Annotated in this window: 42 protein-coding genes and 2 riboswitches (1 of these 44 running past the window's edge); of the genes, 31 read left to right on the top strand and 11 right to left on the bottom strand. The window is 63.8% G+C overall.

The window, feature by feature from the left end:
* Positions 1-792 carry the 5' portion of a LysR family transcriptional regulator gene (locus F3J20_RS20990; RefSeq protein WP_167284410.1) on the bottom strand. It extends 108 nt beyond the left edge of the window, so only the first 792 of its 900 coding nucleotides appear in the window; its start codon is at positions 790-792; its stop codon lies off the left edge, out of view.
* A 173-nt stretch (positions 793-965) separates the two neighbouring features.
* On the opposite strand from F3J20_RS20990, the gene F3J20_RS20985 reads away from it, so the two are divergent.
* The 26 genes from F3J20_RS20985 (at position 966) to F3J20_RS20860 (ending at position 31,483) form a co-directional block, all read left to right on the top strand.
* Complete coding sequence (locus F3J20_RS20985; protein ID WP_167284409.1) at positions 966-2,516, top strand: CoA-acylating methylmalonate-semialdehyde dehydrogenase; 1,551 nt, start codon at positions 966-968, stop codon at positions 2,514-2,516.
* A gap of 49 nt (positions 2,517-2,565) precedes the next feature.
* Positions 2,566-4,281, top strand: coding sequence for a GMC family oxidoreductase N-terminal domain-containing protein (locus F3J20_RS20980; RefSeq protein WP_167284423.1), 1,716 nt, complete (start codon positions 2,566-2,568; stop codon positions 4,279-4,281).
* Positions 4,282-4,523: 242 nt separating this feature from the next.
* Positions 4,524-5,303 carry an ABC transporter ATP-binding protein gene (locus F3J20_RS20975; protein WP_167284408.1) on the top strand — a complete coding sequence of 260 codons (780 nt, stop codon included), beginning with the start codon at positions 4,524-4,526 and terminating at the stop codon, positions 5,301-5,303.
* The gene (locus F3J20_RS20970; protein WP_167284407.1) at positions 5,300-6,058 is read left to right on the top strand and encodes an ABC transporter ATP-binding protein; all 759 of its coding nucleotides are present in this window, start codon (positions 5,300-5,302) and stop codon (positions 6,056-6,058) included. Before F3J20_RS20975 ends, F3J20_RS20970 begins: the two co-directional genes overlap by 4 nt.
* An 85-nt stretch (positions 6,059-6,143) precedes the next feature.
* The gene (locus tag F3J20_RS20965) at positions 6,144-7,358 is read left to right on the top strand and encodes an ABC transporter substrate-binding protein (protein WP_167049077.1); all 1,215 of its coding nucleotides are present in this window, start codon (positions 6,144-6,146) and stop codon (positions 7,356-7,358) included.
* A 261-nt stretch (positions 7,359-7,619) separates the two neighbouring features.
* Positions 7,620-8,504, top strand: coding sequence for a branched-chain amino acid ABC transporter permease (locus F3J20_RS20960; RefSeq protein ID WP_167049075.1), 885 nt, complete (start codon positions 7,620-7,622; stop codon positions 8,502-8,504).
* Positions 8,504-9,475, top strand: a complete 972-nt coding sequence (locus F3J20_RS20955) for a branched-chain amino acid ABC transporter permease (protein ID WP_167284422.1) — start codon at positions 8,504-8,506, stop codon at positions 9,473-9,475. Before F3J20_RS20960 ends, F3J20_RS20955 begins: the two co-directional genes overlap by 1 nt.
* 540 nt (positions 9,476-10,015) lie before the next feature.
* Positions 10,016-11,182, top strand: a complete 1,167-nt coding sequence (locus F3J20_RS20950; RefSeq protein WP_167049073.1) for an ABC transporter substrate-binding protein — start codon at positions 10,016-10,018, stop codon at positions 11,180-11,182.
* Between the two features lie 407 nt (positions 11,183-11,589).
* Positions 11,590-12,750: an ABC transporter substrate-binding protein gene (locus tag F3J20_RS20945; protein ID WP_167284406.1), complete on the top strand. Its 1,161-nt coding sequence runs from the start codon at positions 11,590-11,592 to the stop codon at positions 12,748-12,750.
* A 224-nt stretch (positions 12,751-12,974) separates the two neighbouring features.
* The gene (locus tag F3J20_RS20940) at positions 12,975-14,030 is read left to right on the top strand and encodes a branched-chain amino acid ABC transporter permease (protein ID WP_167284405.1); all 1,056 of its coding nucleotides are present in this window, start codon (positions 12,975-12,977) and stop codon (positions 14,028-14,030) included.
* Positions 14,031-14,034: 4 nt separating this feature from the next.
* Entirely contained in the window at positions 14,035-15,819 is a 1,785-nt protein-coding gene (locus tag F3J20_RS20935; protein ID WP_167284404.1) for a branched-chain amino acid ABC transporter ATP-binding protein/permease, read from the top strand.
* Positions 15,819-16,595 (top strand): ABC transporter ATP-binding protein, encoded by a 777-nt coding sequence (locus tag F3J20_RS20930; RefSeq protein WP_167284403.1) that lies wholly within the window; start codon positions 15,819-15,821, stop codon positions 16,593-16,595. The genes F3J20_RS20935 and F3J20_RS20930 overlap by 1 nt, the downstream gene beginning before the upstream one ends.
* 175 nt (positions 16,596-16,770) lie before the next feature.
* On the top strand, positions 16,771-18,729 hold the full coding sequence (gene mnmG, locus F3J20_RS20925; protein WP_167284402.1) for a tRNA uridine-5-carboxymethylaminomethyl(34) synthesis enzyme MnmG: 1,959 nt from the start codon (positions 16,771-16,773) through the stop codon (positions 18,727-18,729).
* A complete protein-coding gene (gene rsmG, locus F3J20_RS20920; RefSeq protein ID WP_167284401.1) occupies positions 18,726-19,409 on the top strand; it encodes a 16S rRNA (guanine(527)-N(7))-methyltransferase RsmG in 684 nt (227 codons plus the stop codon). Before mnmG ends, rsmG begins: the two co-directional genes overlap by 4 nt.
* A 72-nt stretch (positions 19,410-19,481) precedes the next feature.
* Positions 19,482-20,273 (top strand): ParA family protein, encoded by a 792-nt coding sequence (locus F3J20_RS20915; protein ID WP_167049059.1) that lies wholly within the window; start codon positions 19,482-19,484, stop codon positions 20,271-20,273.
* A gap of 18 nt (positions 20,274-20,291) precedes the next feature.
* Positions 20,292-21,179 (top strand): ParB/RepB/Spo0J family partition protein, encoded by an 888-nt coding sequence (locus F3J20_RS20910; protein WP_167049057.1) that lies wholly within the window; start codon positions 20,292-20,294, stop codon positions 21,177-21,179.
* A 586-nt stretch (positions 21,180-21,765) separates the two neighbouring features.
* On the top strand, positions 21,766-22,311 hold the full coding sequence (locus F3J20_RS20905) for an ATP synthase subunit I (protein WP_167049055.1): 546 nt from the start codon (positions 21,766-21,768) through the stop codon (positions 22,309-22,311).
* A gap of 165 nt (positions 22,312-22,476) precedes the next feature.
* The gene (atpB, locus tag F3J20_RS20900; protein ID WP_167049053.1) at positions 22,477-23,328 is read left to right on the top strand and encodes a F0F1 ATP synthase subunit A; all 852 of its coding nucleotides are present in this window, start codon (positions 22,477-22,479) and stop codon (positions 23,326-23,328) included.
* An 82-nt stretch (positions 23,329-23,410) separates the two neighbouring features.
* Entirely contained in the window at positions 23,411-23,680 is a 270-nt protein-coding gene (gene atpE / locus F3J20_RS20895) for a F0F1 ATP synthase subunit C (RefSeq protein ID WP_007180033.1), read from the top strand.
* Positions 23,681-23,818: 138 nt separating this feature from the next.
* The gene (locus F3J20_RS20890; protein WP_167049051.1) at positions 23,819-24,289 is read left to right on the top strand and encodes a F0F1 ATP synthase subunit B; all 471 of its coding nucleotides are present in this window, start codon (positions 23,819-23,821) and stop codon (positions 24,287-24,289) included.
* Between the two features lie 2 nt (positions 24,290-24,291).
* Positions 24,292-24,831: a F0F1 ATP synthase subunit delta gene (locus tag F3J20_RS20885; protein ID WP_167049049.1), complete on the top strand. Its 540-nt coding sequence runs from the start codon at positions 24,292-24,294 to the stop codon at positions 24,829-24,831.
* A 56-nt stretch (positions 24,832-24,887) separates the two neighbouring features.
* Positions 24,888-26,429: a F0F1 ATP synthase subunit alpha gene (atpA, locus tag F3J20_RS20880; RefSeq protein WP_167049047.1), complete on the top strand. Its 1,542-nt coding sequence runs from the start codon at positions 24,888-24,890 to the stop codon at positions 26,427-26,429.
* Between the two features lie 140 nt (positions 26,430-26,569).
* Positions 26,570-27,454: a F0F1 ATP synthase subunit gamma gene (gene atpG, locus F3J20_RS20875; RefSeq protein WP_167284400.1), complete on the top strand. Its 885-nt coding sequence runs from the start codon at positions 26,570-26,572 to the stop codon at positions 27,452-27,454.
* Between the two features lie 99 nt (positions 27,455-27,553).
* Positions 27,554-28,948 carry a F0F1 ATP synthase subunit beta gene (gene atpD, locus F3J20_RS20870; protein ID WP_167049043.1) on the top strand — a complete coding sequence of 465 codons (1,395 nt, stop codon included), beginning with the start codon at positions 27,554-27,556 and terminating at the stop codon, positions 28,946-28,948.
* Positions 28,949-29,101: 153 nt separating this feature from the next.
* A complete protein-coding gene (locus tag F3J20_RS20865; protein ID WP_007180027.1) occupies positions 29,102-29,527 on the top strand; it encodes a F0F1 ATP synthase subunit epsilon in 426 nt (141 codons plus the stop codon).
* 225 nt (positions 29,528-29,752) lie between these two features.
* Positions 29,753-31,483 (top strand): AMP-binding protein, encoded by a 1,731-nt coding sequence (locus F3J20_RS20860; RefSeq protein WP_167284399.1) that lies wholly within the window; start codon positions 29,753-29,755, stop codon positions 31,481-31,483.
* 840 nt (positions 31,484-32,323) lie between these two features.
* On the opposite strand, the gene F3J20_RS20855 is transcribed toward F3J20_RS20860, so the two are convergent.
* On the bottom strand, positions 32,324-33,112 hold the full coding sequence (locus F3J20_RS20855) for a transporter substrate-binding domain-containing protein (protein ID WP_167049040.1): 789 nt from the start codon (positions 33,110-33,112) through the stop codon (positions 32,324-32,326).
* A gap of 276 nt (positions 33,113-33,388) precedes the next feature.
* Here F3J20_RS20855 and hemE point away from each other — a divergent pair, with 276 nt between their 5' ends.
* The 4 genes from hemE (at position 33,389) to F3J20_RS20835 (ending at position 43,165) form a co-directional block, all read left to right on the top strand.
* On the top strand, positions 33,389-34,489 hold the full coding sequence (gene hemE / locus F3J20_RS20850; protein ID WP_167284398.1) for a uroporphyrinogen decarboxylase: 1,101 nt from the start codon (positions 33,389-33,391) through the stop codon (positions 34,487-34,489).
* Between the two features lie 473 nt (positions 34,490-34,962).
* Positions 34,963-37,200 carry a primosomal protein N' gene (locus F3J20_RS20845; protein ID WP_167284421.1) on the top strand — a complete coding sequence of 746 codons (2,238 nt, stop codon included), beginning with the start codon at positions 34,963-34,965 and terminating at the stop codon, positions 37,198-37,200.
* 800 nt (positions 37,201-38,000) lie between these two features.
* Positions 38,001-41,930: a trifunctional transcriptional regulator/proline dehydrogenase/L-glutamate gamma-semialdehyde dehydrogenase gene (putA, locus tag F3J20_RS20840; protein WP_167049036.1), complete on the top strand. Its 3,930-nt coding sequence runs from the start codon at positions 38,001-38,003 to the stop codon at positions 41,928-41,930.
* Positions 41,931-42,016: 86 nt separating this feature from the next.
* Positions 42,017-43,165: a branched-chain amino acid ABC transporter substrate-binding protein gene (locus F3J20_RS20835; protein ID WP_167049034.1), complete on the top strand. Its 1,149-nt coding sequence runs from the start codon at positions 42,017-42,019 to the stop codon at positions 43,163-43,165.
* A 96-nt stretch (positions 43,166-43,261) separates the two neighbouring features.
* On the opposite strand, the gene F3J20_RS20830 is transcribed toward F3J20_RS20835, so the two are convergent.
* From F3J20_RS20830 to F3J20_RS20795, 8 genes are all read right to left on the bottom strand, one after another.
* The gene (locus F3J20_RS20830) at positions 43,262-44,992 is read right to left on the bottom strand and encodes a thiamine pyrophosphate-binding protein (protein ID WP_167284397.1); all 1,731 of its coding nucleotides are present in this window, start codon (positions 44,990-44,992) and stop codon (positions 43,262-43,264) included.
* A gap of 151 nt (positions 44,993-45,143) precedes the next feature.
* On the bottom strand, positions 45,144-46,532 hold the full coding sequence (locus tag F3J20_RS20825) for an L-serine ammonia-lyase (protein ID WP_167284396.1): 1,389 nt from the start codon (positions 46,530-46,532) through the stop codon (positions 45,144-45,146).
* Positions 46,533-46,561: 29 nt separating this feature from the next.
* Positions 46,562-47,686, bottom strand: coding sequence for an alginate lyase family protein (locus F3J20_RS20820; RefSeq protein ID WP_167049028.1), 1,125 nt, complete (start codon positions 47,684-47,686; stop codon positions 46,562-46,564).
* A 184-nt stretch (positions 47,687-47,870) separates the two neighbouring features.
* Positions 47,871-50,807, bottom strand: coding sequence for an aminomethyl-transferring glycine dehydrogenase (gene gcvP, locus F3J20_RS20815; RefSeq protein WP_167284395.1), 2,937 nt, complete (start codon positions 50,805-50,807; stop codon positions 47,871-47,873).
* 94 nt (positions 50,808-50,901) lie between these two features.
* Positions 50,902-51,282, bottom strand: a complete 381-nt coding sequence (gene gcvH, locus F3J20_RS20810; RefSeq protein ID WP_167049024.1) for a glycine cleavage system protein GcvH — start codon at positions 51,280-51,282, stop codon at positions 50,902-50,904.
* Between the two features lie 57 nt (positions 51,283-51,339).
* Entirely contained in the window at positions 51,340-52,458 is a 1,119-nt protein-coding gene (gcvT, locus tag F3J20_RS20805; RefSeq protein WP_167284394.1) for a glycine cleavage system aminomethyltransferase GcvT, read from the bottom strand.
* A gap of 80 nt (positions 52,459-52,538) precedes the next feature.
* Positions 52,539-52,699, bottom strand: a riboswitch (glycine riboswitch).
* Positions 52,700-52,720: 21 nt separating this feature from the next.
* Positions 52,721-52,823: riboswitch (glycine riboswitch) on the bottom strand.
* A 238-nt stretch (positions 52,824-53,061) separates the two neighbouring features.
* On the bottom strand, positions 53,062-53,412 hold the full coding sequence (locus F3J20_RS20800) for a hypothetical protein (RefSeq protein ID WP_167049020.1): 351 nt from the start codon (positions 53,410-53,412) through the stop codon (positions 53,062-53,064).
* A 206-nt stretch (positions 53,413-53,618) separates the two neighbouring features.
* Complete coding sequence (locus F3J20_RS20795) at positions 53,619-54,668, bottom strand: oxidoreductase (protein WP_167284393.1); 1,050 nt, start codon at positions 54,666-54,668, stop codon at positions 53,619-53,621.
* A 351-nt stretch (positions 54,669-55,019) separates the two neighbouring features.
* On the opposite strand from F3J20_RS20795, the gene F3J20_RS20790 reads away from it, so the two are divergent.
* Positions 55,020-57,110, top strand: coding sequence for a UvrD-helicase domain-containing protein (locus F3J20_RS20790; protein ID WP_167284392.1), 2,091 nt, complete (start codon positions 55,020-55,022; stop codon positions 57,108-57,110).
* A gap of 243 nt (positions 57,111-57,353) precedes the next feature.
* On the opposite strand, the gene F3J20_RS20785 is transcribed toward F3J20_RS20790, so the two are convergent.
* A partial coding sequence (locus tag F3J20_RS20785) for a c-type cytochrome (RefSeq protein WP_167284391.1) occupies positions 57,354-57,671 on the bottom strand: 318 nt, incomplete at its 5' end.

Here is a 57,671-nt window from a genome sequence, read left to right as displayed (position 1 = left end):
CTCGACGATCGTCAGCGCGTGCGCATGGGCTTCGGCAATCGCGGTCGCGTCGCGCGCCAGCGTGAGGCCGACGCCCGACTTGACGAGATCGAGCATCGACGGCTCCTGGTCCACCTCGGCCACCTTGACCGGCTTCACGCCGGCCTCGCCGAAGCAGCGCGACAACAGGCGGTTGTGCGCCGACGCGGGCGGCGTCCAGATCCACGGCAGCGCGGCGAGCGAGCGCCAGTCGCGCGCGCCCTTCACGCGGTCTTTCCAGCCGGCCGGCGCGAGCACGCGGTACTGGAAATACGTGAGCGTCACCGCGTGACACGCGGGGCCGTCGCGCGGCTCGTCGTCGGACGGCAGGCCGATGTAATAGCCGACGTCCAGCTCGCCCGCGCGAATCTGTTCGAGCACCCAGCCCGACATGCCGTGGCGCAGCGCGGTTTCGATCCGCGGCCAGGTTTCGACGAGCTGCTTCAGAAAGCCGCCGAGGCGCAGGAATTCGGGGTCGAGAATCGTGCCGATGCGCAGACGTCCGCGCACTTCCTGGCGCAGCGACTGCGCGGCGCGTTGCACGTCGGCGGCGGCTCCAAGTGCGCGTTCGGCATGCGGCAGCAGCGCCTGGCCGTCGCGCGTGAGCGTTAGTCCGTGCGAGGTCCGCGTGAACAGCGTCACGCCGAGCGCCTCCTGCAAGTGCTTGATTTGCAGGCTGACGGCGGGTTGGGTCAGATGCAGTTGCACCGCGGCGCGCGTGAGATTGCCCTCGCGTGCGACGGTGACGAAGGCCCGGAGCAGAGTCAGATCCATAGCCTGATATTAGCGCGGCTTATAGCTCATTTGAGCAATATTCATTGGATTTGTCTCGCCAAAGCGCCGTACGCTTGGCGTTCAGCACGCTCGCAGAGGCGCTGCATGCGCCACGCGCGTTATCCACGCCGGGCTAAACGACATCACCGGAACACCACAGGAAGAGGAAAGAGATGAGCGAGACATATATACAAACCGCGCAGGACGAGACCGGGCGCGGCGCGGCCGGCGCCCGCGTGCTGGGCCATTTCATCAACGGCCGGGCGGTGGACGGCACGAGCGGCCGTTTCGGCGATGTCTTCAATCCGGCGCTCGGCAGCGTGAGTGCCCGCGTGCCGCTCGCGAGCGTCGCCGAGGTGGATGCGGCGGTCGCCGCCGCCAAAGCCGCTTTCCCCGCGTGGAGCGAAACCGCGCCGATCAAACGGGCGCGTGTGCTGTTCAGGTTCAAGGAATTGCTCGACCGTCACCACGATGAACTCGCCGAGTTGATTACGCGCGAACACGGCAAGGTGTTTTCCGATGCGAAGGGCGAGGTGATGCGCGGCATCGAGATCGTCGAATTCGCGTGCGGCATTCCGAATCTGCTGAAGACCGACTTCACCGACCAGATCGGCGGTGGTATCGACAACTGGAATCTGCGTCAGCCGCTCGGCGTGGTCGCCGGCATCACGCCGTTCAATTTCCCGATGATGGTGCCGAGCTGGATGTTCCCGGTCGCGATCGCGTGCGGCAACACCTTCGTGCTGAAGCCGTCCGAACGCGATCCGTCGGCCTCGATCCGGCTTGCCGAACTGCTGAAGGAAGCGGGTCTGCCGGACGGCGTGTTCAACGTCGTGCATGGCGACAAGGTCGCGGTCGATGCGTTGCTCGTGCATCCCGAAGTGAGCGCGCTGTCGTTCGTCGGCTCGACGCCGATCGCCGAATACATCTACACGGAAGGCACGAAGTACGGCAAGCGCGTGCAGGCGTTGGGCGGTGCGAAGAACCACCTCGTCGTGATGCCCGACGCCGATCTCGATCAAGCCGTCGATGCGTTGATCGGCGCTGCGTACGGTTCGGCGGGCGAGCGCTGCATGGCGATTTCGGTGGCGGTCGCGGTGGGCCATATCGCCGATGAACTGATCGAGCGTCTGACGCCGCGCGTGAAGAGCCTGAAGATCCTCAACGGCATGGAAGCGGCTGCTGAGATGGGGCCGCTCGTGACCGGCGCGCATCGCGACAAGGTGGCCGGCTATATCGACGCCGGCGTGGCAGCGGGCGCGAAGCTCGTCGTCGACGGGCGCGGTCATCAGGTGGCGGGCCACGAGAACGGCTTCTTCCTTGGCGGTACGCTATTCGACGACGTGACGACCGGGATGAAGATCTATCGCGAGGAAATTTTCGGGCCGGTGCTGTGCGTGGTGCGCGTGCCGGACTTCGCCTCCGCGGTCGCGCTGATCAACGCCAACCAGTTCGCGAACGGCGTGTCGCTGTTTACGTCCGATGGCGGCATTGCGCGCGCGTTCTCGCGGCAGATCGAGATCGGCATGGTGGGCATCAACGTGCCGATTCCGGTGCCGATGGCCTGGCATTCGTTCGGCGGCTGGAAGAAGTCGCTGTTCGGCGATCATCACGCGTATGGCGAAGAGGGCGTGCGCTTCTATACGCGCTATAAGAGCATCATGCAGCGCTGGCCCGACAGCATCGCGAAGGGCGCTGAATTCACGATGCCGGTCGCGAAGTAGTCTGTCGTAAGCATAAAAATGAACATAAAAATGCTTAGGAGACTGAATGATGAGTCATAGCGAAAGTACGTCCACGGCCTCGCGGCGGCTCGAAGGCGAATTCGACTACATCATTGTCGGCGCCGGCACTGCGGGCTGCGTGCTGGCGAACCGGCTCACCGGAGATCCTGACGTCAGCGTGCTGCTGCTCGAAGCGGGCGGCAAGGACGATTACCACTGGATTCACGTGCCGGTCGGCTACCTGTATTGCATCGGCAATCCGCGCACGGACTGGCTCTACAAGACGCAGGCGGAAGCGGGACTCAATGGCCGCGCGCTGTCGTATCCGCGCGGGCGCGTGTTGGGCGGCAGTTCGTCGATCAACGGCATGATCTATATGCGCGGCCAGCGCGAGGACTACGACGAGTGGGCGCGCGTGACCAACGACCGTTCGTGGTCGTGGGATGCGGTGCTGCCGGTCTTCAAACGCAGCGAAGATCACCACGGCGGCGCCAACGAATCGCACGGCGCGGGTGGCCCGTGGCGCGTCGAAAAGCAGCGCCTGAAGTGGCAGATTCTCGAAGAGTTCGCGCAAGCCGCGCAGCAAACCGGCATTCCCGCAACGGACGACTTCAATCGCGGCGACAACACCGGTGTCGGCTATTTCGACGTCAACCAGAAGCGCGGCATTCGCTGGAATGCGTCGAAGGCGTTTCTGCGGCCCGCCGTGAAGCGGCCGAATCTCACGGTCATGACCGGCGCGCATACGCAGCGGGTCGTGTTCGAGGGACGCCGCTGCACGGGTGTCGAATATCGTGGCGGCGAGGTCGACTATCTCGCCCGGGCGCGTTGCGAAGTCATTCTTGCCGCGGGCGCGGTCAACTCGCCGCAACTGCTCGAACTGTCCGGCGTCGGCGATGGCGCGCGTCTTCAGAAGCTCGGCATCGAGGTCGTTCACGATCTGCGCGGCGTTGGCGAAAATCTGCAGGATCATTTGCAGCTGCGCATGGCTTATAAAGTCGAAGGCGTGCGCACGCTCAACACGATGACCGCGCACTGGTGGGGCAAGCTCATGATCGGCATGCAGTACGCGTTGTTCCAAAGCGGGCCGATGTCGATGTCGCCGTCGCAACTCGGTGCGTTCGCCAGGTCCGATCCCGACGATCGTTCGCTCACACGCCCCGATCTCGAGTACCACGTGCAGCCGCTTTCGCTCGATCGCTTCGGTGAGCCGCTGCATCGCTTCAATGCATTCACGGCGTCGGTGTGCCAATTGCGTCCCACGTCGCGAGGCAGTATCCATATTGGATCGGCCGACGCATCGGCGCCGCCGTTGATCGCGCCGAACTATCTCTCCACCGATTACGACCGCCACGTCGCCGCGAACGCATTGCGTCTCACGCGCCGCATCGCCGCGGCGCCCGCGCTTGCGCGCTATCGGCCGCAGGAGATTCTGCCGGGCATCCAGTATCAAAGCGAAGCCGAGTTGCAGCAGGCCGCGGGCGCGGTCGGCACGACGATCTTCCATCCGGTCGGCACCTGCCGTATGGGCACGAGCGACGATCCCGCCGCGGTCGTCGACAACCGCCTGCGGGTTATCGGCGTCGAGGGCTTGCGTGTCGTCGATGCGTCGGTGATGCCGAACATCACGTCGGGCAACACGAATTCGCCGACGCTGATGATCGCCGAGCGCGCGAGTGCGATGATTCGCGAAGATCGCCGCGCACGCGTAAGTGGCAGCATGTCCGCGCAAAACAGCATGTCTGCGCCTCTGTCGGCGCTGTGATGGACGTGTCGCTTGCGCACGGCGACCGCTCGGTCCACTTTCACTAAGTGCAAATCCCAATGAATGCGCTGCATCATTGGCGCGACAATGATAGTCATGCTGCGTGCTGCGCCATGGATTACCGTCCGGATTGGTGCAGTACGCCAACGATCGGCAAGGGGGTGCCGTCGTTCATAAAACGTCGCGCGGAGCTTCGCGCGAAAAGATCGTAGTGCTTCGCCTAACTCCGTATGGAAGGGAACATGATTCTCGGCGATACGATTCTCGAAACGCGCGGCCTCACCCGTGAGTTCAAAGGCTTTGTTGCCGTGAACGGCGTGAACCTGCGCGTGCGCCGTGGTTCGATCCATGCGCTGATCGGCCCCAACGGAGCAGGCAAGACCACCTGCTTCAATCTGCTCACCAAATTTCTCGAACCCACTGCGGGTCAGATCGTTTTCAACGGTGTCGATATCACCAGCGAACGTCCCGCGCAGATCGCGCGGCGCGGCATCATCCGTTCGTTCCAGATTTCCGCGGTATTTCCGCATCTGACGGCATTGCAGAACGTGCGCGTTGGTTTGCAGCGCTCGCTCGGCACCGCATTTCACTTCTGGAAGAGCGAGCGCACGCTGCGGCGTCTGAACGATCGCGCGATGGACCTGCTGACCCAGGTCGGTCTGACCGATTTCGCCGACGTGCTGACGGTCGAACTTGCCTACGGCCGCAAGCGCGCGCTCGAAATCGCCACCACGCTCGCGATGGAACCGGAATTGATGCTGCTCGACGAGCCGACCCAAGGCATGGGCCACGAAGACGTGGACCGCGTGACCGCGCTCATCAAGAAAGTATCGGCCGGCCGCACGATCCTGATGGTCGAGCACAACATGAACGTGATCGCCGGCATCTCCGATACGATCACCGTGCTGCAACGGGGCGAGGTGCTGGCCGAAGGCAGCTACGCGGAAGTGTCGAAGAATCCGCTCGTGATGCAAGCCTACATGGGCAGCGCCGACGCGGTGCTCGCCGGAGCCCACGCATGAATACGACGGTCGAGCGCGAAGGGCTCGAAGCGGGCACAACGAAAAACGGCGCAGCCGCGCTGGAAATCGCGGGACTGCAAACCTGGTACGGGGAATCCCACATTCTGCACGGCGTCGATCTGACGGTCGGCCGCGGCGAGGTCGTCACGCTGCTCGGGCGCAACGGCGCGGGCCGCACCACGACGCTGCGCGCGATCATGGGCCTCACGGGGCGCCGCACGGGTTCGATCCGGATCGGCGGACGCGAAACGATCGATCTGCCCACGCATCGCATCGCGCACTGCGGCATCGGTTACTGCCCCGAAGAGCGCGGCATTTTTTCGAGCCTGTCGTGCGAGGAAAATCTGCTGTTGCCGCCGCCCGTCGGCGACAAGGCGCACATGATGTCGCTCGAGGAAATCTACGCGATGTTCCCGAATCTGTACGAGCGGCGCATGAGCCAGGGCACGCGGCTCTCGGGCGGCGAACAGCAGATGCTCGCGGTCGCGCGGATTCTGCGCACGGGTGCGAATCTGCTGCTGCTCGACGAAATCTCGGAAGGGCTCGCACCCGTGATCGTGCAGGCGCTCGCGCGCATGATCGTCACGCTGAAGGCGCGTGGCTACACGGTCGTGATGGTCGAACAGAACTTCCGTTTTGCCGCGCCGCTCGCCGATCGTTTCTATGTGATGGAGCACGGTACGATCGTCGAGCATTTCGCGGCCCGCGAACTCGAAGGCAAGATGCCGGTGCTGCACGATTTACTCGGTGTATAGACCCCCATGCGGGCGTACTCGCGGAAATCTTCCGCATGCGTCCGCTTGCCTCTGATAACCACAAGCGAACAACCTGGAGACACGCATGAAAAAGAACCCACTCGCACGGCTTGCCTCATTCTGTTTCGCGGTTGCCGCCGGCACTGCGCTAACGTTCGGGGGCGCGCAAGCGGCCGACGATGCCGTGAAGATCGGCTTCATCACCGACATGTCGGGCCTGTACGCCGATATCGACGGGCAGGGCGGTCTTGAGGCGATCCGCATGGCGGTGGCCGACTTCGGCGGCAAGGTCAACGGCAAGCCGATCACGGTGCTGTACGCGGATCACCAGAACAAGGCGGACATCGCCGCGTCGCGTGCGCGCGAATGGTTCGACCGCGATGGCGTCGACATGCTGATCGGCGGCACGAACTCGGCGACCGGGTTGTCGATGAACACCGTCGCGGGCGAGAAGCACAAGGTCTACATCAACATCGGCGCCGGCGCCGATACGCTGACCAACGAGCAATGCACGCCGTACACGGTTCACTACGCCTACGACACGACGGCGCTCGCCAACGGCACGGGCTCGGCCGTGACGAAGCAGGGCGGCAAGACGTGGTACTTCCTGACGGCCGACTACGCGTTCGGCAAGGCGCTCGAAAAGGCCACCTCGGACGTCGTGAAGGCGAACGGCGGCCAGGTGCTCGGTTCGGTGCGGCATCCGCTCTCGGCGTCGGACTTCTCGTCGTTCCTGTTGCAGGCGCAGGCCTCGAAGGCGCAGATTCTCGGCCTCGCGAATGCCGGCGGCGATACGGTCAACGCGATCAAGGCCGCGAAGGAATTCGGCATTCCGAAGACAATGAAGATCGCCGCGCTGCTGATGTTCATCGACGACGTGCACAGCCTCGGTCTCGAAACCACGCAAGGTCTCGTGCTGACCGACAGCTGGTACTGGAACAAGGATGCCGAGACACGCAAGTGGTCGCAGCGCTACTTCGACAAGATGAAGAAGATGCCGTCGAGCCTGCAGGCCGCCGACTATTCGGCGACGATGAACTACCTGAAGGCGGTGCAGGCGGTCGGCTCGACCGACCCGGACAAGGTGATGGCGCAGCTGCGCAAGACGAAGATCGACGACTTCTACGCGAAGGGCTACATCCGCCAGGACGGCAGCATGATCCACGACATGTACCTGATGCAGGTGAAGACGCCGGCCGAATCGAAAGAACCGTGGGACTACTACAAGATCATGGCGACGATCCCGGGCGAGCAGGCGTTCACGACCAAGGCGCAAACGCGCTGTGCGTTGTGGAAGTAAGCGCGGGCCAGAAGAAAGAAGTCGCGGATAGCGGCACCTGAGACGCTCGCGGGGGCCTTCCGTTGTTCGTGAACGAAACGCCGTGCGTGTTGCTGCTGCGTTGAATGGCAGCGCGGCGCGTACGTGCGGCGTTTTCGTGAGCATGAGCAACGGCGGCTCAAACGGCCCGGACGTTTTGCGTGCCGCGCAGCGGGCGCTATTTGCCGCATCGTGCGCGCGACCGGTCTCACTTGACGATGGCTTGAAGGGCGAAGGGCTTCAATGGATATCTTTGGCGTTCCGCTTCCGGCGATGCTGAGCCAGCTTCTGCTCGGGCTCGTGAACGGCTCGTTCTACGCGATTCTGAGCCTTGGGCTGGCGGTGATTTTCGGCCTGCTCAACGTGATCAACTTCGCGCATGGCGCGCTGTTCATGCTCGGCGCGATGCTCGCGTGGATGGGGCTGTCGTATTTCAATCTGCCGTACTGGGTGATGCTCGTACTCGCGCCGCTGATCGTCGGGCTGTTCGGCATCGCGATCGAGCGCACGATGCTGCGCTGGCTCTATAAGCTCGATCATCTATACGGCCTGCTGCTGACGTTCGGGCTCACGCTTGCGATCGAAGGCATCTTCCATTCGATCTACGGGTCGTCGGGCCAGCCGTACGACGTGCCTTCGGCGCTTACCGGCGCGACCAATCTCGGCTTCATGTTCCTGCCGAACTATCGCGCGTGGGTTGTCGTCGCGTCGCTCGTCGTGTGCTTCGCGACGTGGTTCGTGATCGAGAAGACGCGGCTTGGCGCGTATCTGCGCGCGGGCACCGAAAACCCGAAGCTCGTCGAGGCGTTCGGCGTCAACGTGCCGCTGATGATTACGCTGACCTACGGCTTCGGCGTCGCGCTCGCGGCGTTTGCCGGCGTGCTCGCCGCGCCGGTCATCCAGGTCTCGCCGCTGATGGGCCAGCCGATGATCATCACCGTGTTTGCGGTGGTCGTGATCGGCGGGATGGGGTCGATCATGGGCTCGATTCTGACCGGCCTCATGCTCGGTGTGATCGAAGGGCTCACGCGCGTGTATTACCCCGAGGCGTCGGCGACCGTCGTCTTCGTGATCATGGCGCTCGTGTTGCTCGTGCGCCCGGCGGGCCTCTTCGGCAGGGAAAAATGATGCAGAGAAAAGTCCTCTACGGTCTGCTGCTGATCGTGCTGCTCGCGGTGCCGGTGCTTGGCATCTATCCGCTCTTCGTGATGAAGGTGCTGTGCTTCGCGCTGTTCGCGGCCGCCTTCAATCTGTTGATCGGCTATACGGGGCTGCTGTCGTTCGGACATGCGATGTTTCTCGCCTCGGCCGGCTACGCGACCGGCTATGCGATGCAGACGCTCGGGTTCTCGCCGGAGCTCGGGGTGCTGACCGGCACCGCGACGGCGACGCTGCTCGGGCTCGTCGTCGGCTTCTTCGCGATTCGCCGCCAGGGCATCTACTTCGCGATGGTGACGCTCGCGCTCGCGCAGATGGTGTACTTCGTGTTCCTGCAGGCGCCGTTCACGCATGGCGAAGACGGTCTGCAAGGCGTGCCGCGCGGCAAGCTGTTCGGCGTGCTCGGTCTTTCGTCGGACGTCGCGCTCTATTTCGTCGTGCTCGCGGTGGTCGTGGCGGCATTCCTGTTGATCGTGCGGATCGTCCATTCGCCGTTCGGGCAGGTGCTCGTCGCGATCAAGGAGAACGAGCCGCGCGCGGTGTCGCTCGGCTACGATACCGATCGCTTCAAGCTGCTGGCGTTCATTCTGTCGGCCGGCCTCGCGGGTCTTGCCGGCTCGCTGAAAGTGCTCGTGCAGGGCTTCGAAACCTTGAGCGACGCGTATTGGACCATGTCCGGTCTCGTCATCCTGATGACGCTCGTGGGTGGTATGGGTACGCTGTTCGGGCCGCTGCTCGGCGCCGCGCTGATCGTGTCGCTCGAAGACCGGCTCGGCGATATCGGTGCCGCGCTTGCCTCGGTGACGGGCGTCGACTGGTTCCGCTCGCTCGGCGAATCGGTGACGATCGTCACGGGGCTGATTTTCATTGCGTGCGTGCTGGCGTTCCGGCGTGGTATCGTCGGCGAAATCGTCGCGCGCGTGCGGCCGTTGCGTGCATAATCGAGCCTGGCTTGATGCAGTGCGATATGAGATTGCTTCGACATCCGATCTAATTCGGGCAGGCTAAAAATCCAATGAAACAACGGCTTTCATAAGCAGGTCGCATAATGTGCAGACGAAACGCGCCGACGTGCGTCAATTCGGTGCCGCAGTGCACCACTAGGGTAATTGCTAGTTGTTACCGGTAGAGGCGTCGTTTAATCTTTACGCAGTTCTGATGCACCACGAATTTGCAGGTGGAGAACGAGGAGACAATTGAGGCACTCAGTGCCCAGACGAAAGCGCTGTTGGATTGATATCCAACAGCGCTTTTTATTTGTGCTTTTCGAACGCGCTTTCGACAAGCCGCGCCGGGATAATCGTTGAATCGGGCCGTTATTTTTGTTCGACGAGAACACCGCATTTAAGCGCTACAACCCTGCAAAACGCTTGCGGCACGGCGCGCGCGTCCGCTAAACTCGCTTTTCACCGACCACTGGGTTGGCATTTAAATCCGCGGATTTAAATTCAGTTGAATAACGGGGTTAATAGAGGAGCAGGATGAAGTCGGCATTACGTTGGATCAGCGCGGCATTGGTCGCCACCGGAGTATCGGCTGCCTGGAGCGGCCATGCATTCGCAGACGTGAAAATCGGCGTCACCGTGTCGGCTACGGGGCCGGCCGCTTCGCTCGGCATTCCGGAGAAGAACACGATCGCGCTGCTGCCCAAGGAGGTCGCGGGCCAGAAAATCGATTACATCGTGCTCGACGACGCGACCGATTCCACCCAGGCGGTCAAGAACGCCCGCAAGCTCACCAGCGAAGATCACGTCGACGCGCTGATCGGCTCGACCGTCGTGCCGAACTCGCTCGCCATGATCGACGTCGCCGCCGAAACGTCCACGCCGATGATCTCGATGGCCGCCGCCGCGGGCATCGTCGAGCCGATGGACGCGAAGCGCGCCTGGGTCTTCAAGACGCCGCAGAACGACATCCTGATGGCGACCGCGATCGCGCAGCACATGGCGAATCACGGCGTGAAGACGGTCGCGTTCATCGGTTTTGCCGACGCATACGGCGAGAGCTGGTTCAAGGAGTTCAGCAAGGCCGCCGATCTCCAGAAGATCAAGGTCGTCGCGAACGAGCGTTTTGCGCGCAACGACGCGTCGGTCACGGGCCAGGTGCTGAAGATGATGTCGCAGAACCCGGACGCGGTGCTGATCGCCGGCGCCGGCACGCCGGCCGCGCTGCCGCAGAAAACGCTCAGGGAGCGCGGCTACAAGGGCAAGTACTATCAGACGCACGGTGTCGCGAACAACGACTTCCTGCGCGTGTGCAGCAAGGATTGCGAGGGCACGTGGCTGCCGGCCGGTCCGCTGCTCGTCGCGGATCAACTGCCCGATTCAAACCCGGTGAAGAAGACCTCGCTCGCGTACAAACACGCGTATGAAGCCGCTTATGGCGTGGGCTCCGTGTCGACGTTCGGCGGCCATGCGTGGGACGCGGGCCTGCTGTTGCAACAGGCGATTCCGCTCGCGCTGAAGAAAGGGCAGCCGGGCACGCCGGCGTTCCGCGAAGCGCTGCGCGCGGCGCTCGAAGGCACCAAAGACATGCCCGCATCGCACGGCATCTTCAACATGAGCGCGAACGATCACGCCGGTCTCGATCAGCGAGCGCGTGTGATGGTGCAGATCGTCGACGGCAAGTGGAAGCTGGCCGGCGACTGAGCGAAGGCAAAACGCCACGAAGCCTCATCGAAAAGACGCGTGCAGTTGACGCGTCTTTTTTTATTACCCGTGCGGTGGCGCGCATCGCGAGAGAAGTGTGGTTCCGTTGCTTCAGGACAAACCCGCATTCGGCCCATGCGCTATTGACCGTCGATCATGCAGAACGCAATCTACTAGCATATTAGTGGTTAAAAAAGAGGAAATCGCGCCGCAGAAAGCGCGAGAGTCCGAGGCAGCAGGATCGTGCAGGTGAGAGGAGCGGCATCGAACAGAACGGGCAAGGTATTCGCATTGAGCAGGGAAAACCATGCTTGGCACGCGCGCACCCAGGCCCGATAACTTGATCACGCACCGGGCCCGTCGAGCCGGCTCATAGATACGCGCTTCAAGGCGTTTGGAGACTCGTAATGAAGAAGACAAGGCAATGGGTACGCACGGGCATCGCAATGGCGCTGATGTGCGGCGCGGGTGCGGCGTTCGCGCAGGTGAAGATCGGCGTGACGCTGTCCACCACGGGGCCGGCCGCATCTCTCGGGATTCCCGAGAAGAACACGATTGCATTGCTGCCGAAGGAGATCGGCGGCAAGAGCGTGCAGTACATCGTTCTCGACGACGGCTCGGACACCAGCAAAGCCGTGCAGAACACGCACAAGCTGATCGACGAAGACCATGTCGACGCGATCATCGGCTCGACCGTCACGCCGAACGCGCTTGCGATGCTCGATCCCGCCGCCGAAGGCAAGACGCCGGTGATCTCGCTCGCGGCATCGGCGGCGATCATCGCGCCGATGGACGCGAAGCGCGCGTGGGCCTTCAAGCCGCCGCAGAACGACAGCCTGATGGCCGACGCCATCGCCGATTACATGCAGCGCCACGGCGTGAAGACGGTCGGCTTCATCGGCTTTTCGGATGCCTACGGCGATAGCTGGAACACGACCTTCGACGCCGCCGCGAAAGCCCACAATCTGAAGGTCGTCTCCAACGAGCGTTTTAACCGCACCGATGCATCGGTGACGGGCCAGGTGCTGAAGACGATGAGCGCGAATCCCGACGCGGTGCTGATCGCGGGCTCGGGCACGCCGTCGGCGCTGCCGGCCAAGACGCTCAAGGAGCGTGGCTACAAGGGCAAGATCTATCAGACGCACGGTGTCGCGAACAACGACTTCCTGCGCGTGTGCGGCAAGGATTGCGACGGCGAGTTGCTGCCGGCCGGTCCGATTCTCGTCGTCGATCAGCTGCCCGATTCGAACCCGGTGAAGAAGTCGTCGGAAGCCTATAAGAACGCGTACGAGAAGGCGTATGGCGCGGGTTCGGTCGCCACCTTCGGCGGTCACGCATGGGATGCGGGCCAGATGCTGCAGGCCGCGATTCCGGTCGCGCTGAAGACCGCTCAGCCGGGCACGCCCGAGTTTCGCTCGGCGCTGCGCAGCGCGCTCGAAAACCTCAAGGAACTGCCGGTGTCGCACGGCATCATGAACACCACGCCGACCGACCACAACGGCCTCGACCAGCGCGCACGCGTGATCGTGCAGATCGTCGACGGCAAATGGAAGCTGCAGAACGACTGAAAATAATCCATCAGGATAAAAAGCGGTACGCGCCTCTCGCGCAATCTGCGGTGCATGGCACCGCATTGCCATGTGTTCGACGACAATGGCAACGACCGCCGCGCCGCATCCCGGCGCGGCGGTTGTCTTTTCAGACATGGCATGCAGGTTGATGGACGGCCACGCGCCGTGCTATCACGACTGTTTTCCGGTTTTTCGATTTCGACGCTTCAGGACGAGGAAGTATGGATCTATCAATTGCGGCGATCCTCGCGCAGGACGGCATTACCACCGGCGCAATCTACGCGCTGCTTGCGCTTGCGCTGGTGTTGGTGTTTTCCGTGACGCGGGTGATCTTCATACCGCAGGGGGAGTTTGTTTCGTATGGCGCGCTGACGCTCGCCGCATTGCAGACGCAGAAGTTTCCGGCCACCTGCTGGCTGCTGATGGCGATGGGCGCGGCGTGTTTTGTCGTCGAGACGGCGGCGACGTTGCGGCATGCCGAGCGGCGCCGTCATGCGGCGCGCACGCTGCCCGTGCTGGCAGGGAAGTATCTGCTGTTCCCGATCGCCGTCTATGCGCTCACGCGTGGCCTCTTCATGCAGCCGCTGCCGATGATCGTGCAGATCGCGCTGACGCTCTTGATCGTGATTCCGATGGGGCCGTTCGTTTATCGGCTCGCTTATGAGCCGATCGCGGAAGCGACCACGCTGCTGCTGCTGATTGTCGCAGTGGCCGTGCATTTCGCGATGGTCGGTCTCGGCCTCGTGATGTTCGGCGCGGAAGGCTCGCGCACCAACGCGTTTTCCGATGCGACGTTCAACGTCGGCAGTCTGTCGATCTCCGGGCAAAGCCTGTGGGTGATCGGCACGGCGGTCGTGCTGATCGGCGCGCTGTATCTGTACTTCGATCGCTCGATCTCGGGCAAGGCGCTGCGCGCGACCTCGGTGAACCGGCTCGGCGCGCGCCTCGTCGGTATCGGCACAACGCAGGCAGGGCGCCTCGCGTTCACGCTCGCGGCGGGGCTCGGTGCGCTGTGCGGCATCCTCGTCGCGCCGCTCACGACGATCTATTACGACTCGGGCTTCCTGATCGGTCTGAAGGGCTTCGTGGGCGCGATCATCGGCGGTCTCGTCAGCTATCCGCTCGCGGCAGCGGGCTCGATTCTCGTGGGTTTGCTGGAGTCGTATTCGTCGTTCTGGGCGAGTGCTTATAAGGAAGTGATCGTGTTCACGCTAATCATCCCGGTGCTGCTGTGGCGCAGTCTTGCGAGCTCGCATGCCGAAGAGGAAGAGGAGTGACGCGATGAAACGGATCATGCAAAAGAAGTTCTTCTGGTTGTTCCTCGTGGTGCTGTTCGCGTTGCCCGTGCTGCCGCATCCGATCCACGTGCCCGAGTACTGGGTCACGCTGCTCAACTACATCGGGCTGTATGCGATCGTCGCCATCGGCCTCGTGCTGCTGACTGGCATCGGCGGCATGACGAGCTTCGGGCAGGCCGCGTTCGTCGGCATCGGCGCCTATGCGACCGCGTATCTGACGACGAGCTACGGCGTGTCGCCGTGGCTTGCGTTGATCGCCGGCATTATCGTGACCGCCCTGGTCGCGCTGATGCTCGGTCTCGTGACGATGCGTCTGTCCGGCCACTTCCTGCCGCTCGGCACGATCGCCTGGGGGCTCGCGCTGTTCTACCTGTTCGGCAATCTCGACATGCTCGGCAAGTACGACGGCATCAACGGCATCCCGGTGCTCAATGTTTTTGGGATAAACCTCGAGTCCGGCCGCCATATCTATTACCTGATCTGGGCGGTCGTGCTCGGCGCGGTCGTCTCTGTTCAGAATTTGCTTAATAGCCGGCCGGGCCGCGCGATCCGTGCGCTGCGCGGCGGCGGTCTGATGGCCGAGGCGATGGGCGTCAATACCGGCTGGATGCGCGTCGTGATCTTCGTTTATGCGGCGGTGCTCGCGTCGGTGTCGGGCTTTCTGTACGCGCATCTGCAACGCGCGGTAAATCCGACGCCGTTCGGCCTCAACCACGGCATCGAGTTTCTGTTCATGGCGGTGGTGGGCGGCGTTTCGCATGTGTGGGGCGCGGTGCTCGGCGCAGCGATCCTGACCGTGCTGCAGGATTATCTGCAAACGCTGCTGCCGAAGCTGCTCGGCGAGAACGGCAACTTCGAAGTGATCGTGTTCGGCATTCTGATGGTGCTGCTGTTGCAGTACGCGCGACAGGGCGTGTGGCCGTTCGTCGCGCGCTTTTTCCCGCGCGGGTCGCATGCGCATCTCGCCGATCACGCGGAGCCTCTACCGCAGCGCAACAAACCGCAAGCCGGCGAAAACCTGCTGACGGTGAACAAGGCGCGCAAGCAGTTCGGCGGCCTCGTCGCGGTGAACGACGTGAGCTTCGAAGTCAAAGCCGGGCAGATCATCGGACTGATCGGGCCGAACGGCGCCGGCAAATCGACCACCTTCAATCTCGTGACCGGCGTGCTTCAGGCGACGAGCGGCGAGATCATGTTTCGTGGCGAGCGCATCGATGCGCTCAGTTCACGTGAAATCGTCAAACGCGGGATCGGCCGCACGTTCCAGCACGTCAAGTTGCTGCCGGGCATGACGGTGCTGGAGAACGTCGCGATCGGCGCGCATCTGCGTGGTCATGCGGGCGTGTGGCGCAGCATCGTGCGCTTGAATCGCGCGGAAGAGGCGCGCTTGATGGCCGAGGCGGCCAGACAGATTCGCCGCGTCGGTCTCGAGCAGCATATGTATGACGAGGCGGGTAGCCTCGCGCTCGGACAGCAGCGGATTCTCGAAATCGCTCGCGCGCTGTGCTGTGGTCCGACGCTGCTGTTGCTCGACGAACCGGCCGCCGGTCTGCGGTATCAGGAAAAACTGCAACTCGCCGATCTGCTGCGTCGCCTGAAAGCGGAAGGAATGAGTGTGTTGCTAGTCGAGCACGATATGGATTTCGTGATGAATCTCACCGACCGGCTTGTGGTCATGGAGTTCGGGACGCGGATCGCAGAAGGTTTGCCGCAGGACGTGCAGCAGGACCCGGCGGTGCTCGAAGCGTATCTGGGCGGGGTGGAGTGATGGGGAACACAATGACGACGGGTGTAGCGGCCGTGGCGCCGATTCTCGACGTGGACGGTCTATCGGTCCGTTACGGCAAGGTCGAGGCGCTGCACGGCGCGGCGATCCGGGTGCGGGCAGGACAAATCGTTTCGGTGATCGGTCCGAATGGCGCGGGCAAGTCCACGCTGCTGAACGCAATCATGGGCGCGTTGCCGGGCACCGGCCATGCGAAGGGCGCGATCAACTATCGCGGCGAGGACGTCAACGCGATACCGGTCGAGAAGCGGGTCGCACGCGGCATGTGTCTGGTGCCGGAAAAGCGCGAGCTATTTGCGTCGATGACGGTCGAAGATAACCTCGTGCTCGGCGCTTACCGGCGCAAGCGGGCAGGGGAGCGGAATTTCCTCGATCAGCTTGAACCGGTGTTCGAGCTGTTTCCACGACTGAAGGAGCGCCGCAAGCAGGAAGCTGGCACGCTGTCAGGTGGCGAGCGGCAGATGCTGGCGGTCGGTCGCGCGCTGATGGGCAAGCCCGATCTGCTGATGCTCGACGAGCCGAGCCTTGGTCTCGCACCGCTGATCGTGAAGGAGATTTTCCACATCATCAGTGCGCTGCGGCAGACGGGCGTTGCCACGCTGCTGATCGAGCAGAACGCACGCGCTGCGCTGCAAATTTCCGACTACGGCTATGTACTCGAAACCGGCGAGTTGGCACTCGAAGGACCGGCAGCGGATCTCGCACAGAATCCGCGCGTGATCGAAACCTATCTTGGCCTGGCGAAAAAAGTGGCGTAGCACAGCACCTTTTCTGCTGATGGCGGTCTTTCAAGCGGTGTGTTTCACGTGAAACACACCGCTTTTTTTATTCGTTAGCCATTCGGACGAAATTCGGGCCGAAACTGAACCCGTTATAATTCGCCCATACATTTTCCTTTGAGGCTCACGTGACGATCTGGCGTGAGATCCCGCGATGCTTTTTCCCACAGAATTTGACGTAATCGTCGTTGGCGGCGGTCATGCCGGCACCGAAGCCGCTTTGGCATCGGCGCGCATGGGTAATAAGACACTGCTCTTGACCCACAACATCGAAACCCTCGGGCAGATGAGCTGCAATCCGTCGATCGGCGGCATTGGCAAAGGCCATCTGGTCAAGGAAGTCGATGCGCTCGGCGGCGCCATGGCGGCCGCCACCGACGAAAGCGGCATCCAGTTCCGTATCCTGAACTCGTCGAAGGGGCCGGCGGTGCGTGCGACGCGCGCTCAGGCCGACCGCGTGCTCTATAAGGCGGCGATCCGTCATCGTCTGGAAAATCAGCCGAATCTGTGGCTGTTCCAGCAGGCCGTCGACGACCTGATGGTCGAGGGCGACCGCGTGGTCGGCGCCGTTACGCAAGTGGGCATCCGTTTCCGCTCGCGCGCCGTGGTGCTGACGGCAGGTACGTTCCTCGACGGCAAGATTCACGTCGGTCTGAACAACTACACCGGTGGCCGCGCGGGTGATCCGGCTGCGGTTTCGCTGTCCGCACGCCTGAAGGAGCTGAAGCTGCCGCAGGGACGGCTCAAGACCGGTACGCCGCCGCGTATCGACGGCCGTACGATTGATTTCTCGCAACTCGAAGAGCAGCCGGGCGATCTGGACCCGGTGCCGGTGTTTTCGTTCCTCGGGCGCGTCGAGCAGCATCCGCGGCAAGTGCCGTGCTGGGTCACGCATACGAATCAGCACACCCACGACATTATTCGTAGCGGCCTCGACCGTTCGCCGATGTACACGGGCGTGATCGAAGGGGTCGGGCCGCGCTATTGCCCGTCGATTGAGGACAAGATTCACCGTTTCGCGTCGAAGGAATCGCATCAGATTTTCCTGGAACCGGAAGGGCTGACGACCAACGAGTTCTACCCGAACGGGATTTCCACGAGCCTGCCGTTCGACGTGCAGCTCGAACTGGTGCGTTCGATGCGCGGTTTGGAGCATGCGCATATTCTGCGACCCGGTTATGCAATCGAGTACGACTATTTCGATCCTCGCGGATTGAAGGCATCGCTGGAAACCAAGGTGATTAGCGGGCTGTTCTTCGCAGGGCAGATCAACGGGACGACCGGCTATGAGGAGGCGGCGGCGCAGGGCATGCTGGCCGGTATCAATGCCGGTTTGCACGTTCAGGGCAAGGACGCATGGTGCCCGCGTCGCGATCAGGCCTATCTGGGCGTGCTGGTCGACGATCTGGTCACGCGCGGGGTGTCCGAGCCGTACCGGATGTTCACGAGCCGTGCCGAATACCGCCTGAGCCTGCGCGAAGACAACGCCGACATGCGCCTGACCGAGATCGGCCGCGAGTTGGGCGTGATCGATGACGCACGTTGGGACGCGTTCAGCCGCAAGCGCGACGCTGTTTCACGTGAAACAGAGCGCCTTCGTACGACGTGGGTCAATCCTAAGACGTTATCTGCCGACGAAGCGACGGCACTGCTCGGCAAGCCGATCGACCACGAATACAGCCTCGCGGACTTGCTCCGTCGACCGGGCGTGAGCTACGACGGCGTCTGCGGCTTGCGTGGCGGCACGTGCGGTGCGCCCGAAGTGCTCGCCGAAGACGACGTACTGCTCGCTCAGATCAAGGAGCAGATCGAGATCGGCATCAAATATCAGGGCTACATCGATCGCCAGGCCGATGAAATCGAACGCAACGAGGCGCACGAAAACACGCGTCTGCCGGAAGGGCTCGACTACGCAGAGGTTCGCGGGCTGTCGTTCGAGGCACGCCAGAAGCTGACGCAGTTCCGGCCGGAAACGATTGGCCAGGCATCCCGTATCTCGGGCATCACGCCGGCGGCTATCTCGTTGCTGATGGTTCATCTGAAGCGAGGCCTTGGGCGGCGTCCGGCGAAGCCCGCCGAACCCGGCACCGACAGCAAGCCGGTGGTGCAATGACGGCAGGGCAGAGGGGTATCGATCAGCAGGCCCTGGCGTCGCTGCTGGCGGATGGTGTCTGTGAGCTGGGCCTCGACCTGAGCGACGTTCAGCAACGCAAGCTGCTTGATTACGTCGCCCTGTTGGCGAAGTGGAATAACGTCTACAACCTGACGGCGATTCGCGATCCGCGGCAAATGCTGGTCCAGCATATTCTCGATTCTCTTTCGATCGTGCCGCATCTCGCGCCGCTCGGCCCGTCTTCTGTGCTCGACGTCGGTTCGGGCGGCGGCTTGCCCGGGATCGTGCTGGCAATCGTACTGCCCGAATGGACCGTCACCACGAACGATATCGTTCATAAAAAGACGGCTTTCCAGGCTCAGGCGAAGGCCGAGCTGGGTCTCGCGAATCTGTCGGTCGTGACGGGACGCGTCGAGACATTGCGGCCCGGCGCCGAAGTACCGGCAAAGTTCGACGTAATCGTTTCGCGCGCATTCGCAGAACTCACGGATTTCGTTACACTGGCCCGTCACCTGGTTGCGGAGCAGGGCGCGATCTGGGCGATGAAGGGCGTGCAGCCGGACGGTGAAATCGGGCGTCTGCCGGCTGGCGCCCACGTGGAACGGATCATCCGGCTGAACGTGCCGTCGCTCGACGCCGAACGGCACCTGATCAAGGTTCGGGTGGGCGCGGAAAGCTGACGGCCACTCTCACGGCGACCCGCATCCTCAACGATCTTCACTTCATCAAGCAGCAAAAGGGACACACCAACGATGGCAAAAATCTTCTGCGTTGCGAACCAGAAGGGTGGTGTCGGCAAGACCACCACCACAGTCAATCTGGCCGCGAGCCTGGCAGCGCAGGGACAGCGAGTTCTTCTCATCGATCTGGACCCGCAGGGCAATGCCACGATGGGGAGCGGCATCGATAAGGCCGAATGTACGAACACTGTCTACGAAGTGCTCGTGGATAACGTGTCCGTGGCCGATGCGCGCGTGCGGCCGGAAGCGGTCGGCTACGACGTGTTGCCCGCGAATCGCGAACTCGCGGGCGCCGAGGTGGAACTGGTCAGCATGCAAAATCGCGAGCGTCAGTTGAAGGTGGCGCTTGCGGCGGTCGAGAGCGAATACGACTTCGTGTTGATCGATTGCCCACCCGCATTGTCGCTGCTCACGCTCAACGGGCTGTGCTCCGCGCATGGCGTCGTGATCCCGATGCAGTGCGAATACTTCGCGCTCGAAGGCCTGTCCGACCTCGTCAATACGATCAAGCAGGTTCACGCCAATCTGAACCGTGACCTGAAGGTGATCGGTTTGCTGCGCGTGATGTTCGATCCGCGCATCACATTGCAACAGCAGGTTTCGGATCAACTGAAAGAGCATTTCGGCGACAAGGTGTTCGACGCGGTGATCCCGCGCAACGTACGGCTTGCCGAGGCGCCCAGCTATGGGCTGCCCGGCGTGGTGTTCGACAGGGCGTCGCGTGGCGCGCAGGCCTACGTGCAGTTCGGCGCGGAAATGATTGAGCGGGTGCGCGCATTGAACGACGCGCCCCAGGCATCCTAAGTGGATCGAGGAAGCACGATGAACGCAGTAGCAAGAAAGAAAGGATTGGGCCGCGGTCTGGAGGCATTGCTCGGCGGCACCGCGGATATCACCGAGGCGGTGGCGATCGAGGGTGCGCCGAACGTGCTACCGCTCAGCAAGATGCAGGCCGGCAAATACCAGCCGCGCACGCGCATGGACGAGGGCGCGCTGCAGGAACTCGCGGCCAGCATCCGCGCGCAGGGGCTGATGCAGCCGATTCTGGTGCGCCCGATCTCCGCGGACAAATACGAGATCATCGCCGGTGAGCGACGTTTCCGTGCCGCACGCCTTGCCGGCCTTGAAGAGGTGCCGGTGCTCGTGAAGGACGTGCCGGACCAGGCCGCCGCCGCGATGGCGCTGATCGAGAACATTCAGCGCGAAGATCTGAATCCGCTCGAAGAAGCGCAGGGCATCCAGCGTTTGCTCGACGAATTCCACTTCACGCACGAGCAGGCGGCGGAATCGGTTGGCCGCTCGCGCAGCGCGGTGTCGAATCTGCTGCGTCTGCTCAATCTCGCGGCGCCGGTGCAAACGATGCTGCTCGCCGGAGATCTCGACATGGGCCACGCTCGCGCGTTGCTCGCCGTCGATGCCGCGACGCAGATCACGCTGGCCAACCAGGTCGTCAACAAACGCCTCTCGGTGCGCGAGACCGAAAAGCTCGTCGCGATGACGACGAAGACGACGCCCACGGTCAAGGCCCGCGCGAATCCGGATGGCGGGCGCGATACGCGGCGTCTCGAAGAGGAACTCTCGGACCTGCTGGCGTCGACCGTGAAAATCAAACTCGGCCGGCGTGGCCGTGGCCAGGTGCTTGTGGACTTCGGCGATCTCGACGCACTGGAAGGCATTCTTGTCCGCTTGCGCGGCAACGCCAACGTCTGACCGACGATCAATGAGGGTAGGGCGCTGCGGTTCCGGGCGCCCTCGAACCTTGCCTCGTGAATCGTTTTTTCGACTAACGAACATGCCTTCCAATTATCATGGATTCCTGAATAGTATCGGCCAAATAATCAGTCATGCCAAGTTTGAGTGGGCTGCAATGGTAGATCGACGGCCACGGCAATCCTTACGGCCTGCTATCGCAAGCGGGCAGATACACTCGCGTAAACATGTTCCCCGCATAGACGCTGCCAGCACGAAACGGCGCCAGTTCTCCCCGAAAAAAACCGCATTTGTTGCATTTCCGAGACGTCTGCCATAACGTCGAAACAGCCTGCCGGCAAGCTTCGATCCATGCGATCGGGAGCCATGGTTTTGTCGTCCCACGCCTGCCTTACATTTGACGTGTTTCGCACTGCCAGCAAGCGTTTTACCGTATCGTGGGCCCAAGTTTCACGCCGTTATAGCGCGGCCTAAAGTCTTGAATTGCCTGCAACTATCGCTTACAATCGCCCGGATTTAATTGCACGGCAACCCCGTAAGCGCTGCGTAAGCTCGCGGGCTGGAAAGAGACTTTCGGAACATTGCGATGGCGGTCAAAACGTCGAATCTGTCGCCGAAGAATGGGCACGACGAACACCGCGCAGAACGCTCCGCTTCCGATGCGTCCTCCAGCCGGCAGTTCGACCCGGCCGAAGCATGGGATGACGGGCAGGAAGATAACAATATCGTTCCGCTCACGCGGGCCGAGGCAGAAAAGCTGTTTGGTCCTGACGTGGGTCGTCCATCGCGGGTGACGCCTTTCAGGGTCGTTGCAGCGCAAGTGGTTTTGTCCCTGGTTGCTACGCTGGCGTGGTGGCTGTTTTATAAGCCGCCGGGCGCTGCTGCGCTGTCCGCGTTCCTGGGGGGAGCGATCTGTTGGGTGCCGGGCGCGTTGTTCGCGGCACGTTTGATAAAGCAGCGCGGCGTCGAGACAGTGATGAGCTGGATGATCGGCGAAGCGCTCAAGATGGGGACAACGATCGCGATGTTTGTAGGCATCGCCTTCTGGTATCACGATGTGCGCTGGATTCCGCTGCTCGTGACCTACCTCATCGCGCTGAAGACTTACTGGATTGCCTTGGCGTGGCGCTAAGGTAGCAGTACCAAAAATAGCAGCACGAAGAATTTAAGGCCGGCGCGTGGCGTCGGCACGGGTGTGCGGATGAGACAGGGCCTGCACCCGGCGCGTTCCCGCAATAGAGTATTTCGGCGGGAACGGCCTCAAACGATTTTCGACAATTTGGGTGGCTTTAACGATATGGCAGCTAGCGAAGGCACGCGAGCAATGGACCCGTCCGAGTACATTGCGCACCACTTGCAGAACTTTTCCACCGCGCACCAGACGTCGATTTTCGACATCCACGTGTGGAATCTGGACACCCTCTTCTGGTCGATCGTTTGCGGCCTGGTCACCATCTTCGTGCTGCATCTCGCTGCCCGCAAGGCAACGTCCGGCGTGCCGGGCCGTTTCCAGTGCGCGATCGAAATGCTCGTCGAAATGGTCGAGGATCAATCGAAGGCGATGATCCACGGCTCGCGTACTTTCATCGCTCCGCTCGCGCTGACCGTGTTCGTCTGGGTCGCGCTGATGAACTCCCTCGACTTTATTCCCGTCGACCTGCCGGGCCGCGTGATCGGCTGGCTGGGTCTGTCCGAAGTGATTCCGCACCACCGCATCGTGCCGACCGCCGACCTGAACGGCACCATCGGCATCGCACTCGGCGTGTTCGTGCTGATGATTTACTACAACTTCAAGATCAAGGGCGTCGGCGGCTTCGTGCATGAACTGCTGTCCGCTCCGTTCGGCGCGCATCCGCTCCTGTGGATCCCGAACCTTGCACTGAACATCATCGAGTTCGTCGCGAAGACGGTCTCGCTCGGCATGCGGCTGTTCGGCAACATGTATGCGGGCGAACTGTTGTTCCTGCTGATTGCCCTGCTCGGCAGCATCTGGAGCTTCGGCGCGGACACGACGGTGCTTGGCTTCATCGGCCACGTGATCGCCGGCAGCGTGTGGGCAATTTTCCACATCCTGATCGTTCTGCTGCAGGCGTTCATTTTCATGATGCTGACGCTGGTGTACATCGGCCAGGCACACGACACGCACTAACCTGCGCGGTCGGTAAAAGAATCGTAGTTTTTCAAATCCCAGTTCCAACCAGTTCTAAAAGACTTTTCACAAAGGAGTGATCATGCAAGCTTTCATCGCCAACATCCAGGGTCTGACCGCCATCGGTATCGGCATCATCATCGGCCTGGGTGCAATCGGCGCCTGTATCGGTATCGGTCTGATGGGCGGCAAGTACATCGAAGCATGCGCCCGTCAGCCGGAACTGATGAACCCGCTGCAAACCAAGATGTTCCTGCTGGCTGGTCTGATCGACGCGGCGTTCCTGATTGGCGTTGGTGTGGCAATGCTGTTTGCGTTCGCGAACCCGCTGCTGTCGAAGCTGGCAGGCTGAGGTTCCTCGGAGGTTTGCGTCTGAGCTATAACTGGTAAAGGCGCAGGGCGGAACGGGTACTGGGGCGCTGATCGAACACAGAATCGATGAGCGCCTTGCCGTTTCACTTTCCGAACAAGCAACGTTTAAGGAAACACCGTGAATCTCAACGCAACCCTGTTTGCGCAAATGGTCGTGTTCCTGATCCTCGCGTGGTTCACGATGAAGTTCGTGTGGCCGCCGCTGATCAACGCCCTCGACGAGCGCTCGAAGAAGATCGCTGACGGCCTCTCCGCCGCGGAAAAGGGCAAGCAGGAACTCGAAGCCGCTCACAAGCGCGTCGACCAGGAACTCTCCCAGGCACGCAATGCCGGCCAGCAGCGTATTGCCGACGCGGAAAAGCGCGCCGTGGCAGTCGCCGACGAAATCAAGGCACAGGCACAGGCTGAAGCCGCCCGCATCATCGCGCAGGCGAAGGCCGACGCGGAGCAGCAAGTCGTGAAGGCGCGCGAAACGCTGCGCGGCGAAGTCGCCGCACTCGCCGTGAAGGGCGCTGAGCAGATCCTGAAGCGCGAAGTCGACCAGGCCGCTCACGCTGACCTGCTGAATCAACTGAAAGCCGAGCTCTGATCATGGCCGAACTTGCAACCATCGCCCGTCCGTACGCGGAAGCGCTGTTTGGCGTGGCCGAAGCTGGTGACATCGCCGCCTGGTCCACGCTCGTGCAGGAGCTGGCACAGGTTGCGCGTCTGCCCGAAGTGCTGTCGATCGCCTCGAGCCCGAAAGTGAGCCGCACCCAGGTCAGCGATCTGCTGCTGGCTGCGGTCAAGTCGCCGCTCAAGGACAACGCGCAAGCGAAGAATCTGGTGCAGATGCTGGTGGACAACCATCGCCTGCAATTGCTGCCGGAAATCGCCTCGCAGTTCGAAGAGTTGAAGAACGCCCGCGAAGGGGCGGCAGATGTGCTGATCGTCAGCGCATTCCCGCTCGAAGGTGCGCAGTTGAACGAACTCGTCGCAAGCCTCGAACGCAAGTTCAAGCGCAAGCTGAAGCCGACGGTCGAAGTCGACCCGTCGTTGATCGGCGGCGTGCGCGTGACGGTCGGCGACGAAGTGCTCGATACCTCGGTCCGCGCGCGGCTTGCCAGCATGCAGACGGCCCTGACGGCCTGAAGCGCCTTGCGCTTTAGCGGCTGGCACGCAACAGAATTGACTATCAGGAGCGAATAATGCAACTCAATCCCTCTGAGATCAGCGAGCTGATCAAGAGCCGGATCCAGGGCCTTGACGCGAGCGCAGACGTTCGCAACCAGGGCACCGTGATCTCCGTGACCGACGGTATCGTGCGTATCCACGGCCTGTCGGAAGTGATGCAGGGCGAAATGCTCGAATTTCCGGGCAACACCTTCGGTCTCGCATTGAACCTCGAGCGCGACTCGGTCGGTGCCGTGATTCTGGGTGAGTACGAACACATTTCGGAAGGCGACATCGTCAAGACGACGGGCCGCATTCTCGAAGTGCCGGTGGGTCCGGAACTGCTCGGCCGCGTGGTCGACGCACTCGGCAACCCGATCGACGGCAAGGGCCCGCTCAACGCGAAGATGACCGACGCAATCGAAAAGATTGCACCGGGCGTGATCTGGCGTAAGTCGGTTTCGGAGCCGGTCCAGACCGGCCTGAAGTCGATCGACGCGATGGTGCCGATCGGCCGTGGCCAGCGCGAGCTGATCATCGGCGACCGCCAGTGCGGCAAGACCGCAGTCGCAGTCGACGCGATCATCAACCAGAAGGGCAAGAACCTCGTCTGTATCTACGTCGCGATCGGCCAGAAGGCTTCGTCGATCATGAACGTGGTGCGCAAGCTCGAAGAATCGGGCGCGCTCGAATACACGATCGTCGTAGCCGCTTCGGCTTCGGATTCGGCAGCGATGCAGTACCTCGCGCCGTACGCCGGCTGCACGATGGGCGAATACTTCCGCGATCGCGGCCAGGACGCGCTGATCGTTTATGACGACTTGACCAAGCAGGCCTGGGCATACCGTCAGATCTCGCTGCTGCTGCGCCGCCCGCCGGGCCGTGAAGCTTACCCGGGTGACGTGTTCTATCTGCACTCGCGTCTGCTTGAGCGTGCTGCTCGCGTCTCGGAAGAGTACGTCGAGAAGTTCACCAACGGCGAAGTGAAGGGCAAGAGCGGCTCGCTGACGGCACTGCCGGTCATCGAAACGCAGGCAGGCGACGTGACCGCATTCGTTCCGACGAACGTGATCTCGATTACCGACGGCCAGATCTTCCTTGAAACCGACCTCTTCAACGCAGGTATCCGCCCGGCAATTAACGCCGGCGTGTCGGTGTCGCGTGTGGGTGGCGCGGCACAGACGAAGGTCGTGAAGAAGCTGTCGGGCGGTATCCGTACCGACCTCGCGCAGTACCGTGAACTCGCAGCGTTCGCGCAGTTCGCATCGGACCTCGACGAAGCGACCCGCAAGCAGCTCGAGCGCGGCCGCCGCGTGACGGAACTGCTCAAGCAGCCGCAGTATCAGCCGCTGCAGGTGTGGGAACTGGCTGTGTCGCTGTTCGCGGCGAACAACGGTTACCTCGACGACCTCGAAGTCGGTCAGGTTCTGCCGTTCGAAAAGGGCCTGCGCGACCACCTGAAGGCGAGCCATGCTGACCTGGTCAAGCGTATCGAAGATACCAAGGAACTCTCGAAGGACGACGAAGGCCTGCTGCATACGGCCGTCAAAGACTTCAAGAAGTCCGGCGCTTATTGATCCGCGAGTGATCCGCAAGGCATAAACGGACCTTGAAGCGGCGCGGGCCGCATGCGAATGCTCCCGTGCTGCTTCGACCGCTTTGCATGGGACCCGAGTAAGCGCTGAAGCGCTAACTCGGGCCGACAAAGGAGCAAGCAATGGCTGGAATGAAGGAAATTCGCGGCAAGATCAAGAGCGTGCAAAACACGCGCAAGATCACGAAAGCGATGGAGATGGTGGCCGCATCGAAGATGCGCCGCGCTCAGGAGCGCATGCGCGCTGCTCGCCCGTATGCCGACAAGGTCCGCGACATCGCTGCGCACATGAGCCGTGCGAACCCGGAGTATCGTCACCCGTTCATGGTGTCGAACGACGGCGCGAAGGCGGCCGGCATCATCCTCGTCACGACCGATAAGGGTCTGTGCGGTGGGATGAACACCAACGTGCTGCGCGCGTCGGTGCAGAAGTTCAAGGAACTGGAAGGCCAGGGCAAGACGATCGAAGCAACCGCGATCGGCAGCAAGGGGCTCGGTTTCCTGAACCGTTTGCGCGCCAAGGTCGTGTCGAACGTCGTGCATCTGGGCGATACGCCGCATCTGGAAAAGCTGATCGGCGCAGTCAAGGTGCAACTCGACCTGTTCTCGGAAGGCAAGATTTCGGCGGTGTACCTCGCGTACACGCGCTTCGTCAACACGATGAAGCAGGAGCCGGTGATCGAGCAGCTGCTGCCGCTGTCGGCGGAGCAGTTCGAGCGCACGAAAGAAGACGGCACGACGCCGCGCACGCAGTGGGACTACATCTACGAGCCGGATGCACAGGCCGTGGTGGACGAGCTGCTGGTGCGTTATGTCGAAGCGCTGGTTTATCAGGCCGTCGCGGAAAACATGGCATCGGAGCAATCGGCCCGGATGGTGGCGATGAAGGCCGCTTCGGACAACGCGAAGACGGTCATCAACGAACTGCAACTCGTGTACAACAAGAGCCGTCAGGCCGCGATCACGAAAGAACTGTCGGAAATCGTCGGTGGTGCGGCGGCGGTCTGACCGTAACGGTCGGCAGCCGCTCATGTGCGCCCGTAGTGGCGCACCCATCGAAACTGCGCCTTTGCGCGAGTGAAGAATTGAGTATCTAAAGGAAAAGCGATGAGTACTACTGCTTTGGTAGAAGGCAAGATCGTACAGTGCATCGGCGCGGTGATCGACGTGGAATTTCCGCGTGAAACCATGCCGAAGATTTACGACGCGCTCATTCTCGAAGGTTCGGAACTGACGCTCGAAGTCCAGCAGCAGCTGGGCGACGGCGTGGTCCGCACCATCTGTCTGGGTGCTTCGGACGGTCTGCGCCGCGGCACGATCGTGAAGAACACCGGTAACCCGATCAGCGTGCCGGTCGGCAAGCCGACCCTCGGCCGCATCATGGACGTGCTGGGCCGTCCGATCGACGAAGCCGGTCCGATCGCGAGCGAAAACATGCGCTCGATCCACCAGAAGGCGCCGGCGTTCGACGAACTGTCGCCGTCGACGGAACTGCTCGAAACCGGCATCAAGGTGATCGACCTGATCTGCCCGTTCGCGAAGGGCGGCAAGGTGGGTCTGTTCGGTGGCGCCGGCGTGGGCAAGACCGTGAACATGATGGAACTGATCAACAACATCGCGAAGGAGCACGGCGGTTACTCCGTGTTCGCCGGTGTGGGCGAGCGGACCCGCGAAGGGAACGACTTCTATCATGAAATGAAGGACTCGAACGTTCTCGACAAGGTCGCGCTCGTGTACGGCCAGATGAACGAGCCGCCGGGCAACCGTCTGCGCGTCGCGCTGACCGGCCTGACGATGGCCGAGCACTTCCGTGACGAAGGCCTCGACGTGCTGTTCTTCGTCGACAACATCTACCGTTTCACGCTGGCCGGTACCGAAGTGTCGGCACTGCTCGGCCGTATGCCGTCGGCGGTGGGCTATCAGCCGACGCTGGCTGAAGAAATGGGTAAGCTGCAAGAGCGTATTACGTCGACCAAGACCGGCTCGATCACCTCGGTGCAGGCCGTGTACGTCCCTGCGGACGACTTGACCGACCCGTCGCCGGCTACGACCTTCGGCCACCTGGATGCAACCGTCGTGCTGTCGCGTGACATCGCTTCGCTCGGTATCTACCCCGCAGTGGACCCGCTCGATTCGACCTCGCGCCAGATCGACCCGAACGTGATCGGCGAAGAGCACTACTCGATCACGCGCGGCGTGCAGCAAACGCTGCAGCGTTACAAGGAACTGCGCGACATCATCGCGATTCTGGGCATGGACGAACTCGCGCCGGAAGACAAGCTCGCCGTTGCGCGCGCTCGTAAGATCCAGCGTTTCCTGTCGCAGCCGTTCCACGTCGCTGAAGTGTTCACGGGCTCGCCGGGCAAGTACGTGCCGCTGAAGGAAACGATCCGTGGCTTCAAGATGATCGTCGAAGGCGAGTGCGACCATCTGCCGGAGCAGGCGTTCTACATGGTCGGCACGATCGACGAAGCCTTCGAAAAGGCCAAGAAGATCCAGTAAAGGTCGGGTGTAACGAAGCGGGCGCAGCAAAGTCGTACCGACTGAATAAGTCACTACTGACTTATCTCGCCTTCACTACGCTTAACCCAGCCTTGCATGAGACGAAAGTGAGCGCACCAAAGTGCTTACTTTCGTCGACAGGAGTCGACACTTATGGCAACCATTAAAGTAGACGTCGTCAGCGCGGAAGAGCAGATCTTCTCGGGCCAGGCGAAGTTCGTCGCGCTGCCGGGCGAAGCGGGTGAACTCGGCATTCTGCCGGGCCACACGCCGCTCATCACGCGGATTCGTCCGGGTGCGGTGCGTATCGAAGCTGAAAACGGCGAAGAAGAATTTGTGTTCGTCGCCGGCGGCATCCTCGAAATCCAGCCGGGCGCTGTGACGGTTCTCGCCGACACGGCAATCCGCGGCAAGGATCTCGACGAGGCCAAGGCCGAAGACGCACGCAAGCGCGCGGAAGAGGCGCTGCAGAACACGGGTTCGAACCTCGAATACGCAACCGCGCAGGCGGAACTCGCGTATGCGACGGCTCAGCTCGCGGCTATCCAGCGTCTGCGCAAGCTGCGCGGTCAGCACTAAGACACGCGGTAGAAAAGAGCAGCCTTCGCGGCTGCTTTTTTTCGGCATTAAATTGACGTTTACGTAAAGGTAAAAATCCGCGTAGTTGGGAGAGAGAAGACCAGCGGTCGCCGTCCGCGCAATGCGCTGCGGGTAAGACTTGATGCCGGTTGGCCCTAAGCCGATGGCACAATCGATTTCAAATGTATTTCAGTCGAGCGAGCTTTCGCTCACGGAGACAACACCATGGCAACGCATATGTCGGGCGAAGGTGCGCTCATCGAACCCAGGGACGGACTGTCGTATGTGCGCGGGTCGACTGAAATTCCGTTGAGCGAAGCGACCGTCGGCGAGTTTCTGCGAGAAACGGCGGCTCGCTTTCCCGATCGGCCAGCCGTGGTGTTTCGCGAGCAGGGCATCCGCTGGACGTGGAAGGCGTTCGCGGACGAGGTGGATGTGCTCGCGTCAGGGCTGATCGCGCTCGGTATCGCGAAGGGCGATCGCGTCGGTATCTGGTCGCCGAATCGCGTCGAGTGGCTGCTGACGCAGTTCGCGACGGCGCGCATCGGCGCGATCCTCGTCAATATCAATCCGGCTTACCGGCTCGCCGAACTCGAATACGCGCTGAACAAGGTCGGCTGCAAGGCGATTATTGCCGCCGAGCGCTTCAAGGCGTCGATGTATCTCGAGATGCTGCAGGAACTGGCTCCCGAACTGGCAACGCAGGCACTCAGCGAACTCCACGCCGCGCGGCTGCCGGAGTTGCGCTACGTGATCCGCATGGGCGACACGGAAACGCCGGGCATGCTGAGCTTTTCCGAGCTGATCGAGCGGGGGCGCGCGACGCTCGACACGGCCAGGCTCGATGCGATCGGCGCCACGCTGTCGTGTCACGAACCGATCAACATCCAGTTCACGAGCGGCACGACCGGCAACCCAAAGGGCGCGACGCTGACGCATAGCAACGTGGTCAACAACGCACGCTATATCGCGATGGCGATGCGGTTGAGCGAACACGACGGCTTGTGCATTCCCGTGCCGCTCTATCACTGCTTCGGGATGGTGCTGGCGGTGCTCGCGTGCGTCTCGGTGGGCACGAACATGGTGTTTCCGGGCGAAGGCTTCGACCCGGCCGCGACGCTTGCCGCGACCGCGGAGGAAAAATGCACCGCGCTGCATGGCGTGCCGACGATGTTCATCGCCGAACTCGATCACCCGACGTTCGCATCCCACGACTTCTCGCGCCTGCGTACCGGCATCATGGCGGGTTCGCCATGCCCGATCGAAACGATGAAGAAGGTCGTCTCGAAGATGCAGCTGGCCGAGATCACCATCGCCTACGGCATGACGGAAACGAGCCCGGTGTCGTTCCAGAGCTCGACGACCGATCCGCTCGACAAGCGCACTACGACGGTCGGCCGTATCCAGCCGCATCTGGAAGTGAAAATCATCGATTCGCTCGGCAATGTCGTGCCGGTCGGCGAGACCGGCGAGCTCTGCACGCGCGGCTACTCGGTGATGCTCGGTTATTGGGGCGATGAGGCGAAGACGCGCGAGAGCATTGTCGACGGCTGGATGCATACCGGCGATCTGGCGACGCTCGATAGCGAGGGCTACTGCAACATCGTCGGCCGTCTGAAGGATATGCTGATTCGCGGCGGAGAAAACATTTATCCGCGCGAGATCGAGGAGTTTCTGTTTCGCCACCCGAAGATTCAGAGCGTGCAGGTGTTTGGCGTGCCCGACGCGAAGTATGGCGAAGAGGTTTGCGCGTGGGTCGTGCTGCGCGCGGGCGAACATGCGACGGCCGAAGAGATCCAGCAGTTCTGCCAAGGGCAGATTGCGCACTACAAGGTGCCGCGATATATCCGCTTCGTCGACGAATTGCCGATGACCGTAACCGGCAAGGTACAAAAATTCATTATGCGCGAGCGGATGATCGGCGAATTGAAGCTGAGCGTAGACAAGACCGCGTGATGCCTCACGAGCACTCGTGATACAGGATTCGAATAGGGAAGGAAACGCGGGTTGCGTGAGAGGTTTCGTCTCGCGCAAACGTTTGGGAAGACGAAAAAAAAGCGGGCCTGGAGCCCGCTAAAAACCACACGCTACGGGGTTAGCGCGAGGAGACCAAAGATGGGACCGGCTATCACGGCGACCCTGTGCCGATTACGGCCCCAACAGGGATGCCCCTTCACAGGGCTTCGGCAAAGCCGACCGGCAAGTGCATCGTATCCGCTCACACCACGCACCCAGCCACATCCGTGTTGAAACCGTTGAGGGCATTGTGGGCGAATTAACTTATGAGCGCGGTAACAAAGTGTTTCAGGTTGTAACGCCCGCCAGATAAGGCGCTGCGGGATTTATTGCCAAAATAAATCGTTTCAAACGTAGTATTTACCGATGACTGCCGCGCAATTTCATACGCATGATTGATGCCATTCGCGACGCATATCGCCGCATAAACTATTCGGTCGATTGCGCATGAAGTAGTTGCATATGCATCTTTTGCACGGCGAGTTCCCCGTATTACAAGAGCTTGGTCCGCCCCGGAAAATTCATCTGGTGAAATGCACGGTACGTGCTGCGTCGCAAAACTTTTATTTCCGATTCCTCGCGTAGAAAACAGGGGCGGATTGAGCATCTTGTGACGCTGCGGCCATGGCTTGGATACGCTCAGAAACGTCGTGGCTCGTTACACGATCGTCTCCTTGCGAAACGAAACCGTCTTATGAGACTGGCTGCCTGCCCGAGCAAGAGCAGTTCACGACAGGCGGCCCGAAACAGCACACACAAAAACACGGGTAAATGGCGGCCTTACTTCAGCCACTTATCCGAAATAGCCTGATATTCGCCCGTTGCGCGCGCGAGATGCAGCCACTGGTCGACATACTGTTGGAACGCCACGTCGCCGCGCGGCAGCAGCCACGCCTTCTCGCCGTACTGGAACGGCTTGTCGGGGTGCACCGAGCACAGACCCGGATTCAGCTTCTGCTGCAACAGCGTCTCCGAGGCATCGGTCACCATCACGTCGGCTTTTCCGGCGAGGATCTGCTTGAAGATCGTCACGTTGTCCGGATAAACGGTCACGTTCGCATGCGGAAAGTATTGCTTTGCGAACTTCTCGTTCGTGCCGCCTGGATTGACGATCACCCGCGTGGCCGGCTGGTCGATCTGCGCGACGGTCTGGTATTTGTTGACGTCGTCGCAGCGGACGATCGGCGTCTTGCCGTCGATCATGTACGCCTGCGTGAAAAACGCATGCTTTTGCCGCTCGAGCGTCGGCGAAACGCCACCGATACCGATATCGCATTTCGCGACGAAGTCGGTCATCAGGTTCGACCACGACGTCTTGACGAACTCTACCTTCACGCCGAGCGACCTGGCGAGCGACTCCGCCATGTCGATGTCGATGCCTTCGAACTGCCCATCCCCCTTGTAGAACGAGTACGGCTTGTAGTCGCCGGTCGTACAGGCGCGCAGCGTGCCGCGGCTCATGATGTCGTCGAGCCGGGAAGGCGCGGTGGCGGTCTGCGCGCTGGCCACGCCCACCTGCATCAAGACGCCGGCGAGCGCGCCGAGCATTGCGAGAGCTGCCTTGTTCATCGAGTCTCCTTGTCGTGTGTAATTGGCTGGTAAGGCTGACGGATAGTAGCCCGCCAACGCGAGCTTGAACATCGGCCGTTCAGCCAGGTCCAGCCGGGCCGACAATGACAGCCTGCCGCGAATCGCCCGCCACGCGCGCCTTTGCCACGGCCGCAACCCCAAAGAGCGGGCTTTATGAGCCGCGAGCGCAACAGTTATTGGTCCGATCACGCGTAATGCGGCGAGCCGGGTCCGGTAAAATGCCGCCTTGCCTTCAGCTTTCTGGTCGTACGCAACGTGGCCCATCAACTTCTGAACGACACTTTCCTGCGCGCGCTGCTGCGCCAGCCAACCGACTACACGCCGATCTGGCTGATGCGCCAGGCGGGCCGCTATCTGCCCGAATACAACGCCACGCGCGGCCGCGCGGGCAGTTTCCTCGGGCTCGCGAAGAGCCCGGCCTATGCGACGGAAGTCACGCTGCAGCCGCTCGACCGCTATCCGCTCGACGCCGCCATCCTGTTTTCCGACATCCTGACCGTGCCCGACGCGATGGGGCTGGGTCTCGAGTTCGTCAACGGCGAGGGGCCAAAATTTGCCCACCCGGTGCGCACCGAAGACGATGTCGCACGGCTTGCCGTGCCGGACATCGATGCGACGCTGCGCTACGTGACCGACGCCGTGCGCGAAATCCGCGTGGCGCTCAACGATGCGCAAGGCCGTCAGCGCGTGCCGCTGATCGGCTTCTCCGGCAGCCCGTGGACGCTCGCGTGCTACATGGTCGAAGGCGGCGGCTCGGCGGATTTCCGCACCGTCAAGTCGATGCTCTACGCGCGTCCCGATCTGCTGCACCGGATTCTCGACGTCAACGCGCGCTCGGTTGCGGCATACCTGAACGCGCAGATCGAAGCTGGCGCACAGGCCGTGATGATTTTCGACACGTGGGGCGGCACGCTCGCAGACAGCATTTATCAGCGGTTTTCGTTGCACTACATCGAACAGGTGGTGAGCCAGCTCAAGCGCGAGCATGACGGCGAGAAGATTCCCGTGATCGCGTTCACGAAAGGCGGTGGCCTGTGGCTCGAAGACATCGCCGCAAGCGGCGTCGACGCGGTCGGCCTCGACTGGACCGTCAACCTCGGCAAGGCGCGCGAGCGCGTCGGCGGCAAGGTCGCGCTTCAGGGCAATATCGACCCGTCCGTGCTGTTTGCGCCGCCTTCCGCGATTCGTAGGGAAGCGCGCGCGGTGCTCGACAGCTTCGGCAATCATCCGGGGCACGTTTTCAATCTCGGACACGGCATTTCGCAGTTCACGCCGCCGGAGCACGTCGCCGAACTGGTCGACGAAGTGCATCGCCATAGCCGCGCGATTCGAAGCGGTGCGCATACGCCGGCGTAATGCCGTCACCGACGCTGATTTTGTTGCGATGCAGCGAAGTGGGCTCTCGGCCTAAGGACGAATGTGCGGCGCAGAGGCCGTCAGATGGCGGTCTTGTGATTGTCAAGACTTGACTTATGCACATTCGTCACGCTGCGGCGCGGTAGAGGCTTTAATCGTGCCCCACCCCTTGCAATTTGCCGGCGCATTTGATCTAAGCCTTGTCTGGTAAGGGTTTGCGGGGAATCCGGCAAAATGTGCGCAACCCCACAGAAGGCCGTCGCGACGCCATTTCCGGCCCATCGGAGTGAAGTTCTTAACAAAGTTATCCACAGGGCAGCGAGTCGAGTGCAATTATTCAGCCGAATCCAAAACTTAGCGGCGAAATTGAAGTTTTACTTTAACTTCGACGGCCTCGCTTCGCGTCCAATTGACTCTGTGGTGTGGCTTGCGTCCGTGCAATGTTTTCGGCTTCCCTGCACCGCGTGAGCGACATGTTCGTCCGCGTCGCGCTCGACCATCCGCTGCCGACTCTGTTCGACTATCGCTGCGACACGCCGGAAGCGGCCGTGCCAGGCACGCTCGTTAGCGTGCCGTTCGGCAAGCGCCATGTGGTGGGGCTTGTCTGCGAAGTGACCGCTCACAGCGACGTGCCGGCCGAGCGTCTCAAGGCTGTGGATAAAGTCTGCGCCGCCTGTCCGCCAGTCTCGGCGCAATGGCTGGGGCTCGCCGCGTTCGCCGCGGATTACTACCAGCGCGGTCTCGGCGAAGTCGCATTGCCCGCGCTGCCGCAGGCTTTGCGCGATGCGTCACGCTGGTCGCGGCTGTTCGCGCCGGAAGAGCGCTATCGGCTGATGCCCGAGGGTCGCGCGGCCTTGCCCGATACCTTGCCGGCCCGCGCGACGGCGCTGCGAAAGCTCGCGCAGGCGCTTGCCGAAACCGACTTCCTGCTTGCCGCCGACGCCCGCGCGCTCCATCCCAAGGCGCTGGCCACGCTGGAGAGTTGGCTGGCGGCCGGTTGGGTCGCGCTCGACGTGATCGAAGCCGCGGCGGTGCCGGCGGCCACCTCAGCGGCGGACGTGCCCGCGCCCTCGCTTCCCACGCTGACGGACGAGCAGGCCGCTGCCGTCGAAGCGATCCGCGATGCGGACGGCTTCGCGCCGTTCCTGCTGCACGGCGTGACCGGCAGCGGTAAGACCGAGGTGTATCTGCGCGCGCTTGCTGAAATGCTGGCCGCGAAGCCCGACGCTCAGGCGCTCGTGCTCGTGCCGGAAATCAACTTGACGCCGCAGTTCGAGGCGGCTTTCCGCGCGCGCTTCGCCGCGCTCGACGGCACGGCGATCGTCACGCTGCACAGCGGTCTCGCGGAGGGCGAGCGCGCCCGCAACTGGTTCGCCGCGCACACGGGCCGCGCGCGCATCGTGCTCGGCACGCGCCTCGCGGTGCTCGCATCGCTGCCGCGGCTCGCGATCATCGTCGTCGACGAGGAGCACGATCCGGCCTACAAGCAGCAGGAAGGTTTGCGCTATTCGGCGCGCGATCTGGCGATCTACCGCGCGAAGCAACTCGGCGTGCCGGTCGTGCTCGGCTCGGCGACGCCGTCGCTCGAAAGCTGGTGGCAGGCCGACCAGGGGCGCTACAAGCGGCTCACGCTGTCGCGCCGCGCGGTCGCCGATGCCGTGCTGCCGACCGTGCGGCTCATCGATCTCGAAGACGAGCGCCGGCGCGGGCGTGCCTCGGTCGAAGGCCTGTCGGGACCGCTGATCGCGGCGCTGAAGACGCGCCTCGAGCGCGGCGAGCAAAGCCTCGTGTTCCTGAACCGCCGCGGCTACGCGCCGCAGCTCGCGTGCGACGCGTGCGGCTGGGTCGCCGGTTGTCCGCGTTGCAGCGCCTATGTCGTGCTGCACAAGCCCGAGCGCGCGCTGCGTTGTCACCACTGCGGCTGGGAAGCGCGCATTCCGCGCTCGTGTCCGGAGTGCGGCAACGTCGATATCGCGCCGCTCGGGCGCGGCACGCAGCGCGTCGAGGAAACGCTCGCGAGCGCGGTGCCGGGCGCCCGCGTGCTGCGTATCGACGCCGACAGCACGCGCCGCAAAGGCAGCGCGCAGGCGCTGTTCTCGGACGTTCACGCGGGCGAGGTCGACATTCTGGTCGGCACGCAGATGATCGCGAAGGGGCACGATTTTCAGCGCGTCTCGCTGGTCGGCGTGCTGAATGCCGATACCGCGCTTTTTTCCCACGACTTCCGCGCGAGCGAGCGCCTGTTCGCGCAGCTGATGCAGGTGAGCGGGCGCGCGGGCCGCGCCGGCTTGCCGGGCGAAGTGCTCGTGCAGACGCGTTATCCGCGTCACGCGCTGTATCACGCGCTGGGCCGTCACGATTACGTCGGTTTTGCCAACTCGACGCTCGCCGAACGGCGCGATGCTCACCTGCCGCCGTTCGTCTACCAGGCGCTGCTGCGCGCCGAAGGGCGCACGCTCGAGGCCGCGCTCGCGTTCCTGCAGCAGGCCGCCGCCGAACTTGTCCACATCCCCGCCGCCGAGCGGGTGACCGTCTACGATGCGGTGCCGCTCACGATCGTCAAGGTCATGCACGTGCATCGCGCGCAACTGCTGATCGAGAGCGCTTCGCGCGCCGCGCTGCAGGCGACGCTGCGTGCGTGGCAACCGCTGCTACGCGGGCTCAAGGGTGTGCTGCGCTGGAATCTCGAAGTCGATCCGCTCGACATCTGACGCTCGCGGCTGGATCGCTGCGGCGTCGCACCGGCGAGTTGCCGTCATGTGGAGAGCCGGGAGGCGCTCGAACTGCGCATTCCGGGATTCGTCGTCGTCAGCTCGGGTTTGGGCGGGAGCGCTTCCGGTGGCGGGGCGTGCCGCCCGCCTGACCCGCTCGGGTCGCCGCGCAATGTCGGCACCTGGTTCGACGCGCCTGTCGTACAACTGATGCAATCGGCATGGCCGTGCGCCGCGTCGATCCAGACGCCCCGCAAGACGTCGTTTTCTTGCCACTTCGCGTGGGCCGTCGCGCCCGCATGCTCAATCGTTCAAGGCGGTCCGCGTCGTGTTGCTCGCCGATGCGCGCGAGGCCGCCTGTGTCTGATTCTCATCCTCTTCCTGCCTGTTCGGGCGCCCGGTCGCGCCTCGAATGAAGAGCACCGCACAGGTCGCACACAGCGCCCAGATGCCCAGTATCACCCACCACTTTTCCATCTCACTGCCCTCGAAGGCCCCGTTTGTCTTCTTTGCGTGCCCGCAAACCGCAGGTTTGGGGCCGCCCGTCACCGTATCTCTATATATCGGCGCGTGCAGTCGTTTGATAAGGCTAATTGCGAAAAGAATCACGCCAGGGAAAATACCGATCGCAACCACGCTGGCCCGAATTCGCCCCTTTGGCCGGAAACTCAAGCCGCATAAGGCTTAGAGAAGGGTGCAACCGCAATCGAGGGTTGGTTGCACCTTTTTATTGGGAGGCGTACGATTCGCCGAACATTTAGTCTTTTGCCGGGCTCGCACCTGGTACTGAAGAAGGAAACATGGCTAGCACCACCCTTGGCGTTAAGGTCGACGACCTCCTGCGTTCCCGGCTCAAAGATGCCGCGACCCGTCTCGAACGCACCCCGCACTGGTTGATCAAACAGGCAATCTTCGCCTATCTCGAAAAAATCGAGCACGGTCAGCTGCCCGCCGAACTGTCGGGCGCGACAGGCTCGGCCGATCTCGCCGACGGCTCCGCGGTCGAGAGCGAGGAAGACGGCGCATCGCATCCGTTCCTCGATTTCGCGCAGAACGTGCAACCGCAATCGGTGCTGCGCGCGGCGATCACGGCCGCGTATCGCCGCCCCGAGCCGGAGTGCGTGCCGTTCCTGCTTGGCCAGGCACGTCTGCCGGCCAATCTCGCGGGCGACGTGCAGGCGCTGGCCGGCAAGCTGGTCGAAACGCTGCGCTCGAAGAGCAAGGGCGGCGGCGTCGAAGGGCTGATCCACGAATTCTCGCTGTCGAGCCAGGAAGGCGTGGCGTTGATGTGTCTCGCCGAAGCGCTGCTGCGCATCCCCGACCGCGCGACGCGCGATGCGCTGATCCGCGACAAGATCAGCAAGGGCGACTGGAAATCACACGTCGGCCAGGCGCCGTCGCTGTTCGTCAACGCGGCGACCTGGGGCCTCATGCTCACGGGCAAGCTCGTGACGACCAATAGCGAGACGAGCCTGTCGTCGGCGCTCACGCGTCTGATCGGCAAGGGCGGCGAGCCGCTGATCCGCAAGGGCGTCGACATGGCGATGCGCCTGATGGGCGAGCAGTTCGTGACCGGCGAGAACATCTCCGAAGCGCTCGCGAACAGCCGCAAATACGAAGCGCGCGGTTTCCGCTACTCGTACGACATGCTCGGCGAGGCGGCCACCACCGAGGCCGACGCGCAGCGCTACTACGCGTCGTACGAGCAGGCGATCCACGCGATCGGCAAGGCGGCCGGCGGGCGCGGCATCTATGAAGGCCCGGGCATCTCGATCAAGCTCTCGGCGCTGCATCCGCGCTACTCGCGCTCGCAGCAGGAGCGCACGATGGGCGAACTGCTGCCGCGCGTGCGCTCGCTCGCGATCCTCGCGCGCCGCTACGACATCGGCCTGAACATCGACGCCGAAGAGGCCGACCGCCTCGAACTGTCGCTCGACCTGCTCGAAGCACTGTGTTTCGATCCGGAACTGGCCGGCTGGAACGGCATCGGCTTCGTGGTGCAGGCGTACCAGAAGCGCTGCCCGTTCGTGATCGACTACCTGGTCGATCTCGCGCGCCGCAGCCGTCACCGCATCATGGTGCGGCTCGTGAAGGGCGCGTACTGGGACACCGAAATCAAGCGCGCCCAGGTGGACGGCCTCGAAGGCTATCCGGTCTACACGCGCAAGGTCTACACCGACGTGTCGTACCTTGCGTGCGCGAAGAAGCTGCTGGGCGCGCCCGATGCGGTCTATCCGCAGTTCGCGACGCACAACGCGCACACGCTCTCGGCGATCTACTACCTCGCCGGCAACAACTACTACCCCGGCCAGTACGAGTTCCAGTGCCTGCACGGCATGGGCGAGCCGCTCTACGAAGAGGTCACGGGCCGCGACAAGCTGAACCGTCCGTGCCGCGTGTACGCGCCGGTCGGCACGCATGAGACGCTGCTCGCGTACCTCGTGCGCCGTCTGCTCGAAAACGGCGCGAACACGTCGTTCGTGAACCGTATCGCCGACGAAAGCGTCGCGATCAAGGACCTGATCGCTGATCCGGTCGAGGAAGCCTCGAAGATCGCGCCGCTCGGCGCGCCGCACGCGAAGATTCCGCTGCCGCGCAACCTGTACGGCGCCGAGCGCTTCAATTCGATGGGCCTCGATCTGTCGAACGAGCACCGGCTCGCGTCGCTGTCGTCGGCGCTGCTCGCGAGCGCGCATCATCCGTGGCGCGCCGCGCCGATGCTCGAAGACAACGACGGCGCCGGCGGCACCGCGCGCGACGTGCGTAACCCGGCCGACCAGCGCGATCTCGTCGGCACGGTCGTCGAAGCGAGCGCCGAACACGTGAGCGCCGCGCTCGCGCATGCGGTTGCCGCCGCGCCGATCTGGCAGGCAACGCCGGTCGAAGCGCGCGCCGACTGCCTCGCGCGGGCCGCCGATCTGCTCGAAGCGCAGATGCACACGCTGATGGGCCTCGTGGTGCGCGAAGCGGGCAAGTCGCTGCCGAACGCGGTCGCGGAAATTCGCGAGGCGATCGACTTCCTGCGCTACTACTCGACGCAGATCCGCAGCGAGTTCTCGAACGATACGCATCGCCCGCTCGGTCCGGTGGTCTGCATCAGCCCGTGGAACTTCCCGCTCGCGATCTTCATGGGCCAGGTGGCTGCCGCGCTTGCGGCCGGCAACACGGTGCTCGCGAAGCCGGCCGAACAGACGCCGCTGATCGCCGCGCAGGCGGTGCGAATCCTGCGCGAAGCCGGCGTGCCGGCGGGTGCGGTGCAACTGCTGCCGGGCGACGGCGAGACGGTCGGTGCCGCGCTGGTGGCCGATCCGCGCACGCGCGCCGTGATGTTCACGGGCTCGACCGAAGTCGCGCGCCTCATCAACAGGACGTTGTCGGGCCGCCTCGACCCGGACGGCAAGCCGATTCCGCTGATCGCCGAAACGGGCGGCCAGAACGCGATGATCGTCGATTCGTCGGCGCTCGCCGAGCAGGTGGTCGCGGACGTGCTGCAGTCGTCGTTCGACTCCGCCGGTCAACGGTGTTCGGCGCTGCGCGTTCTTTGTCTGCAGGAAGACGTCGCGGAGCGCACGCTCGAAATGCTGACGGGCGCGATGCGCGAGCTGGCGGTGGGCAATCCGGATCGCCTGTCGATCGACGTCGGCCCGGTGATCGACCTCGACGCGAAGCGCGGCATCGACGCGCACGTCGCGGCGATGCGCGACAAGGGCCGCAAGGTCGAGCAGTTGCCGTTGCCCGAGAGCACGGCGCAAGGAACGTTCGTGCCGCCGACGCTGATCGAGCTCGACAGCATCGACGAGCTGAAGCGCGAAGTGTTCGGCCCGGTGCTGCACGTCGTGCGCTATCGCCGCAGCCAGCTCGACAAGCTGCTCGAACAGATCCGCGCGACCGGCTACGGCCTGACGCTCGGCATCCATACGCGGATCGACGAGACGATCGCCCATGTGATCGGCCGCGCGCACGTCGGCAACATCTACGTGAACCGCAACGTGATCGGCGCGGTGGTGGGCGTCCAGCCGTTCGGCGGCGAAGGCCTGTCGGGCACGGGGCCGAAGGCGGGCGGCGCGCTGTATCTGCAGCGTCTGCTGGCGACGCGCCCGGCCGGTCTGCCGAAGTCGCTCGCGCAGGCGCTCGTCGCGGAAGTACCGCGAACGGCGGAAAACGGCGACAATCCTGCCGCGGCACTGACCGTGCTGCGCGACTGGTTGATCGCCGAGCGCGAACCGCAGCTTGCCGCGCGCTGCGACGGTTATCTGTCGCATGTGCCGGCGGGCGCGACCGCGGTGCTCTCCGGGCCGACCGGCGAGCGCAATACGTACACGCTGGGCCCGCGCGGCACGGTGCTGTGCATCGCGTCGACCGCGAGCGGCGCGCGCGTGCAGTTGGCGGCGGCGCTGGCTACGGGAAATCGAGCCTTGTTTGAAGGCGCGGCAGGTGAACAATTAGTGGCGCAGCTGCCTGCATCGCTGAAGGCGCATGCAAGCGTGAAGAAGAACGCCGATGCGTCGTTCGACGCGGTGCTGTTCGAGGGCGACAGCGACGAGCTGCTCGCACTCGTGAAGGAAGTTGCGAAACGCGCGGGGCCGATCGTTTCGGTGCAGGGCGTCGCAGCCCGTGCGCTCGCGAGCGGGGACGAAGACTACGCGCTCGAGCGTCTGCTCACCGAGCGCTCGGTCAGCGTGAACACCGCGGCAGCGGGCGGCAATGCGAATTTGATGACGATCGGTTGAGCGAACCTCGGCGATTTCTTCAATAGAACGAAGCGGCACGGCGACCCCGAAACCGCTTCATCCACACCTGGTATCAAGGAGATGCTATGCAACACACAATGAAACAGCTGGCAGGCGCAGCTCTGGTTGCCGCAATGTCGCTGGCGGGGACAGCCAACGCTCAATCGACGGAAGACGTGAAGATCGGTTTCGCCGGTCCGATGACGGGTGCGCAGGCGCACTACGGCAAAGACTTCCAGAACGGCATCACGCTCGCGGTCGAAGAGTTCAACGCGACCAAGCCGATGATCGGCGGCAAGCAGGTTCGCATCGTGCTCGACTCCGCCGACGACCAGGCCGACCCGCGCACCGGCACGACGGTTGCGCAGAAGCTCGTGGATGACGGTATCAAGGGCATGCTCGGCCACTTCAACTCGGGCACGACGATCCCGGCTTCGCGCATCTACGCGAACGCGGGCATTCCGCAGATCGCGATGGCGACCGCGCCGGAATACACGCAACAGGGCTTCAAGACCACCTTCCGCATGATGACGTCGGACACGCAGCAGGGCTCGGTCGCCGGCGCGTTCGCGGTGAAGAACCTCGGCATGAAGAAGATCGCGATCGTCGACGATCGCACCGCTTACGGCCAGGGTCTGGCCGATCAGTTCGAGAAGGCGGCGAAGGCGGCGGGCGCGACGATCGTCGATCGTGAATATACGAACGACAAGGCCGTTGACTTCAAGTCGATCCTGACCAAGCTGAAGTCGACCAACCCGGACTTGATCTACTACGGCGGCGCGGACTCGCAAGCAGCACCGATGGTCAAGCAGATGAAGCAGCTCGGCGTGAAGGCGCCGCTGATGGGCGGCGAAATGGTCCACACGCCGACCTTCATCAAGCTCGCGGGCGACGCGGCGAACGGCACGGTGGCTTCGCTCGCCGGTCTGCCGCTCGACGAAATGCCGGGCGGCAAGGCCTACGTCGAGAAGTACAAGAAGCGCTTCAACGAAGACGTGCAGACGTACTCGCCGTACGCCTACGACGGCGCGATGGCGATGTTCGCCGCGATGAAGAGCGCGAACTCGACCGATCCGGCCAAGTATCTGCCGGTGCTCGCGAAGACCTCGATGCCGGCCGTGACGTCGGCCAACCTCGCATACGACGAACGCGGCGATCTGAAGAACGGCGGCATCACGCTGTACAAGGTCGTCGACGGCAAGTGGACGACGCTGCAAAGCGTGGGCGGCAAGTAAGTTTTTTGCCGGCTGCGGTTGATGGTGAAAAAACCCCGCTTCGGCGGGGTTTTTTATTGGCTATGCGGTCGAGGTGCTTTTAGAGTGTGCAGCCGTTCATTCCCCCCGCATCTTCCTCCCCTGCTCACGAATCATCTCCAGCGTCGCCGCAGGCGTGCTCGCCTCCTGCGGCATGCGAATCTCGATCACCGCCGGCAACTGCGATTCGATCGCGCGTTGCAATGCCGGCAGAAAATCTTCGGTACGCTCGACGGTCTCGCCATGCGCGCCGAACGAGCGCGCGAATGCCGCGAAGTCCGGGTTCGTGAGGCCGGTGCCATGCACGCGATGCGGATAGTGCCGCTCCTGATGCATGCGGATCGTGCCGAAGTGGCTGTTGTTGACGACGATGAACAGCACGCGCAGGTCGTACTGCATCGCCGTCGCGAGTTCCTGGGCCGCCATCATGAAGCAGCCGTCGCCGGCGAGCGCGACCACCGCGCGTTGCGGATACAGCGACTTCGCCGCGAGCGCCGCCGGCACGCCGTAGCCCATCGCGCCGCTCGTCGGCGCAAGCTGCGAGCGGAAGTGCCGATACGAGAAATGCCGATGCAGCCACGTCGCGTAATTGCCGGCGCCGTTCGTGAGGATCGCGTCATCGGGCAGGTGCGCGCGTAATTGCTGGATCACTTCGCCCATCTGCACGTCGCCGGGAATCGGCCGCGGCTTGCGCCATTCCAGATACGCGCGATGCGCTTCCGCGGCGGCGCCCGCCCAGGCGGGCGTGCCGGACGACGACGGCTTCAGCTCCGCCAGCATCGCGGCCAGCTCGGGCATGCCGGACACGATCGGCAGATCGGCCGCATACACACGCCCGAGTTCTTCTGCGCCCTGATGCACGTGCACGAGCGTCTGCTTCGTCTTCGGAATGTCGAGCAGCGTGTAGCCGTTCGTGGTGGCTTCGCCGAGACGCGGACCGAGCGCGAGCAGCACGTCGGCGTCGCGGATGCGCTGCGCGAGCGCGGGATTGATGCCGAGGCCGACGTCGCCCGCATAGTTCGGATGCTCGTTATCGAAGGTGTCCTGGAAGCGGAACGCGAGGCCGATCGGCAACTGCCAGTTTTCGATGAAACGGCGCAGGTCCGCGCAGGCGGCCGGCGTCCAGCCGCTGCCGCCCGCGATCACCATCGGCCGTTGCGCGCCGTCGAGCAACTGGCGCAGCGTCTCCATCTGCGCGGCGGACGGCGACGCCGCCACGCGCTGATAAGCGGGCGCGCCGGGCACCGCGTCGCATGCCTCGCTCAACACGTCTTCGGGCAACGACAGCACGACCGGTCCCGGCCGGCCCGAGGTGGCCGTGTGAAACGCGTGGCTCAGGTATTCGGGAATGCGCTTCGGGTCGTCGATCTGCGCGACCCACTTCGCCATCTGGCCGAACATGCGCCGATAGTCGATCTCCTGAAACGCCTCGCGTTCGAGATGCTCGCGTGCGCACTGGCCGATCAGCAGGATCATCGGCGTCGAGTCCTGAAACGCCGTGTGCACGCCGATCGATGCATGCGTCGCGCCCGGCCCGCGCGTAACGAGCGCGACACCGGGCCGGCCGGTCAGCTTGCCGACCGCTTCGGCCATGTTCGCGGCGGCCGCCTCGTGACGGCAGACGACCGTCTGGATGCGCGCGGTTTCGTCATGCAGCGAATCGAGCACGGCGAGGAAGCTTTCGCCGGGCACGCAAAATACGCGTTCGACGCCATGCGTGAGCAACGCATCGACGACGAGGCGCGCGCCGGTCGTGCGCGCGAGGGGGGAAACGGAAACGTTGGAAGCGGGAGCATTCGACAGCGACATGGCGAGGAAGCCTCCTGGCAGCGCGTGAGCGCAATGGAATGAGGCCGCACCGACGCAATGTGCGAGCGCAGCCGATGGGCGGTTCGACAGCTTACGCCGGGCGCGCGTGCGCTGTCACGGCGCGGCGGGAACGCGGCAGGCACCGCCGCGTTCAACACTCGACGATATTCACCGCCAGGCCGCCGCGCGACGTTTCCTTGTACTTGGTCTTCATGTCCGCGCCGGTTTCGCGCATCGTCTTGATGACCGAATCGAGCGATACGTAGTGGCTGCCGTCGCCGCGCAACGCCATGCGCGCCGCATTGACGGCTTTCACCGACGCCATCGCATTGCGCTCGATGCACGGAATCTGCACCATGCCGCCGACCGGATCGCAGGTGAGCCCGAGGTTGTGTTCCATGCCGATTTCGGCCGCATTCTCGACCTGCTGCGGCGTGCCGCCCATCACCGCGGCGAGTGCGCCGGCCGCCATCGAGCAGGCCACGCCCACTTCGCCCTGGCAGCCCACTTCCGCGCCCGAAATCGACGCGTTGAGCTTGTAGAGAATGCCGATCGCGGCGGCCGTCATCAGGAAGTCGATCACGCCCTGCTCGTTCGCGTTCGGCATGAAGCGCGTGTAGTAGTGCAGCACGGCCGGGATGATGCCGGCCGCGCCGTTGGTCGGCGCGGTGACGACGCGCCCGCCCGCGGCGTTCTCCTCGTTGACGGCGATCGCATAGAGGTTGATCCAGTCGACCATCGAGAGCGGATCCTGCAACGCGCGTTCGGGATGGCCCGTCAGCGCGCGATACAGCTGCGGCGCGCGCCGCTTCACCTGGAACGGACCGGGTAGATGGCCGTCGGCATCGGGATTGTTGATGCCGCAGCCGCGTGCGACGCATGCCTGCATCACGTCCCAGATTTTCAGCAGGCCCGCGCGCGTTTCTTCTTCGGTGTGCCAGGCGCGCTCGTTTTCCCGCATCAGTTGCGCGATGCTCTTGCCGCTCGACGCGCACAGCGCGAGCAACTCGTTGGCGGTGCGGAACGAATACGGCAATTGATCGACGGCGCTCAGCACCTTCGTGTTCGGCGCGCCGGCCGTCACCACGAAGCCGCCGCCGACCGACAGATAAGTCGATTCGCGCAGCGTCGCGCCTTGCGCGTCGAATGCGTGCAGTTTCAGGCCGTTCGGATGCTCGGGCAGCGCCTGACGATAGAACGCGATGTGCTCCTTCAGCACGAACGGCACGTCATGCGTGCCGAGCAGCGCGAGCTTGCGCGACACGCGCACCGCTTCGAGCCGCTGCGTGATCGTTTCCGGATTGACGGTGTCGGGCGCATCGCCCATCAGGCCGAGCATGACGCCGCGATCGGTGCCGTGCCCTTTGCCGGTCGCGCCGAGCGAGCCGTACAGCTCGGCTTTCACCGACGCGGTGGCGTCGAGCAGCCCGTCGCGCTCGAGTCCCTGGACGAACATCAGCGCCGCGCGCATCGGCCCGACGGTGTGCGAGCTGGACGGACCAATGCCGATTTTGAAGAGATCGAAGACGCTGACTGCCATGTACTGCTCCTGCTGCGTAGATAAATAGTTTAGCGCGCCGGCAGCGGCAAACACACGGCGAGCCACGCGGGCGGCGTCGGTGCGAGCTGCAGCGCGATGGGCGTAAAGCGCCCGTCGAGACGCGCCGCCAGGTGAAACAGTTCCGTCGCGCTTTTCGGGTCCCATGGGCCCGCGTAGCCGGGCAAGCCGGCCTCGCGACGTTTCGTGTCGAACGGAATGTTCGAATGCACGAATTCCTCATGCGTCTGGGTGCCCATGGCGAACGGCACGAGCCAGTTCAGCGCGGCGAGCAGCGTCGCGCCGTTCGCGCCCTTCTCCTGCAGCCAGTTGCGGTTGTGGCGGCGCGCGGCGAGCGCGGCCGTCACGAGCGGTTGCAGATCGTAGGCCACGTAGCGCAGCGCGTCGCGCTCGCCGAAATCGATCGTCGAGCCGTCCGGCGCGACGTTGTCGCCGATATGCTCGACGAACAGCCGTTGCGCGGCGTTGATCATCTTGCGATTGTCGAGCGTGAACGCGGCCATCGCGATCAGCTTGATGCGGTGGCTCTGCCAATTGTTGCGGAACGTGCCCGTAAGCGGCCGCGGCTGCGCGTCGATCTGCGCGATGTAGCCGCTCGCGAGTTTCGTCAGGAAGGCCATTGCCGCGTTGCGGGTTTTGACGGGCAGCGCGCTCGCGGTCATGTCGTACGCGAGGATCAGCCCTTCGAAATGCGTCTCGTCGATCGGATTGAAGCTCGGCTGATAGGTCGTGACCCAGGCATAGAGCAGACGGTCGACGAGCTTGAGGAAGCGGTCGTCGCTGGTTGCGCGCCACGCCAGCGCGGCGTCGCGCAGCAGGTCGAGGTCCTGTTCCGCTTCGACGCTCTGATCGTAGATGCCCTCGTGCGGCAACGTGCCCTCGGTGTGCAGTTTCGCGAGCGCATGCGGCTGCTCGTTCAGATGCGCCTGCACATTGCTGACGAGTGCCTTGACGCCGGGATCGGCATGGGTGCGCTCGCTGGTTTGCAGCGCGGGCGCCGCGCAGAAATTCATCGCGGCCTGTGCCTCGCGCAGCGGCAGCAGCGCGGCCGCGCCGGCCAGCAGCATGACGTAGGCGGCCCGCCACGAACGGGCGGCGGCGGCCCGGCTTTGCATCGATCGCACCTTTCGCGCCATGCGGAACTCCTCGTTAGGCTGATTCGGTGTGTGATGTTAGCCGTTTGCGGCCCTCAACGACAGGACTGCGCGTGGGCCGCGCCGCGTCCGCTCATGGACGCCGATGCCGACGCCGAGCAGGCTTCACCGCGTCGCGCCGCCTGCTCGCGCGTGCTATGCGCACGGCAGGCGGTGGGCGCGCGACTTACTCGTAATCCGCGATCGGCACGCACGAGCAGAACAGGTTGCGGTCGCCGTACACGTTGTCCGCGCGGCCGACCGGCGGCCAGTACTTCTTCGCGATCAGCGTCTTCAGCGGATAGGCAGCGGTTTCGCGCGCATACGCATGCTTCCAGTCGTCGGCGATCACGACCGCCGCCGTGTGCGGCGCGTGTTTGAGCGGATTGTCCTCGCGGTCCGAACGGCCTTCCTCGACCGCGCGGATTTCCTCGCGGATCGCGATCATCGCCTCGATGAAGCGATCGAGCTCTTCCTTCGACTCCGACTCGGTCGGCTCGACCATCAGCGTGCCCGGCACCGGGAAGCTCATGGTCGGCGCGTGGAAGCCGTAGTCGGCGAGGCGCTTGGCGACGTCGTCGACGGTGATGCCGCTCGTGTCCTTGATGGGACGCAGATCGAGAATGCACTCGTGCGCGACGAGGCCGCCGGGGCCCGAGTACAGCACCGGATAGTGCGGCGCGAGTTTGTTGGCGACATAGTTCGCGTTGAGAATCGCGGTTTCGGTCGCGGCGGTCAGGTTTTTCGCGCCCATCATCGCGATGTACATCCACGAGATTGGCAGGATCGAGGCCGAGCCGTACGGCGCGCCCGACACCGCGCCGATGCCTTGCGGCGCGCGTTCGTAACCGGAGGCAGTCTGGTTCGGCAGGAACTGCGCGAGGTGCGCGCCGACCGCGACCGGGCCGACGCCCGGACCGCCGCCGCCGTGCGGAATGCAGAAGGTCTTGTGCAGGTTCAGGTGCGAGACGTCGCCGCCGAACTGACCCGGCGCGCACAGGCCGACCATCGCGTTCATGTTCGCGCCGTCCACGTACACCTGGCCGCCGTGCGCATGCACGATCTCGCAGATTTCGCGCACGTTCGCCTCGAACACGCCGTGCGTCGACGGATACGTAATCATGATCGCGGCGAGCTTATCGGCGTGCTGCGCGGCTTTCTTCTTCAGGTCTTCGATATCGACGTTGCCCTGCGCGTCGCATGCCACGACCACGACCTGCATGCCGGCCATCTGCGCCGACGCCGGGTTCGTGCCGTGCGCCGAGGCGGGAATCAGGCAGACGTTGCGATGCGCTTCGCCGCGCGACGCGTGATATGCGTGGATGATGAGCAGACCCGCGTACTCGCCTTGCGAGCCCGCGTTCGGTTGCAGCGACACGGCCGCATAACCGGTGGCTGCGACCAGCATCTGTTCGAGCTGATCGATCATCTCGCGGTAGCCGACGGTTTGCTCGGCCGGCGCGAACGGGTGAATCTGACCGAACTCGGGCCACGTGACCGGCAGCATTTCCGAGGTCGCATTGAGCTTCATCGTGCAGGAGCCGAGCGGGATCATCGAGCGGTCGAGCGCGAGGTCCTTGTCCGACAGGCTGCGCAGATAGCGCAGCATTTCCGTTTCCGAATGATGACGGTTGAACACGTGGTGCGTGAGGTACGCGCTCGTGCGTTCGAGCGCGGCCGGCACCGACGCGGTGTTCGCCGCGGTCAGCGCCGAGTCGAGCGCGTCGACTTGCGGCACGTCCTTCGCTCCTGCGGCCTGTGCGAACACCGCGAGCAGATCGGCGAGATCGCCGCGCGTGGTGGTTTCGTCGACGGACACGCCGACTTGCGTGTCGCTGACGCGGCGCAGGTTGATGCGCTGCGCCTTCGCGGCGTCGTGCAGCGCTTGCGTACGCACGCCGCTGTTGAACGTGAGCGTGTCGAAGAAGGTCTCGTTCGCGAGCGTGTAGCCGAGTTGCTGCGCGCCTGCGGCGAGCAGCGCGGCGACGCGGTTCACGCGCAGCGCGATCGTCTTCAGGCCGCGCGGGCCGTGATAGACCGCATACATGCTCGCCATGATCGCGAGCAGCGCCTGCGCGGTACACACGTTCGAGGTCGCCTTCTCGCGGCGGATGTGCTGTTCGCGCGTTTGCAGCGCGAGACGCAGCGCGGGATTGCCTTGCGCGTCCACGGTCACGCCGACGAGGCGCCCCGGCATCTGCCGCTTGAATTCGTCGCGCACAGCGAGGTACGCGGCATGCGGGCCGCCGAAGCCGACCGGCACGCCGAAACGCTGCGTGTTGCCGACCGCCACGTCCGCGCCCCATTCGCCCGGCGGCGTGAGCAGCGTCAGCGCGAGCAGGTCGGCGGCGGCGACCACGTGGCCGCCCGCCGCGTGGATCGCTTCGGTCAGCGCGCGGTAGTCGCGCACGTCGCCGTTCACGCCCGGGTATTGCAGCAGCACGCCGAATGCGTTCGCATTCGCGGCTTCGGCGGCCGGGCCCACCTTTACTTCGATGCCGACCGGCGTCGCGCGCGTCTTCACGACTTCGATGGTTTGCGGCAGCACGTCGTCGGCGACGAAGAACACGTTCGACTTCGGCTTGCCGACGCGTTGCAGCAGCGTCATCGCTTCGGCGGCGGCGGTCGCTTCGTCGAGCAGCGACGCGTTCGAGATCGCGAGGCCGGTCAGGTCGGTGACCATCTGCTGGAAGTTCAGCAGCGCTTCCAGACGGCCTTGGGAAATTTCAGGCTGATACGGCGTGTACGCGGTGTACCACGCCGGATTTTCGAGCACGTTGCGCAGGATCACCGTCGGCGTATGGGCGTTGTAATAGCCCTGGCCGATGTAGGAGCGAAACACCTGGTTCCTGTCCGCGAGCTCGCGCAGCGCGGCGAGCGCCTCGGCTTCGCTCTTGGGCTGCGCGAAGGGGCCGAGCGGCAGCGCTTCGGTGCGGCGGATCGTCTGCGGGATGACGGCGTCGATCAATGCCGCGCGCGACGCGAAGCCGAGTGCTTCGAGCATCGCTTGCTGGTCGGCCGCATCCGGGCCGATATGCCGTTCGGCGAAGGCGTCGTGCACTTCGAGTGCGGCAAGCGAGAGAGGAGTGCGGTTCATCAGACGATCCGGGTGTTCGAGCTTCATGGGTGTTCCTGGTGGCGCGGCGCACGCCGTGTTGTGTGCGCCGCGCCGGACGGTTAAAACGGACTGCGAGTCAGGCGCCGATTCGGCGGGCGACTCAGGCGCCGATCGACTTCGCGTAGGCGTCGGCGTCGATCAGGCGGTCGAGTGCCGCGCCGTCGGCCGGCTTGATCTTGAAGAGCCAGCTGTCGTACGGCGCGCTGTTGACCGAGTCGGGCGAGTCGGCGACGGCCGTGTTCGCTTCGATGATCTCGCCCGCGACCGGCAAGTAGATGTCGGAAGCGGCCTTCACCGATTCGATGACGGCGACGGTGTCGCCGGCGTTCAAGCTTTTGCCCAGTTCCTGGACTTCGAAGAAGACGATGTCGCCGAGCGCTTCCTGCGCGTGGTCGGTGATGCCGACCGTCAGCGTGCCGTCCGCTTCGGTGCGGACCCATTCGTGCGATTCGGTGTATTTCAGATCGGCCGGGATGCTCATCGGATGCTCCTATGCGTGGTTCGGTAGTGACTTGAATGGGGGGCGTGCGCCGGCTGCTTAAACCGCCAGCACCTTGCCGTTGCGCACGAATGGCAGTTTTACCACGCTTGCGGGGCAGGCTTTGTCGCGAATCTGGACCTGCACGGTATCGCCCGGCTGCACGCCTTGCGGCACGCGCGCGAAGGCGATCGATTCCTGCATGGTCGGGGAAAACGTGCCGCTCGTGATTTCGCCTTCGCCGTGCGGCGTGACGACTTTCTGATGCGCGCGCAGCACGCCCGCGGCCTTGCCGTTTTCCTTCAGCAGGATCAGGCCGACAAACGCGGCGCGCGAGCCGTCGGCTTCGAGCCGGCTCTTGCCGACGAAGTCGCGCGGCGCGGCGAGGTCGACGGTCCAGGCGAGGCCGGCGTCGAGCGGCGAGACGGTGTCGTCCATGTCCTGACCGTACAGGTTCATGCCGGCTTCGAGGCGCAGCGTGTCGCGCGCGCCGAGACCGGCCGGGCGCACGCCCTGGGCGGCAAGCGCATTCCACAGCGCTTCGACGTGCGTGGCCGGCACGATGATCTCGAAGCCGTCTTCGCCGGTGTAGCCGGTGCGCGCGACGGTCAGTTCGCCGAACGGCGTGCCGTCGACGCGCGCGGCGTTGAACGGCTTCAGCGCTTCGGTGGCGGCGCGCGCGGCCGGCACGGTTTGCCAGGCTTTTTCGCGCGCGTTCGGGCCTTGCACTGCGACGATCGCGAGGTCGCGGCGCGGCGTGATGGCGAGGCCGAAGCCGCCTTCGGCATTGAGCTGGCCGAACCAGGCGAGGTCTTTGTCGGCGGTGCCGGCGTTGACGACCACGCGGAAGTGGTCTTCGCCGAAGTAATAGACGATCAGATCGTCGATCACGCCGCCTTGCGGGTTCAGCATGCAGGAGTAGAGCGCGCGGCCCGGCGTTTGCAGCTTCGCGACGTTGTTCGCGAGCGCGTATTCGAAGAACGCGCGCACGCGTTCGCCGGTGAAGTCGACCACGCACATGTGGGAGACGTCGAACATGCCGGCGTCGGTACGCACCGCGCGATGTTCCTCGATCTGCGAGCCGTAGTTGACGGGCATGTCCCAGCCGCCGAAGTCGACCATGCGGGCGTTGAGCGCGCGGTGAGCGGCGTGGAGCGGGGTGTGTTTGAGTTCGGTCATGGGGCCTCGGGCGTCTCGCGAAACAAAAAAGGCCATGCGGCGCAACGCCTCGCGGCCGTGTGCCTGCGAGCGTGATCCTGCATGACCCCTCTGTCCTCGATACCTGAGAGATTGCGCTGCCGCGGCCGGCTCGATGAGCCCGATTCGTCACGGTGAAACGCGCGCCCCTTCGGTGGGCAGCCTGCCTGCTGTGCACGATGTGCGACGCGGATGGCTACTGCCGCTCTCCAGAGTGCGAAAAAACCGCCGGAAGGCGGGTTTTTTCGACGCGGTCGGTCCTTTTGCCTGAGAGTTTGCGGGTGTGCCCCTTCGGCGGCGCGGCCTGCGATTTTTCGCTTGCCGGCGCGCTCTCCCGACGCGTGCGGCGAATTTACGCGACGGGCCGGGGCTTGTCAAATCAAGGCTCGTGACCGTGATGGCGACTGCGGCGGCGGCTTCGCGGCGCAAAAAAAGCGCGGGACGTGATGCTCGCGCTTTCGATTGCCACTGCTTCCGCTGCTACGCGGCTACCGGTTCATGACCGGTAGCCGGCGGCAGGTAACGGGCAGGCGACCGGCGCTGGCCCGGTTTGCCCGGCTGGCTGCCGGCGGCGCCTTCTCGCGTTTATTCGCCGATCGCGTGCGCCGCGTTGTCCAGCTCCTGATTCAACACGCGCTGCTCGTCTGCGGACAAACCGCCGCCGTGTTGCGCGGCCATGTCGTGCGCTTCCTGGCGGATCGTGTCCAGACGATGATGCAGCGCGCCACCTTGCGGCGGCGGGTAGTAGCCCTGGTTCACATGGGCGTCGATCCGGTGCGAGAGATTGTCGATCCGGCCATCGACCTGACGCAGGCGTTGATCCGCGATCTGCTGCGGGCTAGGACCAGGGTGCGGCGCGGGCGGAGGCGGCACCACGCAGGCGGCGAGGGAACTGAGCAGGGCGCATGCGGCCAGGGCTCGGATGGTACGAGGCATGGATTCTCCGTAGGTCGTTGTCGTGATTTGGGTGCTACTCCGCTAGCAACGGATGATGGCGGGTGCTCGCTGACCAGCCGGCGGGCAAATTTGTAACGTTATGTTCCTTTCTGGACTGTCAGCGAAGCCCGATCCGACGGGCTTCGCGACCCGATCCGCCACGCCGTTTGGGGTACACAAAACGGCGCGGCGCGCAGCCGGGCGCGTCAGCGCACGCGCTCGAACGGCAAGCGCACGCCCTGTTCGGAGCTGCGTTCCGCCAGTTCGACGAGCGTCATGACGTCGACCGCGTCCTGTGCGCTGACCGGGAACGCCACGCCGTTCTGGATCGCGTCGGCGAGCGCAATATAGAAGCCCACGTATTCGCCGTTGCGGGTCGGCCATTCGCGCTCGACTTCCTGGTCGCCTTCCAGCACGCGCAGCACGCCGGGCGTATTGCCGGCGCCGAAGCCTTCGTCGCCGGGACGCAGCCCCGCCTTCAGCTGATCTTCCTGCGTGTCGAGACAGTACTTCACGTAACTGCCGCGCGTTCCGTGGATGGCAAAGCGCGGGCCCGGCAGCGAGGTCAGCGCGCTCGCGTGCAGCACGACTTCGAACTCGCCGTAGCCGAGCTGGATATGCACGTAGTCGGGCGCGCTCGCGGCGTCGCGATGCGTGCGCACGGTTGCCGAGACCGTCTGCGGTGCGCCGAACAGCGCGAGTGCCTGGTCGATCAGATGCGGGCCGAGATCGAACAGCAGGCCGCCGCCGCGCGTGACGTCTTCGCGCCAGCGCTGACGCACGCCCGGGCGGAAGCGGTCGAAGTGCGATTCGTACTGCGTGACGCGGCCCAGTTCCACGCGCGCGAGCAGATCGCGCACGGTCAGGAAGTCGCCGTCCCAACGGCGGTTGTGAAAGGGCGCGAACAGCTTGCCGCGCGCGAGCGCGATATTGGCGAGCGTGTGGGCGTCGGCGGCGGACAGCGTGACCGGCTTGTCGACCACCACGTGCTTGCCGGCTTCTAGCGTGCGGCGCGCGAGGTCGAAGTGCGTGTCGTTGGGCGTCGCGATCACCACGCAGTCGATTTCGTCGAGCGCGAGCAGCGCGTCGAGGTCCGCGACGATCTTCGCGTGCGGATAGTCGGCCCGCGCGCGCTCGGGCTGCCCGGTCGCGATGGCGGCGACGCTCGCGCGCCCGCAATGTTCGATCACCGGTGCGTGAAACGTCGCGCCGGCGAAGCCGTAGCCCATCAATCCAATCTTCAGCGATGCGGACATGCGTGTCTTCCTGCAAAAACGGCGCGCCGCTTTGCCACCGCGGCGACGGCGCGCAACGTCCTCATTGTGGCATTTGTCGGATGGACTGGGGAGCCGCGGCGAGATTGCCGCGGCGGCGCGCGGCGGTAGTTCGCGAAGGCATCGATCGCGGATAACTGTCGTGGATAACCGTCGAGGTCAGCCGTCGGGTCAACCGTGTTAACATCGCTGCTCTCGCGCGAAGCGCGCCGCGCAGGACGCCGGTTGCAGGCGGCGGCGTCGCGCCGCGCAGCATCTCCTGGGGCCTTCGGCCGGCGTCTCGCGCCGCGGCGATTCTCGACAGCCCTCAACCGTATTACCCATCCACAGACGATGTCCGCAGGCCTGAACCCCGCCCAAAGTGAAGCGGTCCGTTATCTCGACGGCCCCTGTCTCGTGCTCGCTGGCGCGGGCAGCGGCAAGACGCGCGTGATTACGCAGAAAATCGCGCACCTGATCGAAGCGAAGGGCTTCGAGCCGCGCCACATCGCGGCCGTCACGTTCACGAACAAGGCGGCGGCGGAAATGCGCGAGCGCGTCGGCAAGCTGCTCGAAGGCAAGACGTTGACCACGCCCGGCAAGGAAGGCCGCAAGGTGCCCGTGAACCAGCTGACGGTGTGTACCTTCCACTCGCTCGGCGTGCAGATTCTGCGGCAGGAAGCGGAGCACGTCGGCCTGAAGCCGCAGTTCTCGATCATGGATTCCGACGACTGCTTCGGTATGATCCAGGAGCAGGTCGGCTCGACGGACAAGGGCTTCATCCGCAAGATCCAGTCGATCATCTCGTTGTGGAAGAACGGCCTCATCATGCCCGAGCAGGCGATCGCGACGGCCTCGACCGAGGACGAGCATCAGGCGGCGATCGTCTATCGCAACTACGTGGCGACGCTGCACGCGTACCAGGCGGTCGATTTCGACGATCTGATCCGCCTGCCCGCCGAGCTGTTCGCGAACAGCGAGCCGGTGCGCGACCGCTGGCAGAACAAGCTGCGCTATCTGCTGATCGACGAGTATCAGGACACCAACGCGTGCCAGTACGAACTCGTGAAGCTGCTCGCGGGCAAGCGTGCGGCGTTCACGGCGGTCGGCGACGACGATCAGGCGATCTACGGCTGGCGCGGCGCGACCCTCGAAAACCTCGGCCAGCTCGGCAAGGATTTCCCGAACCTGCATCTGATCAAGCTCGAACAGAACTACCGCTCGACGGTGCGCATCCTGACCGCCGCCAATAACGTGATCGCGAACAACCCGAAGCTGTTCGAGAAGAAGCTGTGGTCCGAGCACGGCATGGGCGACACGATCACCGTGACGGGCTGCAACGACGAGGAGCACGAGGCGGAGTCGGTGGTGTTTCGCCTGTCCGCGCACAAGTTCGAGCGGCGCACGAATTTCCGCGACTACGCGATCCTCTATCGCGGCAACTTCCAGGCGCGCATCTTCGAGCAGGTGCTGCGCCGCGAGCGGATTCCGTACGTGCTGTCGGGTGGCCAGTCGTTCTTCGACAAGGCCGAGATCAAGGACATCTGCGCGTATCTGCGACTGATCGCCAACGCGAACGACGACCCCGCGTTCATCCGCGCGATCACGACGCCGCGCCGCGGCGTCGGCAATACGACGCTCGAAGCGCTCGGCGCGTTCGCGGGGCAGGCGAAGGTGTCGCTGTTCGAGGCGGTTTATATGGGCGGCATCGAGGCGCGCCTGTCGCCGCGCCAGATCGAGCCGATGCGCGCGTTCTGCGACTTCATGCAGCGCCTGACCGAGCGCGCGGAAAAGGACGCGGCGGGCACGCTGCTCGATGAACTGATGGAGGCGATCCATTACGAGGCGTATCTGTACGACGCGTTCGACGAACGCCAGGCGCAGGCGAAGTGGCAGAACGTGCTCGAATTCATGGAGTGGCTCAAGCGCAAGGGCACGAAGGAAGAACCCGGGCACGGCAGCGAGAGCCAGGCGACCGGTTACGACAGCGCCGACGGCTTTGGCGACACCGGCAAGAACCTGCTCGGCCTGATCCAGACGGTCGCGCTGATGTCGATGCTCGAAGGCCGCGAGGAAGATCCCGATGCGGTGCGCCTGTCGACCGTGCATGCGTCGAAGGGGCTCGAGTATCCGCATGTGTTTCTGGTCGGCGTCGAGGAAGGCATCATGCCGCATCGCGGCGGCCCCGACGACGAACCGATCGACGACGCGCGCATCGAGGAAGAACGCCGCCTGATGTACGTCGCGATCACGCGCGCGCAGCGCAGCCTGCATCTGAACTGGTGCAAGAAGCGCAAGCGGGCGAGAGAGACGATCGTCTGCGAGCCGTCGCGCTTTATCAACGAAATGCTGCTCGACGATGCGCCGCCGCCGACGCCCGAGGAAGCGCCGATGTCGCCGAAGGATCGGCTCGCGAGTTTGAAGGCGTTGTTGCAGAAGGCTTGAGCGGGTGTTGGCGGTGTGGTCCGCTGCCTGCTGCTTCGGCGATTGGGTGATTGGGCGGTTTTTCCGGCGATGGCGCCGGATGCGTGTGAGTTACTCCACCTGCCTTCGTTATTGGCGGTTTTCCGGGGCGGCTCGTGTCGGAACGCGCAGCACATAAAAAATCCCTGCCGTGCGTTACCGCAAGGCAGGGATTTTTCGTTTCGCGACTTGTGTATGCCGCCAGCGACGCGCTTTGCCAGGCGTTTACTTCGCCGCGCTGACCATATAGTCCACGGCGGCTTTCACGTCCGCATCCGACGCGTTCGAGCCGCCCTTCGGCGGCATCGCACCCTTGCCGTGCAGCGCGTAGTTGTAGACGGTGTCCATCGGGTCCTTGAGACGCGGCGCCCACGCTTCCTTGTCGCCGAATTTCGGTGCGTTCAGCACGCCGGCTGCGTGACAGGCCTGGCAAACGGCCTGATACAGCGCCTTGCCGGCCTGCGAGGCGTCCGCGCTTTGCGCGCCGCCCGCTGCCGGGGCGGGCGTTTGCGGCACGTTGGCCATTGCCGCCATGGCCGCGGA

The sequence above is a fragment of the Paraburkholderia sp. Cy-641 genome (genome assembly GCF_011752945.1).
Classification (GTDB): Bacteria; Pseudomonadota; Gammaproteobacteria; order Burkholderiales; family Burkholderiaceae; genus Paraburkholderia.
The sequence above is the reverse complement of the archived record's forward strand: the minus strand, read 5'-3'. Positions and strand labels throughout refer to the sequence as shown.

Coding starts and splice junctions, on each gene's coding strand:
- F3J20_RS20985 (WP_167284409.1), top strand. CDS start 966: ATGAGCGAGACATATATACAAACCGCGCAGGACGAGACCGGGCGCGGC.
- F3J20_RS20980 (WP_167284423.1), top strand. CDS start 2,566: ATGAGTCATAGCGAAAGTACGTCCACGGCCTCGCGGCGGCTCGAAGGC.
- F3J20_RS20975 (WP_167284408.1), top strand. CDS start 4,524: ATGATTCTCGGCGATACGATTCTCGAAACGCGCGGCCTCACCCGTGAG.
- F3J20_RS20970 (WP_167284407.1), top strand. CDS start 5,300: ATGAATACGACGGTCGAGCGCGAAGGGCTCGAAGCGGGCACAACGAAA.
- F3J20_RS20965 (WP_167049077.1), top strand. CDS start 6,144: ATGAAAAAGAACCCACTCGCACGGCTTGCCTCATTCTGTTTCGCGGTT.
- F3J20_RS20960 (WP_167049075.1), top strand. CDS start 7,620: ATGGATATCTTTGGCGTTCCGCTTCCGGCGATGCTGAGCCAGCTTCTG.
- F3J20_RS20955 (WP_167284422.1), top strand. CDS start 8,504: ATGCAGAGAAAAGTCCTCTACGGTCTGCTGCTGATCGTGCTGCTCGCG.
- F3J20_RS20950 (WP_167049073.1), top strand. CDS start 10,016: ATGAAGTCGGCATTACGTTGGATCAGCGCGGCATTGGTCGCCACCGGA.
- F3J20_RS20945 (WP_167284406.1), top strand. CDS start 11,590: ATGAAGAAGACAAGGCAATGGGTACGCACGGGCATCGCAATGGCGCTG.
- F3J20_RS20940 (WP_167284405.1), top strand. CDS start 12,975: ATGGATCTATCAATTGCGGCGATCCTCGCGCAGGACGGCATTACCACC.
- F3J20_RS20935 (WP_167284404.1), top strand. CDS start 14,035: ATGAAACGGATCATGCAAAAGAAGTTCTTCTGGTTGTTCCTCGTGGTG.
- F3J20_RS20930 (WP_167284403.1), top strand. CDS start 15,819: ATGGGGAACACAATGACGACGGGTGTAGCGGCCGTGGCGCCGATTCTC.
- mnmG (WP_167284402.1), top strand. CDS start 16,771: ATGCTTTTTCCCACAGAATTTGACGTAATCGTCGTTGGCGGCGGTCAT.
- rsmG (WP_167284401.1), top strand. CDS start 18,726: ATGACGGCAGGGCAGAGGGGTATCGATCAGCAGGCCCTGGCGTCGCTG.
- F3J20_RS20915 (WP_167049059.1), top strand. CDS start 19,482: ATGGCAAAAATCTTCTGCGTTGCGAACCAGAAGGGTGGTGTCGGCAAG.
- F3J20_RS20910 (WP_167049057.1), top strand. CDS start 20,292: ATGAACGCAGTAGCAAGAAAGAAAGGATTGGGCCGCGGTCTGGAGGCA.
- F3J20_RS20905 (WP_167049055.1), top strand. CDS start 21,766: ATGGCGGTCAAAACGTCGAATCTGTCGCCGAAGAATGGGCACGACGAA.
- atpB (WP_167049053.1), top strand. CDS start 22,477: ATGGCAGCTAGCGAAGGCACGCGAGCAATGGACCCGTCCGAGTACATT.
- atpE (WP_007180033.1), top strand. CDS start 23,411: ATGCAAGCTTTCATCGCCAACATCCAGGGTCTGACCGCCATCGGTATC.
- F3J20_RS20885 (WP_167049049.1), top strand. CDS start 24,292: ATGGCCGAACTTGCAACCATCGCCCGTCCGTACGCGGAAGCGCTGTTT.
- atpA (WP_167049047.1), top strand. CDS start 24,888: ATGCAACTCAATCCCTCTGAGATCAGCGAGCTGATCAAGAGCCGGATC.
- atpG (WP_167284400.1), top strand. CDS start 26,570: ATGGCTGGAATGAAGGAAATTCGCGGCAAGATCAAGAGCGTGCAAAAC.
- atpD (WP_167049043.1), top strand. CDS start 27,554: ATGAGTACTACTGCTTTGGTAGAAGGCAAGATCGTACAGTGCATCGGC.
- F3J20_RS20865 (WP_007180027.1), top strand. CDS start 29,102: ATGGCAACCATTAAAGTAGACGTCGTCAGCGCGGAAGAGCAGATCTTC.
- F3J20_RS20860 (WP_167284399.1), top strand. CDS start 29,753: ATGGCAACGCATATGTCGGGCGAAGGTGCGCTCATCGAACCCAGGGAC.
- F3J20_RS20855 (WP_167049040.1), bottom strand. CDS start 33,112: ATGAACAAGGCAGCTCTCGCAATGCTCGGCGCGCTCGCCGGCGTCTTG.
- F3J20_RS20845 (WP_167284421.1), top strand. CDS start 34,963: ATGTTCGTCCGCGTCGCGCTCGACCATCCGCTGCCGACTCTGTTCGAC.
- putA (WP_167049036.1), top strand. CDS start 38,001: ATGGCTAGCACCACCCTTGGCGTTAAGGTCGACGACCTCCTGCGTTCC.
- F3J20_RS20835 (WP_167049034.1), top strand. CDS start 42,017: ATGCAACACACAATGAAACAGCTGGCAGGCGCAGCTCTGGTTGCCGCA.
- F3J20_RS20830 (WP_167284397.1), bottom strand. CDS start 44,992: ATGTCGCTGTCGAATGCTCCCGCTTCCAACGTTTCCGTTTCCCCCCTC.
- F3J20_RS20825 (WP_167284396.1), bottom strand. CDS start 46,532: ATGGCAGTCAGCGTCTTCGATCTCTTCAAAATCGGCATTGGTCCGTCC.
- F3J20_RS20820 (WP_167049028.1), bottom strand. CDS start 47,686: ATGGCGCGAAAGGTGCGATCGATGCAAAGCCGGGCCGCCGCCGCCCGT.
- gcvP (WP_167284395.1), bottom strand. CDS start 50,807: ATGAAGCTCGAACACCCGGATCGTCTGATGAACCGCACTCCTCTCTCG.
- gcvH (WP_167049024.1), bottom strand. CDS start 51,282: ATGAGCATCCCGGCCGATCTGAAATACACCGAATCGCACGAATGGGTC.
- gcvT (WP_167284394.1), bottom strand. CDS start 52,458: ATGACCGAACTCAAACACACCCCGCTCCACGCCGCTCACCGCGCGCTC.
- F3J20_RS20800 (WP_167049020.1), bottom strand. CDS start 53,412: ATGCCTCGTACCATCCGAGCCCTGGCCGCATGCGCCCTGCTCAGTTCC.
- F3J20_RS20795 (WP_167284393.1), bottom strand. CDS start 54,668: ATGTCCGCATCGCTGAAGATTGGATTGATGGGCTACGGCTTCGCCGGC.
- F3J20_RS20790 (WP_167284392.1), top strand. CDS start 55,020: ATGTCCGCAGGCCTGAACCCCGCCCAAAGTGAAGCGGTCCGTTATCTC.